Raw genomic sequence first — 57,671 nt, forward strand, 5'->3', positions numbered from 1 at the left:
GAATGACTGTTTGCTATATTATATGGGATGCGGTAATTTGCCAGAAGCGGACATTCTTTTTCTTGGAAATGAGGAAGGAGCTGGTGGATATAACATTGAAGCAAATGTTGAGGCGAGATACCAATGTTATGGTACTGAAAATGGTGAACTTACTTATGCTGTTGACCCAGGCGACTACTCGAAGGGGTAGTGGGAGCCTTCGGGTATTACTGGCAGGGGAAAAAACAATCCAGTACATGAGAGATAAGGGGACTCTCCTGAAGTCTTGGAATATTTCTTAGGGCATGTGCTATTCTTTGTAACGCACTTGAGAGCGGTGACGTCGGATACTGGAACCAAAAGTTGGTGCGAGGTACAAGACATTACGAAGACATGAGATCCTATATCCTTAATCAGATGCTACGTCCGAGAAAAGGCATACAATCTGCTCTGATTGATCTTCACCATCTTCCTAGAGAAAACGAAAAAATTTGGTATCCAGTTGAATACGAACCAATTTGTTCATTATCATCTGAAGATGGTGGATTGAGTAGTAAAACAACCGGTATCTTAAAGCATATTCATTACTAAAACGAAATTGGAACTCGAAAAATCATTTTACAGATTATGCGGAAGATGTCGAAACAAGACTTCGAATCATTAAGAAAGCTTTTTCATTTACGAAAGCAGAAATCGTTATTGCGCTTGGTGTGCTTATGGTTTTAAGAAAGCAGCGCTTAAACGTATCTATCAATGATATATTTAGCCGACTTCCCATGCAGACTGAACATACAAGTTATCGTGCAACTGTGAGTCTTCCAAAAAAGGAGTTAAAAATTTACTTGATCCCCCATGATTTAGATAGAAACTTATGCTACCTCCCTAAATAGTTTCAGCATAACACTCTGGCGAATATTATTTTGCACAGCCACGGTTCGGAAATGAACCCTTATCCATACAATCCGACAGTGGTTAAGTTGGACGGGGGCGGCTCTTACAGGGTAATTCGATAATATGGAATGCAAAAATGCAAACCGAATTAAACGGAATGTCCTTGCCTCTGTACATAGATTCGGAAATAGTAAAGATCTAACTAAAATCTTATTCATGTGAAAGGTGTGCTACTATGCTTTATGATTTGGATTTTATTCAAAACTTACCGGAGCCAGAGGAAGGTTGGAAAGCTCCTTTGGTTGCATATGTTGCGAAAAGTAGTACCGATAAACATGCATCTTTTAAAGAGTTTTTGGAAAAATGTTTTAATAATATTCCTGATGACCAAAAGCCGAACTACTATAGTAGACTTAGGAGCTTGGATGATAAAATATTTATTGCTCAAGCTAATGAATTTTTAGTTGCAGAAATGTGCTCAATGCATGGTGAAGTTGATTTCAATCCGACTCTTACTAATGGTCAAACTCCAGAGCTTTTGTGGACAATTAATGAAAGCATTGGTCTTTTAGATGTGGTCACAATATTTGAATCGGAGGATACTGGCCAAGAAGGGGAAGAAGTAGACCGGCTGCTTAATTATCTAAGTGATGTTGAACATTTTTTTGATGTTGGTCTATGGTATCAAAATATTGATAGAACTAGTTTGAAGCCTAGTTCGATTAAAAAGAGGCTTATACAATATTTGGATAATATTGATCCCGATAATATTGATCCTGAGGAGGAGCTTATTATCGAGGAAGATGGGTTTTATGGAGGCTTCTTCATTTCTCCTAAGAGAGATAATACAAATAAATCAAAAATCAATTTTGCGCTCCTAGGTCCTGCACAAGATGTAGAACCTGTGAAAGCAATTGAGAAAAGGATTAAGTCAAAGCTTAGGAAATATAAATGGGATGGACCGATATTTGTAGCTGTTTGCAAAGCAGCAGATTTTGGAGTGGATTGGGAAGAAGTTGCAGAAGTATTATATGGTCCCTCAGTTATTCATTATAATTCGAAGACCAGAGAACATGAAGAAGTGCTTGGTAGGGGAGGATTAATAATGCCAAAAGGATCAAATCCTCCTCTTAATAGTTCGTTGACAGGGATTCTTCACTGTGAACAGAATTGGAATGCGGAGCTACCAACGTTAACGGTTAAGTATTTAGTTAATCCGTTCGCTAAATATCCTATTCAGTTACCCTTACCAACTTATCCGAATGTGGAGAATTCATTAGTTAGATTCGAATGGAAAAATCGAACAAAGAATGATAAAGGACATCATTGATTTTGTGTTTGGTTTTATCTACACCATATCTGATGTTCATTTTAAAGAACGGATAGTTTAAGGCAACCTCACCAAACAATCTCAGCAGCATGTTAGCAACTTGTTTTCCGTGAGGAGCCTTATTATACATATCGCAAAATATGAAATACAGTAAAATGCAATTGGTGTAATAGATGAGTATATGTTACCGAGTGGGGATTGCAATTATATGAAAGAGCCTAAATTTTCAGGTGAGATAAACTCATTTTTAAAGTCTAAACAACTTGGAAAAGGAGATCATACTCCGGTATTAAAGGATCTTGTTGGGGTATATAAAAGACAGCTCAGGAGGTCTTCAAAGTTCAACTAAATCCTCGATACAATTAGAAAAGCAATTATTGAAATTTAAGCAACCTCCCCAAATAACTGAATCATCACCCCCCGGCGAATTGTGGTTTTGCACAGCCACGCTTCGGAAAAATGAACCCTTCTCCTTTCAAAACCACAATGGTTAATGTAGGGAAAGGGTTCTTCAATTGGACAATTAAAGCACACAGATAAAGATGGCTTGCTTATTTGCAGTATGAAGCTGATATCCGACCTTCCCGGAGCCACAACTTGAATTTTAGCCATATCAAAGAAGCATAAAATTACATTCCACTCATAACGATTAGAGAGACTAATCTTATGGGGGAATAAGAATGTTGCCGAATCCATTTATTATGTATAAGCTAGATAAGTTTTTAACTCCGGAATTACTTTTGACAGCAACCGGGCAACAGAGGGTAAAGAGATACCCTGGGTTAGGAAATATCTTGGCGGGTTATAAGAGAAGACTTAGTGAAACATGCGTAATGACATCAATACCAAATAATGTAAGTTTTTTACCCGGTCCAAGCGATACAGAAGCAAAACTTAGACAGTTGCCTTCATATATTTTTAACGATGAGACGTTTACACAGGAAGTAACATTTTCAATGGGGGATTATTATAGAGTAACCTGGAACATTGAAAAGGCAAAAGAAATAATAAAACGTGATAATATACTTGCCGAGGAGTTTAACTGTGAATTCATTAGTCAAGATATCGACTTTAGTTCTGTTGAAACGGAGAGATTAAAATTTGCTTCAACAAATAAAGATCCAATTATCGTGGTTGACTATCACATTACTAATAATTCTACTGGTGGTCTCATTGTCGTAGATGGGAACCATCGTGTAGTTAGCAGAACACTACGTGGGGTAAAGGCGATCAAAGGATATAAGCTGAACCGAGATCAACAGTTTGAAGCATTGGCAGACGAGTTCGATAAATGTATTTATAAAATTCACTCGAATATTCATTACATAATGGATTACATGATTGGACGCGAAAGTTCATCCGAATACACTTTCTCTCCAGAAGTTTAATTCATGGTTCTAGGCGACATCCCCGAATAGACTGAGGCAATAAGCTGCGGCGAATTGTGGTTTTGCACAGCCACGCCTCGAAAAACGAACCCTTGTCCATACAAAACGACAATGGTTAATGTAGGACAAGGGTTCTTCAAATGGGTGATTAATCTTTCGGAACTACATACTCTGACAATTTTATACCTTTGCTGACTTCGGTTGCATATGAAATATTAATGCCAGAGGCTGCTACTATATCTTTAATGCTGTGATTGTTTCTTTGGATGACATTCGCATACTTAACACCGAATAAATGAATTTTGGCAACTTGTTTTCCGTGAGGTGCCTTCTTATACATGTCGCTAAGAATTCTTCCTAACTCCTGAACATTCATATTATGTCCCCTTTCGCTAATCATTTATCTATTTTATAACCTAAAACACATAGATAAATCCTGCTAGTTTTTGATCACAGAGGGTGTAATTATTCCCTGGATGACCCGGTATCCAATCTTTCCAACGTCACCTTCAGTTTATCGAGCTGAGTAATAAGCCATTGGAAGTGCTGTTGGTATAGCTCTGGATTATGGATATCGGCATCTAAGGAGTGCAGAATCCTTTTTGCCGTACTTTTTTCACGGCTGGTATACCATTCAAGTTTCTCGCCATATGCTTCCTCTATTTCAGCCTTAAGTGAATCTAACCTCGCGAAGCTCTCCGGATGATAGACATAAAGGCCGATGCGGAGAATTTTCTTTCGAACAAGTTGGAAGAAGATAATGTAGTCCCGGCTTCCGATTGTTACATCATACCAATCATCATAAGAGGGCTTTCGAGATGCGATATCCTCCCCTCGTCCATGTGTCTTGCAATATTCTACAAAGTTGCTCCAAAAATCATAGCGTAGGTAATGGCGATCAGACAGGTCACGTGTAGTATCCGGAAGTGAACGCTGTTTTACGGGCAAGGCTTCCTCAATTGTTAGTTCTGGGACTTCTGCACGTTTGTCACCGACAAATTGGACATGGAGCAAATGGGTCTTCTGCTCATCAGTAAATGAGAACCGCCATCTTGACTCCATAAATTTAAGTAACAGCATCCCTCGATCCAATATGTTCTGTGCCGTCCAAGCATCTTCTGAAGCTACTTCGATTTCCGAGTGTGATCCGTTCACGTAACCTCGGCGACCAGAAGACGAAGGGTTTTTCTTATCTGGAAAACCGTCATTTTGCAGAGAGGAGTTTATACTCTGAGCAAGCGGAAGCAGGTTGCCCAATGAAGCAGACAGCAGCTTTATTTCATCCGCGGTGTATTGTCTGAACTGATTACGCCAGTAACTTTTTGTTGGGGTCTGCGGTAGTATATGTTCAATAGTTATCTTCTCTTTTTCAACCTTAGTAAACATATTCCAATCTACTTTCTGCAGATTGTTTCGGGTTGCCAGTTCATATTCATACTCGTACAGGAAGTATCGAAGTTCGCGCCAGCCGTAGAATCCCTCACCAGAATCGAAACGTCTATCGGTACGTGTGATGAAGCTTGCGATAAGAGCAGCCAAATCCTTGTTGAGAGTTGTATTCAAGTCATCAGTAACTGATGTTAGTGTAGTGCTATTCCAAAGAACGTCCCTTGCCTTATTATAATAATCGCTGCTTTTGTAGCTTGCATTAAATCCGCCAAAACGAAATGAGAGGAAAATAAATCTCTCTATTGCTTTAAAAAGCGTGATCCGTTCGGTAGGGGATGTCGATGTTGCTGAGGCAAGTGAAGCTACTACCAGTGGTCGGAAATATCCAATCCCTACACGGTTCAATTTGTCAATCCATACCTTTTCACCATCGGTAAGACTAGTACTATCACTTGGGAAATAACTGTAGTACCAAAACTCTGCTAGTTTCTTCAAGCTGTTGACATAGTCATTGATCTCCTTTGGTGTGAGCTTGCTGACCAGAATAGATTCTAGTTCGGGCATAACGTCTGTTACATCATCATCATCATCAGAGGCTTCAAAATCAGTCAAAGGTTCGGATCCTTCAACTTGTGTGGTGATAGTAAACTTCTCAAAGACATTTTTCGCGGAGAACTTGCTCAACAGGAAACGAATATAATCGTCTCCACGTTTCCGTGAATATTGGAAATATGTAATCCAATGTGCTCGGAGGAAGTCGTCGTCAGAAAGCGACGCGTCTTGGTTCCGCCCAAGCTGATAGTACACCTCTTTCCATGCGTCATTAATGTTATTCCGAAGTTGTTCTTTATCCCTTGTATCCAGTTGATCGTTATCGAACAGTGTGGTCAGGTAAATAAGACGGTTTTTTAAAAGTTCCAGATTAGTCAACTTTTTGCCACGGTTGTTCATTGTTTCAAATGCAACGAAAACGTCATAATCATCTTCTATTTCATGAAGATTGAACATCAGACGCAGTGTGAGTTTCTTGTATAAATGCTCAATGCCGTCAATACCTTCGCTTTCGCATATTGCTCTTAGGTTATTAGCAAAGAACGATTTCGCGTATTTCAAATTCTTCGTATAGAAGGTTTCAAATACCGTTCCGCCGAAAGGTTCCTCAAATACTTTGTATTTTAAGTATTCGGAACTTGGATTATCAGTCTCATAACCGAACAGATATGTTGTCACGATTTTTTGGGGTGGTCGCTTCCGAAGGACGTACTTCGCCTTGATGTCCTTCAATGATTCATAACCAAGGAAAATTCCTTCATCTGGCTTGTCCTTGTTTTCTGGAGCATTTTTTACAATAGACACTATTTCGTGCATCAGAATGGAAAACGTGGTGAGACGTTGCTGCCCGTCCACAATATGATACGGCTTATAGCCGATATCTAGTAGCCACTCGTCCTCGTGCCACTGGTGCATTTCCTTTCGGCTAACCGCCTTAAGTGAGAGTAGCCCAGTGTAGTGATATCTATCCTCGTGGAGATTTAGCAGGTCTTCCCAGAAATCTACAAGTTGCTCGTGTTTCCACGCATACCCACGCTGATAATCAGGTATGCGAAACAGCCTGTTTTGAAAAAGCACGGATAAAGATTGAAGTTCATTCGGCATTTTCGAATTCTCCTTAGCGCATTTTATGGTCACTGAAAGCTGATTTCAAATACATCTATTTATATCTCTCGGTTAGATAGCATCGCTTGCTTCCAGTACTGAAAGATGGTGATTACATATTTCGACATGGGGAAGACAAAGTCCTATTGGATCCGGCTCATCCGTGGAGAGGGGAAGGTTTCCCGAATTTCTTACCTGATGGGAATACAGTCAGGATAGTCGTGGAAAGCTATCCTTACTTTACGAAAGGGAGGCGAGCATATTTTAAAGGAAAGAATGAGTGGAGCTGAACAACAAAAATTCATTAAGCAAAACGGTGGTTTGAATTTAATGTTAACGACGGCGTATATGGAAGGGTATGCAGAAGGCTTCAGAGATGGCGAACGTAGCGGAGCTGCTAAAGCTCTTGTGTATGTATCGAAATTATTTGAAGATCAACAAAAACGTCATGAGTAGCTAAGCGACTTCACCAAACAGCTTTAGCAATATGTGGCGACGAATTGTGGTTTTGCATAGCCACGCTTCGCCTCCACCAAAATTAACAAAAAACTCACCTTATTAGGTGCGAGAGCCAATCAGTTAATGATTGGCTCTTTTATCTTTCTTACGATCAGCAAAACCATTCCGCTCGAAAGAGGAAGCATTAGATATTTACGATATCAGCTACAAGGAAAAATTATCCATAATCGAGTGTAGTAACTGCAGGTAAAGAAGTTAATGAAGCAGTACAGAGTTCGCATTCTGAGTTCTGTACTGCTTTTTCTTATGCTCAGAGATGATTTCTGATTCGGCAGTAATTACATCACAAAGTTCATAAGTACAGGACATACTGTCTTAAACCTTGCTTTCAGAATAGTTGCTTTAGACTTTTCTTAATCTCGATATTGAAATATTAAAATATTTCATATTATTGTTTGACAAAATAAATACAAAGTGATTTAATGTGTAATATAGAAATATTTCGAAAAATAGTATCCGAAGTTTGGAGGTGATTTATTTGGAGAAAAGAGGATTAAAGGAGTTCGTAACATTCGTTCCAGGTATAAATCCAACAAGGGCGCAAAAACAGTTTGGAATCCAAGCAATAAATTATTACGACCAGTCGTCTTTTGAAGCTGATTATAATCATAAGGACGTATTTGTTAAAGATGAGGAAAAATCTTTATCTCAAAATAACCTATCATTAAATGAAGGTGATGTTGTTATCAGTAACTCATTACAACTTGCAACGATGGTCGGTAAAAATAATGTTGGTAAAGTGTTGTCTCTCAACTTCATAAAAATAGAGTTTGATAAAGAACAACTTGATAAAGGATATTTCCTTTTCTTATTTAATGCTAATAAAGATGTTAGGCGACAAAAAGAAAGGGAGTTGCAGGGGAGTGGACCTGTTCTAAGAATTCCACTTCGTTCTCTTGAGGAGATTATTATTCCCGTTGTTCCTCTTGAGGAGCAGCACAAAATAGGTGCTATTTACGTAGAAACATTTAAGCTACAAAGTAAGCTAAACAAATACGCAGACTTGATCGGACAGTTTACGAGCTCAATCATAGAAGAAACTTTAGAGGGGAAATAATCAAATGAAAAGCCAATCGGAATTAGCATTTGAAAATGAAGTCATCGATTATTTGACTAAAATCGGTGGAGTAAAACAATGGGAATACAAAAAAGACATAAGAACAACCGAGCAACTCTGGGATAACTTTAAAATGATCCTAGAACAAAACAATCGTGCCCGTTTAGATGAACCATTGTCTGTCACTGAATTTAACCAGGTAAAGAAAATCATCACTGGTATTGAATCACCTTACCAGGCTGGACAATTTTTGTATGGTGTTAACGGTGTTTCTGAAATTGAAGTTGACCTTGATAATGGTAAGCATGTGTTTTTAACAGTATTCGACCAAGCCCAAGTAGGTGGCGGGAACACTATTTATCAAGTGGTAAATCAAATTAAACGGCCAAAAGTTATAGATGGAAAGCCTGACCGTCGATTTGATGTAACGTTGCTCATTAATGGTTTACCAATTATTCAAATCGAATTAAAGAAGGCACTTCACAGCACTACAGAATCCTTGAACCAGATGGAACAGTATATTGCTGAGAAACAATACAGTGGTATCTTTTCAACTTTGCAGATTCTAATCGCAATGACGCAGTTTGATATTCGTTATATGGCAAATACGCCACTCAAAAGCTTTAACAGAGCTTTTGCTTTTAACTGGCAAGACGAAGATAATGCTCGCCCTATTCGTTCGTGGAAGACGTTTGCGGATAAAGTATTATCAATACCAATGGCTCATGATTTGGCCACACGCTACATGGTACTAGACGGTACTAAAAACAAAGAAAGTATTAAAGTCATGCGTCCATATCAAGTCTATGCCACAAAGCGTGTGCTTGATAAAGTTAGAAAATTCGACTTCAAATACGATGATGGTAAATTAGGATACATTTGGCACACTACAGGCTCAGGTAAGACAATCACAAGTTTTAAGACAGCGTGGCTTGCAAGTCGTCTATCTAATGTAGATAAAGTTGTCTTTTTGGTTGACCGAATTGCTCTTACCAACCAAACTGCAGATGCTTATAAAGCCTATGATCCTGTTGCAGGTTTTGAAGGGAAAACTGGTGTGGTAGGTGACACAGCCAATATCTCAGACCTTCATCGCAAATTAACGAAGAAGAGCGATAAGAACATCATTGTGACAAGTATTCAAAAGATGTCACGTTATGTAGAGAGAGAGAGCTTCAAGCTACTTAATGAAAGTATTCTTTTTATCGTTGATGAGGCTCACCGTTCAACTGGTGACGGTACTGAAAATGAAGGTATGCTTGAAACAATCCGAAAAGCTATTCCAAATTCTGCTTGGGTTGGCTATACTGGTACGCCAAAATTTCCAGAAACTCGAGTAATATTTGGTGATATTCTACATGCTTATACCATCAAAGAAGCAATTGCGGATAAAAACGTCTTAGGGTTTAACGTTGAATTCAAGGAAACGATTGAGGCTCCCGAAAATCCAACCGAAGATGATATTGACGATAATGTTCGTGGGAGTGTTTACGACTATAGTCCTGAACATGTAAATTTGGTAGTCAAGGAAATATTCGATAACTGGAAGAAACGTTCAAATGATCGCAAGTATAATGCCTTGTTTACAGTCCACGTTGGAGGTAACAAAGCAAGTACACCAAGAGCGATGGAGTACTTCGATAAATTTGCTGAAGAAAATGCGAATCTCTCACCAGATGAACGATTAAAAGTTGCGGTGAGTTTCTCGGCAGATACATCCAATAGTATTCATCAACTTAAATCGAATGAAAACCTGCACAGAGCCATCAAAGTCTATAACGAAATGTTCGGCACAGCTTTTGATATGACGACAGTTAAGGCCTACACAGAAGACTTAGCAAGACGTCTTAACAAGACAGCTGATGATGGTAAGTATTTAGATTTGGTTATCGTCGTTGATCAACTATTGACCGGTTTTGATGCTCCGGGGATGAATACTCTCTATATAGACCGAACGCTTAAGGGAGGGAACTTGATTCAGGCATACTCACGTACAAACCGAATGCATAACCTTGTCGATAAGCCTTGGGGAAATGTCGTTAATTATCGTTGGCCAGAACAAAACGAGTATGAAATGAATAAGGCTTTTGCTATCTATTCAAATCGTGATTCTGCCGCCGAACAACTTACACTTGAAGACTTGAAAGAAGGCAATGAAGAGGCGGGTATCATTTCTAAACCATTTAGCAAGGTTCAAGCTGAGATGCAAGAAGTCATCAAAAAACTTTCAACGCTCACAGATGATTTTGTACAATTACCACCAAGTGAAAAGGCACAGGATGAAGTCTTTGAAAATTTGAAAGAGTATAATCGCTTGCTTAGTCAATTGAAACAATATACAGAAGATGATGACAAAAATCCTGTTTCAGCCTATGATCATCTTGAAGAGTTCTATGAACGATTAGGGATTACGGAAGAGCAGGAAGTTATCTTAACAACTGTAATCGCCGGTGAGCTGAAGGAACGACGCGCTAAGCGAGAAAACATTGATATTTCGCAAGTCAATCTCTCTATGGTTCATATTCACGATGTTACCATCAACTATGATTACTTGATTGATTTGATCGCTCGAATGGCTGACGAAGTTCACACGAATGATATGTCGAAAGCGGAAAGCACACGGGACGAAATCCATTTTGAAATTGCTAAGTCAGACAATGATAGAGAAAAATCAAAGATGCGCAACTTTGTATCTAAGATTTTCTCAAAAGAGTTTGAATTCGATCATTATCCAGCACCTCGAAGTGTTGAAAAAATGAACCAAGCTATGGATAGAGCACAAAAGGATACCTATATCCAACTTGTAACGAACTTCATCCGTACTTGGGGACTTGATAACAGCACAAAACCTAAGGAACTTGAAAGCTTGATTAAGAAACACCGATTAGGTCAAGAGGATATGGATAAACAAGGTGAGTTAACAGCAATCATGAATGACGCAAAATCTGATTATAAAGAAATTGCAGATAAAAAGATCGCAGAATTAACTTGGGTGCGATATCGCATTGAATTCCGTAAGGCATTTTACGAAATGGCCGACGAAATTAAGAAGGGTGAGTAGTCGAGTGATGAAATTATGCAGACTAGAAAAGGAGAACAGAAATGAGCGATAACATAACAAAACCACCTCAAATAAGATTTGCAGGATTTACAGATGCTTGGGAACAGCGACCCTTTAAAGAATTGACAGAAATCAGACGCGGATTGACTTACAGTCCGTCCAATGTTCGTGATACAGGTGTGCGTGTTTTGCGTTCTTCAAACATCAACGAAGATACTTTTGTACTAAAAAATGATGATGTTTTTGTTGTACCATCAGCGATAAATATTGATTTTGTAAAAGAAAACGACATTCTTATAACATCTGCAAATGGTTCAAGTAGATTGGTTGGAAAGCACGCACTAATCAAAAACGTTAGTGATAATGCTGTTCACGGTGGCTTTATGTTAGTTGCATCAGCTAATGAACCTGAATTTGTAAATGCTTTAATGAGTTCGCCTTGGTATGACAAATTCATCAACGTGTATGTTGCAGGTGGTAATGGTGCGATTGGGAATTTGAGTAAAAGTGATTTAGAAGAACAAAAAGTATATGTTCCAGATGTTGCAGAACAGAAGAAATTAGGAGAATTTTTTAATAACCTCGACCACCACATCACCCTTCATCAGCGTAAATTGGAACTGCTGAAGGAGACAAAAAAGAGTCTACTTCTTAAAATGTTCCCGAAAGATGGAGCCAATGTTCCTGAAATTCGCTTTGCAGGATTTACTGATGCTTGGGAACAGCGTAAGTTGGGTGATATAACTAATTATATCAAAGGCTTCGCATTTAAATCTGCAGATTATCAAAAAAATGGTGTACGTATTATTAGAGTTTCAGATTTAGATAGAGATAGTATTAAGACGTCAAAAGACAGTATTTTTGTTGGTAGCAAAATTGCTAATGACAATAAAAGATATAGAATCAAGAAAAATGAAATAATAATAACTACTGTGGGTTCAAAGGCTGAAATGAAGGAGTCAGCTGTAGGAAGACCTATTATTATAAGTGAAGATAGCGAATATTTATTAAATCAAAATTTAGTGAAAATAACTCCATTAGACGACTGTGATAGCTATTTTATTTATTCTCAATTATTACAGCCTAAGTATACCGACTATATAGCTATGATAGAACGTGGTAATGCCAATCAAGCTAACATAGCAATTAATGATTTATGGGAGTATAGGTTTGAAGTCCCATCTATGGAAGAACAAAAAAGCATCGGCAACTTCTTCAAACAACTCGACGATATTATCACCCTTCAACAGCGTGATTTAAATTCGCTTAAAAATTTGAAGAAATCAATGCTTCAACAATTGTTTATATAAGAAAAGGAGATTACACAAATGAGTAATGCAACAGATATTACATCAAAGCTATGGGAAATGGCTAACAAACTGCGTGGGACAATGGATGCAAGTGAGTACAAGAACTATATTTTACCATTTATGTTCTATCGCTATTTATCAGAAAATCAAGAAGAATATTTAAAAGTTAATGAGTTGGAAGAATTCTACGAAGTGAAAGATGACACAGAAAAAGAAGATTACCTTGAAGAAATCAGTAGGGGTATCGGATATGCGATTGACCCATCCTACACTTGGGAAAAAATCGTATCAAAAATTGAAAATCACAAAATCAAAGCTAGTGACTTCCAAGACATGTTTGACTCATTCAATACAAATGCCAAACGTAACGTTGTCGCAGAAGCTGACTTTGCAAACGTATTCTCAGATGTTAACCTTGGGGACACGCGTCTAGGTTCAAATACAAATGAACGTGCAAAGGCTTTGAATGATATCGTTTTGATGATTAATGAATTTACTTTCAAAGATGATTCAGGACGTGACATTTTGGGTGACGTGTACGAGTATTTGATTGGGCAGTTTGCTGCCAACGCTGGGAAAAAAGGTGGTGAATTCTATACACCTCATGAAGTTAGTCAAATCCTAGCAAAAATTGTAACGATTAATGCAGATGGTACTGTAGATCAATTCCGTGTATATGACCCTACAATGGGATCAGGTTCACTTCTTTTGACAGTTCAAAAAGAATTGCCAAATGGTGATGAAGAAGGAAGCGTTGATTTTTACGGCCAAGAGTTGAATACTACGACTTATAACTTAGCTCGCATGAACTTGATGATGCATGGTGTTAACTATCGCAATATGGAGTTGAATCGTGCAGACACACTTGATGCTGACTGGCCATTTGCTGAAAAAGATGGCACACAAATTCCTTTGAAGTTCGACGCAGTCGTAGCTAACCCCCCATATTCTCAAAATTGGGATACAAAAGACGTTGACCGAGAAAAAGATATACGTTTCAAGGGTTATGGTGTAGCACCTGCATCTAAGGCAGATTATGCTTTTGTTCTTCATGGACTTTATCATTTAGATAAAGCTGGAACAATGGCTATCGTATTGCCACATGGGGTACTATTCCGAGGTGCGTCTGAAGGTAAAATCCGTAAGAATATCATCGACAACAATCTGTTAGATACGGTAATTGGATTGCCAGCTAACTTGTTCTATGGGACAAACATCCCAACATGTGTACTGGTGTTCAAAGGTCGTGAAGCTCGCAAGAATAAAGATATTTTGTTTATTGATGCTTCAAATGAGTTTGAAAAAGGAAAGAACCAGAACAAACTCTCTCCTAAAAACATCGACAAAATCATCGAAACTTACAATAACCGTGAATACGTTGAGAAATATGCTCGTGTGGCATCTTTGGATGAAATCAAAGAAAATGATTACAATTTAAACATTCCACGTTATGTCGATACGTTTGAAGAAAAAGGAGTTATTCCACTTTCACAAGTTGCTCAAGAGTTGACAGAAGTACAAGCAGAAATTGCGAATTCATATGATAACTTGTTTGGGCTTTTGAATGAGTTGAGTGGGACAACCGATGAAGCCAAAGAAGAACTGAGCAAATTTATCAGTCTATTAGGTAAATAATAGTATTAGAGAAGAGCTAAGGAGAATTTTAACCTTGGCTTTTTTCACAAGCGCGTGGAACAGTGTAGGCGGGGCTCACGATGATGATATGTATATATACCTTTACATTACAGTGCTGCAGCATTCGATATGTGCGTGCAACTGGATATGCTTCATACGGAGTTATGCAAATTATGGTCAGAGCTGTTTGTATTGGACAATGAAGAAGAAGTTGAAGAAGCTGTTCTACCTGGAGAGATTGAGCGCTTTCAGATAGTGAGAAACATCCTTGCTAAAACTCTTGATGAATATATAAAAGATTATGCATCAGAACGCATCTCTAGGAGCTTAAAGATTATCTTGAACAATTTGCAAAAGAAATTGAGTCGGATAATGAATTTTGTTTTGGCTTCGTCTGGAGATCAAAAAGCGATGAAAATCGTGATATACACTCCGTATGAAATGATAGGCTCATTTTGCTTCTCTAGCTGATTCAGAGAGGTTTGCTCCTCGTTGATAAGTTGTTTCTGCTTTTGAAATTGTTCCAAGCTATTGACGTTCTAACTGTAAGCTTGGAAGATCGTTAGAAATACGCTTTGAAGCAGTGAGAGGCGTTATTCGCCCATCTTAATTCTGATGTATGGTCTATAATGAAAAGACTCGGTCATGCCGCAGGCGGTCTTATTTACCTTCGCTAGCTTGACGTAGTTTGTAGTTAGCTCTTTAAGATCATTCTTTACAATCATAAAAAGTTCATGCGTGTCAATGAAATGAGACAAGTAGTATTTCGAAGTAAGTTTCATGTAGCCACTACATAAATGTATGACCCGCAATTTGTTTTATCCAAAATCACATTCCGCACAGACTGCTACATGATCAAAGAGGCACACATGACCGTTGATTTTGTTCGTACCTTTAATTGTAATTCGTTTTAGAACGACCAAATGCTCGTTCTTTGTATGGCAGGATGAGTGTTTTCAAGGACAATTTGCCGATCGGATTCTACCTGTCGGAGCTTCTTCGTAATAAAATCCACAGTCTCCTCGCGATGAAAGTATGAATTCTCCGTATAACTTGAGTTCATTAGTCTCAGGCTGATACTGCTTTCGTGCAAAAGCTTCCCCGCATTTTTTAAGCCCGTCTCAGTGCACAATGTAGGGATTCCTTTAGTTGTGAGTCGTGCTAAATTAGCAAGCCAATTTTTAAAGACTCTCCATTAAATGTGAAGAAAAACAATGGAATTATTGACTAAAAGTGCTTATATTTTAGAGATACATACTTTAAGGGGAGAAATAAATGACTCTGATGGAAAATAGAGAACAAGAGCTTAATAAGTTGGGTATACGAAGTATCCATGTTCTTCGGGACTCAATACCAATTTTGGGGTATCAGATTCGGTTAAAAAGATATTATTATCCTCACTTATCACCGGGAAGTAGAATACCGGCTCAAATTTATGCCGAAAAACACAATAACTATGTCACTAAAAGGGCAACTCATCCATTTCTATTTCCAGAGCATGACTTAAACCAACTAACTCCTTTATATTTTTTTAGCAATGCTGACAGAATATTTAGAACTACAGGCATGGCTGCGATTCGTAGGCCATTACTAGAAAGCGGCGTAGACATCAACCCAAATAGTAGTGAAATTTTTTATATTGGTCAAACGCTTGGTCAGAGCCGGTTCAAAAATCATGATGCAATTCAAAAATTGACAGACCCAATCTATGACGGAAAAGAAAAACAAATTTGGTTTGCTCAAATTTGGATATCCCTTGCTATTGCCCCAACTTCAATAATAACAGTTCCAATCGAATGGTTAAGTGAAGAGCAAACAGTCATAGATATAGTAGATTTTTTAGAAAGCTTTCTTATTTACTGGTTTAAACAAAAGTTGAATGAGCCACTAAAAAACAACCACTATATTAACAGTCTGAAGTCTGCCTATGCCTCTTTTACAAATGTTAGAACATTGGCACACGTACAAAACGGAATAATGTTTTATAACGAGTGGTCAATGCCTATTCCAAGAGATAGGGACACTTTTAAATTCCAAAATTTAAATATCACTCTTACTGATATTAGGAGCGTAATTTCATAGGCTCTTATTAAGTAAAAAAAAACGCCTTTTAGTTACAGATAATTCATTTGCACGTATTATTAAACTCAGTAAAACTAATTGGATGTATCATTCAGCAAGTTGGCGAAAAGCTAGTGAGGAATTGCGGATAAAACATTGTCAAGGTTGGTTTAAAACTGGTGAAAGAGCCTCTCTCAAACGAGACTAAACCAACATAATGCGAACGTCCAGAGCCCAGATATCTGAGGAAGGTTTACGTATCATTGGAATAAAAAAATTAATTCAAAATCGGAAGGAACATTCATAATGCTTGAATATCCCTTCCGATTTTACCTATTTCGTTTTTTTCCAATACACACCAGTAATATCAATCACAACAAGCGGATCCGTAATATTATGCGCCGCGCGGAAATCATGTACAGCTGCGGCGCAATAGCCAATAGAATAGTCATCAATGATGACATATCCACCAACACTCACCTTCGGATACAGATTATTCAGTGCATCCATCGTTGAGGAATACATATCGCCGTCTAGGCGGGCAATGGCTATCTTATCTGTTGGTGCCGTAGGCAGCGTGTCCTTGAACCAGCCTTTCAGAAAGACAACGCTATCGTCTAACAAATCATATTTACGGAAATTGTCCTGTACCTCAGGCAAGGACACTCTCAAAAAGTCCTGTTCGTGGAATTTCGACGTTGCATCGATCGGATAAAGAGGATCCGGTTTAGGCAGTCCTTCAAAGGAGTCAGCGACAAGTACTTTGCGGTGTCTTACACCGTGTGCTTTTAGAAAGCCACGCATGAAGATACATGCACCCCCGCGCCATACTCCTGTTTCAATAAAATCTCCTTGGACGTTGTTTAGGATGACGTCATTCATAAGCTGATGTAGGCTATTCATGCGGATACGCCCGATCATGCTATGGGCAATGATTGGCCAATCGAGGCCTTGCAAGCGGTTCTCCTTCGTAGCACCTGGTTCATGCTCCAGCCAAATCTCAAATAATATTGTTTTTTTCAATAATTCCAAATACAYCTCTGTTGCCGTATTATTGCGCATAATCACAGTCCCTTCCATTTTTATGGATAACTATGAATATGAATCTAGCAGGAAGGTGGCTTGTGTGTACGACCACTGTGTGCTTTTCTTGTGCTACAATAATGTTAGAAAACTAAACTTGCAAAGGATGACCCATCCATGCCGGTCTACAATAAACTCGTTCGCGATCTTATCCCTCAAATCATTGCAGACAAGGGCAAAGAAAGCCATACTCGTATTCTAGAAGAGGAAGAGTATACTAGAGAATTAGTGACCAAACTGAAGGAAGAATCCGAAGAATATTTCTCCGCGCAGAACCCACAGGAGTCACTGGAAGAGCTTGCAGATATGCTTGAGGTTATTCGTGCGTTAGCTGTTGTACATGGTGCCTCATGGGAGCAGCTTGAAGCGTTGCGGGAAAAGAAAGCAGAAGCACGCGGCGGATTTCAGGATCGGGTGTACTTAATCGATGTCAGTGAAGGAGTATGAACAATGACGAATACAACCTTTGTTTATGTGACTTATATTGCAACGACACCAGAGAAACTATGGGATGCTTTGACAAGAAGCTAATTCACGGAGAAATATTTTTTCGGCAGCCATATTCAATCCGACTGGCAAGCAGGCTCTAACATTACTTTTTCAAGGAATGGAGAAGTAACCGATTACGGCGTCATCTTAAAGTGCGAACCGCATCGCCTGCTTTCCTTTACATGGACCTATGTGGCCGATCAAGCTGTTCGTGAACAGCCATCGAGGGTGACTTTTGAAATAACACCACTGGGCGCGACAGTGAAATTAAAACTGCAGCACGAGGACCTTATTCCGGCTGATCTTGTAGATCGAGAGGATACTTTCGAAGGAATAAATAATGGCTGGCCAGCTATACTGAGTAACTTGAAAAGCTTACTGGAGACAGGGAAGACCTTGTCGGCCGTTTCGATTTAACTAGCTTAAGTCAGGCGTGATCATCACCTATAACCACAAGGACTGTGATATTAACAATGAAACTTCAACTAGACAACCATACCATAGAACTTAACGTCCTCTACGGAGTCAGAAAAAAACTCTCGCTCCAAATGGATGCGATGGGTCATATCACGGTCAAAGCTCCTAATGGAACAAGCGACGAGTTGATCCTACAGGCTGTGAAGCAGCATGAGAAAGAGATCTTACGCAGACTGCAGGCGCTAGATGCTGCTGCCGAGGCGGCCCCTAAGGTCAGAGAGTATGAAGAGGAAGGCAAGTTCCTTCATCTCGGCAAGTTTTACTCCCTTCACGATCTAATCGACACCAATGGACTGAGTGAAGAGGAGCTCAAAGTAAATCTCAGGAAATTCTACTTCTCCAGCTGCAAGAAGGTTATTGGCGAACGAATCAAGCCGTATCAGGACATGCTGAAGGTGAAGCCCAAGACCATAGACATTGTAGAGTCAGCGACGAAGTGGGGAAGCTGCAGCTCGAGCAAAAAGCTGACCTTCAACTACCGCCTAGCCATGGCTCCGCTGGAAGTGATCGATTACGTTATTATCCATGAGCTGTGTCATCTCACGCATATGAATCATGACCGTTCCTTCTGGCGCCTGCTTGGAAGTATCATGCCGGACTACAAAGAGAAGGAAGAGTATCTGGCCCGGTATGGGCAGGCGATGACGCTCTAATTTCCAACTTTTTAGGTATAGACATAAATGTGGCTATCGGCCAGTATAGTGTTGGAGCACTCTGTTATAGAGGGAGAATTCGTTCTCTCTCTTTTTTATGTTATCAGAGTCTATTTTTGTGTCGAAACTAACAGAAATATGGATACTTTAGTGCTATGATAAATATTGACAGCATTCGACTGTAACGGAGTTAGGAGGTCATATTCGTTTGAACATATACTGCGATTGGTCATATAGTGAGATCGTCAATTACGGCATTCAGCAGAATCATGTGCCGGTTGTCAGATCGATAGAAATACATAATTCATCCGATACGGATCTTCAAGATTTTACGGTGAAAATCACGTCCGAGCCGGACTTTGCCTATGAATGGAGCAAGACCTACGGACTGCTGGCCGCCGGCCAGTCAATGAACCTAGGGACAATTAATCTGCAAATGTCGGCGTCGTTTCTGGCTAATCAGTCGGAACGACTGACAGGGACACTTACTTTATCCGTCTTGCAAGGCGGATCTGAAATCTATCAGCAGCGCGGAACTATCTCCGTACTAGCCTTCGATGAGTGGAGCGGCCTTGCCGTGCTGCCGGAGTTGACGGCTGCTTTTGTCATGCCGAATCATCATCATATCGCTCAAGTTGTTCGTGAAGCGGCAGATATCCTCACCAAATGGAGCGGGAGCTCTTCTTTCACAGCTTATCAGAGTAAGGATCCGAATAAGGTGCGGCTTCAAGCCGCTGCTATTTATGCTGCCTTACAAAATAAAAAAATAGTGTACTGCGTTGCACCTCCAAGCTTTGAGGTGATTGGTCAGCGTGTACGCCTGCCGGAGACGATCTTTGCCCATCGGATGGGGAACTGTTTCGATCTATCCCTGTTATATGCGGCGTGTATGGAGGCCGTTGGTCTGCATCCTCTGCTTGTGTTTACGAAGGGGCATGCCTTCGCAGGGTTGTGGCTGGAAGAAGAGACATTCGCAGAAAGTCTGCAGGATGATATTTCGGTATTAACGAAAAGAATCGCGACAGGCATGAATCAGATCTGCGTGATTGAAGCGACAGCTTTTGTGGAAGGGGATCCCGTCAGCTTTGACAAAGCTGCGTCCCTTGCCGAAGCCCATCTGCAGGACCCGGATAACTTCGATTGTGTGCTGGATATCCGTCGAGCACGCTCTGCTGCGGTAAGACCTCTGCCTATTCGAACGGCTACACCTGAAGGCTGGATTATCGAGCAGCAAGAAGCAGCACTAGCTGATCTGGACGCCGCAGCTCCTGAGCTCGTGGATATTTTGGAGAAGCCGCTTGAGCTTACTGCCTTGCCGAAGTCTGCTAGACAAAAGCAATGGGAACGCAGGTTGCTTGATCTAACACTCCGGAATTCGCTGCTTAACTTCCGTCTGTCGAAGTCCAGTATTCCTATTATTACGACACAATTGGGAGATTTGGAGGACGCGCTTGCTGATGGCGAGGAGTTCCAATTGTTAGCGAAGCCTGGCGACTGGCAGAATAACGGCCGTGATGCGAATTTGTACCAGAGCATTAACAATGATCATCCGCTGTCCCAGCTTCTTCGTGAAGAGTTTAACCGGAAGCGGCTGCGTGTGGAGCTTGATGGGGTTGAGCTGGAGCGCAGAATGGTGCATCTCTATCGGTCAGCGAAAGTCTCGCTTGAGGAAAATGGAGCCAACACCCTTTATCTAGCCCTTGGCCTATTAAAATGGTACGAGACGCCGGTCAGCGAGCTGCCGCGTTATGCTCCAATTGCTTTGATTCCGGTTGATATTATTCGGAAGTCTTCCCGTCAAGGATATGTGATTCGGGCGAGAGATGAAGAGCCTCAGATGAACATTACCCTTCTGGAAATGTTGAAGCAGGATTATGGCATCGGTATTGACGGCCTGGATCCTCTGCCTAGAGATGAGAAAGGCATTGCCCTCAAGCAGGTGTTCCATGTATTCAGGCATGCGCTTATTCAAGTTCCTAGATGGGATGTTGAGGAGACGGCTAATCTTGGCTTGTTTTCCTTCGGCCAATTTGTCATGTGGAATGATATCCGTACGCATGCGGATAAGCTGGCGCAGAACAAAATCGTTGCTAGTCTGATGGAAGGCCAGTTGAAATGGGAGGAGCCTTCGGAGGAAACGCCGCGGCCGCTTGATCTGGATCATCCAACAAGCTTATCTGTGCCGATTAGCGCGGATTCTTCACAGTTAGCCGCGATTCGTGCAGCTGCAGATGGTCAAAGCTTTGTTCTTCATGGACCGCCGGGAACAGGGAAGTCCCAGACGATTACGAATATGATTGCGAATGCGCTGGCACAAGGCAAACGGGTATTATTTGTTGCTGAGAAAATGGCAGCCTTATCCGTCGTGCAGCGCAGGCTGGAGCAGATTGGACTAGGTCCGTTTTGCCTCGAGCTGCATTCCAATAAAAGCACCAAAAAATCCGTCCTGGATCAATTGTCTGCCGCTATTGAAGCAAGAAGGATTCCCTCATCGGCATCCTGGAGCAGCCAGGCTGACCGTTTGTTCCAATTGCGGAATGAGCTGAACGGGTACGTTGAAGCTCTTCACTACAAGCATCCATCTGGGCTGACTCTATTCGAAGCGATTGCCGGATACGAACAGGCGGGAGAAGGATCGGATATTGTCTTGTTCAATGATGCTGCAATAGAGGGCTTGTCCCCGGATAAGCTGACGGTCTGGAAGGACCTCGTGGCACGGCTTCAAATTGCTGGGGCGGAGTGCGGAGATCCACATCTTCACCCATGGCGTGATGTTGAGCTGACTTCCTACTCGCAGGGAGTGAAGACGGAAGTAGATCAGGTGCTGAAGAGGTATATTCCTCTGTTGGAGGAACAACGTATCGCTTTGAGCCAGGCTGCTGATCGTCTGAAGCTTGAAGCGAGCCATCTGGATTACCGTCATGTTGAGATCCTGGTTAAGCTTAGTGAACTGGCCAGCCATGTTCCTGACATGAAGCCAGCCTTGCTGCAGGAAGCAGACCTTGCTGAAGCTCTAGTACTGATCAGAGCAACAGCCGAGCAGGGTAAACGGAGAGATCAATTACGGGCGAAAATATTCGCCAGATTCACATCGGACATCACGCGCCTTGATGCTAGAACGATTTTATCGGAATGGGATAAAACAGAGCTGCAATGGTTCCTGCCTAAGTGGTCCGGACAAAAACGCATTTTCAAAATGCTCAAAGGTTTATCTCAGCCTTCTGCCGCATTATCCAAAGATCAAGTGAAATCGGCCTTGGCCGAGATTGTAACTTGGCAGGAAGAAGAGCAGAAGCTGAAAGATAAGAAAGGAAAGGTCTCGCCGTATTTCGGTCAGGCGTGGGCCGACGGAGACGATGGCAAATGGGATGAGCTTACCGCAATCTGTGATTGGGTAGAGAATCTTCAAGCCTTGCTCGTGCAATGGTACAACAATCCAAATTCGGCTAGTCAGGCGAGAGCACAGTTATCGGATGTGCTCCTGAATGGCCGTCATGATCAAGGGCAGCTGCAGCTCTTCCAGCGTATTGGAGGTCATGATCTTAAGATCAAAGCCGAGGAGAGCGAGCTATCCCGCTTTTTGAACGTATCTTTCGCTAAGCTCCAAGTCTCTTTGGAAGATGGAGAATGGCTTGCAGGTATGGTGGACAAAGCGAAGCTATGGTCGCTTCATCTGGATCGTCTGCGCGACTGGAGTACATGGTGCAGAGTCCGTGCCGAAGCGGCGGAGTCGGGACTTCTGCCAATTATTACGCCATATGAGGAAGGTCGGCTTTCCAATTCTGAGCTTATTGCCGCTTATGAGAGAGGTTTGTACAAATCAGTTGCCAATTACATTATTGCCCGGGATAAAAGCCTTCTCGCATTCTCTGGCAAGTTGTTCGAAGATACGATCGAGCGGTTTAGACAAGCGGATGAGCAATATTTAACCTTAACTCAGCAAGAGATTGCTGCCCGGTTGTCTGCCAAAATTCCGCAGATGACGGTCGAAGCGGCTCAAAGCTCTGAGGCAGGTATTCTGCAAAGGGCCATTCGAAGCGGAGGAAGAAATCTCTCGATCCGCAAGCTGTTTGAGTCTATTCCTCATTTGCTGCCTAGGCTGACGCCTTGTATGCTGATGAGTCCAATCTCGGCTGCGCAGTATTTGGACACGAATAGTGCGAAGTTTGATCTCGTTATATTTGACGAAGCTTCCCAAGTTCCTACCGCTCAAGCGGTTGGTGCTCTGGCAAGGGGTCATCAAGCAGTCATTGTAGGCGATCCGAAGCAGCTACCACCAACGAGCTTTTTCTCAAAGAGCACTAGCGAAGAGATGGATGAGGAAGAAGCACTGCAGGATATGGAAAGTATTCTGGACGACTGCTTGGCGCTTGGCATGCCGCAGCGGCATTTGACCTGGCATTACCGAAGCAGGCATGAGAGCTTAATCGCCTTCAGTAACGCTCATTACTACGATAACAAATTGATGACCTTCCCTTCACCGGATGAACCGGTATCCAGTGTGACCTTAGTTCCGTTGGAAGGGTTTTATGACCGTGGCCGTTCGAAGCAGAACAGGGTGGAAGGCGAAGCGGTAATAGGAGAGATCATTCGCCGCGTCAAGGATCCGGTATTGCGGAAACGCAGCATTGGTGTTGTTACCTTCAGCTCTGTTCAGCAGACCCTAATTGAGGATTTGCTGGAGGAGGCGCTCAAGAAGGATCAGGATTTGGAGCTGTTCATTGGACAGCTGCCTGAGCCGATCTTCGTGAAAAATCTGGAAAATGTGCAAGGGGACGAGAGAGATGTAATCTTGTTCTCCGTCGGCTATGGACCAGATGCAACTGGCAAGGTTAGTCTGAACTTTGGCCCTCTGAACCGTCAGGGAGGCTGGCGCCGTCTGAACGTCGCTGTGTCCAGGGCAAGGCATGAGATGCTGGTCTACTCGACTTTGCTGTCTCATCACCTTAACGCCAGCCGAATTAATGCACAGGGTGTTCTTGGACTGAAAGCTTTCCTCGACTACGCGGAAAAAGGGCAGCGGGTGCTGCCAGCCAGCGCTTCGTCCGAGCAAATCTCGCTTGTGTCCAATCTTCACCGGAGCTTAGCGTCAGATCTGAAGGCGCTTGGCTATGAGACGGATCTTCATGTTGGAGCATCCGGATACCGCGTAGATCTTGGGGTTCTGGATCCTGCGAATAAAGGACAATATGTCCTTGGTATTGTACTCGACGGACCGATGTACAGGGATGCTGGGGCAGCGCGTGACCGTGATCTTTTGCGGGAACAAGTGCTTAGTCAGCTTGGTTGGAATCTGATTCGGGTATGGAGTCCGGAATGGTGGGAGAACAAGAATCAGGTGATTCGCCAAGTGGTTGCAGCGATTCAAAATGCGAAGGATAGGAAGCAGGCGGCTCCACCTGAGGGGCCCTCTACTGCTGCTGAGCAGATTGTTGTAGCTGAATCTGAGCAGGTCGTTAAAGTTGCTGCAGCAGCAGTGCCGATGGAACAGTTAAGTGCACCTAGCAAGTCTGAGTCTGATGTACCTGTGTATACGCTTTGTCAGCTTGAACCGGTAACCTTGGGGACGGAAATGTTCTATTCTCCCGCATCAACCGAGTTGATCCTCGGACAGATCAAGCGGGTTATTGCGGAAGAGGGACCAATCAGCCGCAGCTTGCTTGCGAAGCGGGTGCTGCAGGCTTGGGGAATCACCCGCCTTGGAGCGAAGCTGGATCAGCGGTTAACGGATCTCCTTAGTCGGCTGAAGCCTCAAGTCTCGGAGTCGGATGGAGCTGTATTTTATTGGCCGGAAGGAACGGAGCCTTCTCTCTATGGGAAGTTTCGTACTGCGACAGAAGAATCGGAACGCCGTTCGGCTGAAGACCTGCCTGCTGAAGAGATTGCTGCTGCTGTGCAAACCATTTTGAAAGCACAAATCAGCCTCCCGCAGGATGACCTGGTGAAGCAGGTTGTGAAGCTGCTTGGCTATGCTAGATCAGGCAATGCGCTTGATCGGGTGATTCGAAACGGTATCCAGAAGGCGATAGAGCTGGATTACGTACAACCGGATGAGCAGGAACGAATTGTTTTAAAATAGCGAATAAGAGAAATGGCCGCATACAACTCGTATGGCGGTCATTTTCTTTTTTTACCAAAATGGACTTGAACATTTCTTTTGATTATGTCATATTGATATTATCAAAACGATAATATGAGTTGTGAAGGAGGCTGCCCTCTCTTGAACCTGAACGAGAACGAACATAACTATTCAGCCAGTAATTATCGCACCCCGGATGGTGCGCCGTCGGATATTGTGATTTTCACGATAACCTCACAAGAGAAAGAAACCTCAAAGAAAGCTCTCCCGATGAGGGAGCTGCAAGTGCTGCTGATTCGCCGTAAGGTATGGCCTTTCGAGGGGCAATGGGCATTGCCTGGCGGCTTTACACGTGAGACCGAGACGGTGGAGGAATGTGCCATTCGGGAGCTGAAGGAAGAAGCGGGTGTCGAGCATGTACACATGGAATATCTGAAGACGTACAGCAAGCCGGGGCGGGATCCAAGGGGCTGGATTATCAGCCATGCGTTCTGTGCCTTGGTGAATGAGAGGTACTTGGCGGATCGGAAGGCATCGGATGATGCTTCAGATGTCAGGCTGTTCCCGCTCTCTGAAGTGCTTGAGATGAATTTGGCTTTTGACCATCATGACATTATTCAAGATGCTTACCTGCGCATTCAGCAGCAGATGATGACGCAAGCCATTGCGAGTGCGTTTCTGCCAGAGGAATTTACGATTGGGGAGTTGTATCAGATCATTCAGACGGTTGTCCCTGCGTTCGAAGAGAAGAACTTTATCCGTAAAGTGACCTCCACTCAGAGCCGAAAAGGTCTTATTGAAGAGGTCCGCCTTCCAGACGGAAGTCTGAAGTTGTCTAATCAGTACTCACAGCGTGCAGCGCAGCTGTACCGTTTTACCGGTTTTGTACCGGAGTTGTCTATTTATAGTTAGGAGTGATCAACATGAAGCAAAACGTAACAATCGCAGGCCTGCTTATCGCCATACTAGCCGTTGCCTATTACACCTCGTCCAGCACCATCGAGATTGCCGCTACAACAACGGGTCTAGCAGCTGTCTGGCTGACGGCGAAGGAGAAGATCTGGACCTGGCCGATTAGCATCATCAATGTGGCCTGCTTCTTCTATATGTTCCTGGACGTCAAGCTGTATGCGGATATGACGCTGCAGGTGTTCTTTTTCATCCTCAGTATTTACGGCTGGATCATCTGGATGACGAAGCGCGGCGAAGCGGCTGTTCGCCCAACTAGGGTCTGGAATATGAAGCTGGCGGCGCTGCTGGGTGGATTTATTGTTATTTTTACAACAGTATGGGGTCTTGTTCTTGATGTCTACACCGATGCTTCGATTCCTTATTTGGATGCTTTTATTGCAACGTTAAGCTTGACGGCTCAATTCCTGCTCTCTTATAAAATTCTTCAGAACTGGTACTTCTGGATTCTCGTAGACGTGTTATCGATCGGTATGTACTTCTACAAAGAGCTGTACACGACTTCATTCTTGTATGTCATTTTCCTTGGCATAGCGATTATGGGATTGGTGGATTGGAAGCGAGAATACACTCGGACGGCTGCAGCTGCGGTGACACAGGACGAGGTGAACCATTATGTCGGATAGAAAAATTGGACTCACGCTCGGCAAATTCGCACCATTCCATCGTGGTCACCAGCATGTCGTCGAGACTGCGCTAGGTGAGGTTGATCATCTCATCGTGGTCATCTATGACAGTCCGGAGGTCACCCGAGTGCCGTTATCGGTGCGGGCTCGCTGGATTCGAGAGCTATACCCGAATGTAGAAGTGCTGGAGGCTTGGGATGGCCCATCGGACAGCGGCGATACGCCTGAGATCAAGCGCAAGCAAGAGAACTATATTTTAGGCCAGCTGGGTGATAGGAAGGTTACGCATTTCTACTCCAGTGAATTCTATGGCGAGCATATGAGTGAGGCTCTAGGGGCAGTCAATCGTCAGGTGGATCGACTCAGGGAGACGTTCCCTATATCCGGTACGAAAGTAAGGGAAGCATTGTACGAGAACAAAGACCTGGTGCATCCGATCGTTTGCCGTGATCTCATTACGAATGTGGTGTTCCTTGGGGCTCCCTCCACGGGGAAAACAACCCTTGCCGCCCAGATGGCGGAGGAGCAGCAGACGGTCTGGATGCCCGAGTACGGCAGGGAATATTGGGAGCAGCATCAGATTGAACGCCGATTATCGCTTGAACAGCTGGTGGACATCGCAGAAGGTCATCTTGAGCGGGAGGAATGTCTGCTGCTGGAGGCAAAGGATGTACTGTTCGTTGATACGAATGCCATTACGACGTTTATGTTCTCCCACTATTATCACGGTGCAGCTCATCCGAGGCTGGAGGAGATGGCAGCTCGCTGCGCTTCACGCTACGATATTGTCTTCCTATGTGAAGACGATATTCCTTACGACGATACGCCGGACCGCTCTGGGGATGTAGGCAGACATATTTTCCAGAAGCAGATTATTGCTGACCTTATTACTCGCAAGATTCCCTTCATTCCGCTTCGCGGCAGCTTGGAGGAGAGGGTGCAGCAGGTGAAGGTGGTTCTTGGGCGCTATGAGAAATATAGCAATCCATATGAATGGATGGGGATGACCAAATGATGAGGAATCAAATTCTCGGAGGATTATTTGGTGTTGCAGTTGGTGACGCTCTGGGTGGAACGACCGAATTTATGAACGAAGCGGAGATTAAGCGCGAGTACGGCTGGCTCGACCAAATCATTGGCGGCGGCGTATGGCAGCTTGAAGCGGGTGAAATCACCGATGATACGGCGATGACGATAGCAGTAGCGAGAGGCATTCTGCACAATCCAGCGGAACCGATCGAGGCTATTGGGAACTATTTTCTCAAGTGGAAGGCAACAAATCCGAAGGATATCGGCAACATCATCCGGACGGTATTTGATCAATATGAAGGCGATTGGTTCGAGGCTGCACGCCGGGCAAAAGTGCGGTTGAACGAGATGACTGCCGGGAACGGTACACTAATGCGCTGTCTGCCTATTGCTCTAGCATATCCTGACTTTGTGTTTATGGAAAAGATCACGAAGCGGCATTCCGAGATGACCCATGATGATGAATCAGCGACAGAAGCATGCCTGATCTACAACCGCATCGCCCGAAGGCTGCTTCAGGGTGAAGCTTTAAAGGCTTCCGTCCGCACCGAAATAACCGATACCCGCTATGAACAGCTGCTGAACGGCCACGCACCAATTACTCCGCCGGATGGCTATGTGGTTCATACGATGCAATGGGTTGTCCATCATTTGATGGTTGCAGATTCCTTTGAGGAAGTCGTTCAGCGTGCCGCTAATAAAGGCGGAGACTCGGATACGATTGGAGCAATCGCAGGCGGGTTGGCCGGCATTTATTGGGGGTATGATGGTATCCCAGAGAGATACACGGAGAGTATCTTGTTGCGGAAAGAGTTAGTTGAGATTGGTGACAGGCTGGTTACTTTGCGAGAAATGGCTGCTTAATCGAACACCGACGCTAACTAGGCTGTATTCGATCCAACGTAGGGAGATGCATGTTACTTAGACAGATGGCTACGTTGGATTCTGTACAGTAGAAAAGTCCAATTAGGAGTATCCCAGTTCATTAAGCAAGAATTCTACTGTACAGAATACAGGATAGACTAGGATGTTGGACAATAAGGCATCCATATGCTGTACAAAATACAGTGTAGCGAGATGTGTGCTGGATGAGATGAGAGTTCGGAGTAGAGTGCTTGGAGTAAGGTGCTTGAAGCAGTTTGGAGTAGAGTGCTTGTGGTAGAGTACTTGGAGTAGAGTGCTTGTGGTAGAGTGCTTGGAGTAGAGTGCTTGTGGTAGAGTGCTTGGAGTAGGGTGCTTGTGGTAGGGTACTTGGAGTAGAGTGCTTGTGGTAGGGTACTTGGAGTTGAGTGCTTGAGCTGAGTGCATGAGTAGAGTGCATGAGTAGAGTACTTGGAGTAGAGTGCTCGGAGTTTGAGTACTTGGAGTCGAGTGCTAACAGCAGAGTGAGCGACCGAACGACACAAACGACACAAACGACACAAAAAGGCTGACGGTTTAAGTTCAAACTCGTCAGCCTTTTTACTCATTGACATAAAATTTAATATAGCATTATAATATATCCATTATAACAAATGAATATATTAAAGGAGTTGTTTTCTTAATGAGCGCAATTCGTCCTTCTGCAGTTCCATTAGTAACGGTAGACCCTTATTTCAGTGTTTGGTCGCAGGCTGACCGGTTGACCGATGATCATACCCGTCACTGGACGGGGCAGCGGCATGGAATGACAGGCTTGATCCGAATCGACGGTAAGGTACAACGGTTTGCTGGTCTGGTTGAGCCAAGAGCTGAACGGTATTATACAGAACCGGTAGCGATGGAGCAGAAGAGTGTGACGGTGTCTGCTTTGAGCACGGTGTACACGTTCCAATCTGCAGGAATCGAATTGACAGTTCGTTTCACTTCTCCTTTATTACTGGATGATCTGGATGTATTGTCGAGACCTGCTTCTTATGTGGCATTCGAAGTAAGCTCCCTGGATGGCCAGGAGCATGACGTACAAATTTACTTTGATGTGACAGGCGAATGGTGTGTCGATCAATCGAACCAAGCGGTTATTAGCCAGAAGCTGGAGAACGACGGACTAATCTCGCTGCAGATCGGTCATGAGAAGCAGGACGTAGTGAACCGTTCGGGCGACGATCATCGGATTGACTGGGGTTACTTCTATCTGAACACGGAGAAATCCGATCAAATAAGCGGATACATAGGTTCTGCCGATATCCGTAAGCAATTCGTGCGAAATGACAAGCTCACCGAGTCGACTTCACCAACAGCAGCTCAAGTGGTGGCAGATGTTCAGCCAGTTATGGCGCTCATCTACGATCTAGGTCGTGTTGGAGCTGCTCCTATCAGCAACCTTGCCGTACTTGCCTACGATGATATCATTGCCATTGAATATTTTGGCGACAAGCTTGAGGCTTATTGGAAAAGAAATGGCCAATCTACACCAGATATGATCGCAACTGCATTCTCGGAATACGAGAGCTTGCTCGAGCGTTGTGCTGCATTTGATCAGCAGATTATCGCGGAAGGCGAGAAAGCCGGCGGCAGCCAATATGCGGATCTGCTTTCCTTGTCCTATCGTCAAGCGATCGCTGCGCATAAGCTTGTAGCGGATACAGAAGGCCAGCTGCTATTCCTGTCCAAAGAGTGCTATAGCAACGGCTGTATGGCTACCGTTGATGTGAGCTATCCATCTGTTCCAATGTTCCTGCTCTATGCACCTGAGCTTGTAGAAGCGATGATCCGCCCGATTCTGAAATATTCGGAGATGGATGCTTGGACATTTGAATTTGCACCACATGATATCGGACAATACCCGATTGGTAATGGTCAAGTGTATAGCGAGAATCAACGTGAAGGGCAAATGCCGGTTGAGGAATGTGGCAACATGCTCGTTATGGCTGCTTCCGTAGCTCTTGCAGGGGGCAACCGTGATTACCTGTTCAGCCATATGGACACTCTCGGCGAATGGGCAGATTATTTGACGGAATTTGGTCTCGATCCTGAGAACCAGCTATGCACCGACGACTTCGCCGGCCATTTGGCACGTAACGCAAACCTGTCTGTGAAGGCGGTTATGGGCGTAGCCAGCTACTCGATCCTGAAGAAGCTTCAAGGGGAAGAGGAAACAGCTGCCCGTTATATGGCCAAAGCCAAAGAAATGGCTGAGCAGTGGGAAGTACTTGCGGCTGACGGCGACCATACAAAGCTTGCTTTTGGACAAGAAGGTTCCTGGAGTCTCAAATATAATCTGATCTGGGATGTACTGTTTGGCACAGATCTGTTCTCCAAAGAGATGATCCGCAATGAGATCAGCTGGTATAAGAAGATGAAAAATGATTACGGCACGCCGCTCGACAACCGTGCTAATTACACGAAGAACGATTGGCTCGTATGGTCGGCCTCTCTGGCGGAAGATCAGAATGATTTTATCGAGCTGACCACTCCAATCTGGGATATGCTGAACGAAACGCTGGACCGTGTTCAGTTCTCAGACTGGACAGATACGGTTACAGCGCGTCAGATTGGGTTCCAGCACCGGACTGTCGTAGGTGGTATCTTTATGAAGGTTCTGAAGGATAAAGGAATTATGCAGGCGGAGCTTAAAAGTGCTTCTGGCAGTTTGCAGGCGTAATAAGACTGCGAAATCGCGACATATGTAATAATGGGATAAAGGGGGGCGCATGCTGCATGCGCTCTTCTTTTTTAAAGAATAATGGCTTTAATAAATGGACATTTGTTCAACTATTACTTTGTTAAGCTCCTTCCATATGGTATATTTGTTATAACGATTAATTTGGTCCGGATAGGAGGATTTAGAAATGAGTCAAGATAGAGAACCCCTGTATATTAAGATTCAAAATCATTTTAAAGAATTAATAACGTCCCGGAAGCTGGTCGAAGACGATAAAATTCCGACAGAGAAAGATTTGATGGAAGAATTTGATGTCAGCCGTATTACGGTAGTGAACGCCCTTGCCGAGCTGGCGAAGGATGGCTGGATCTACCGAATTCCAGGCAGAGGCAGCTTTGTTAAGGGGATTCCCGAAACCCAGATGGCTCCAAGTCTATTGAATGAACCTCGTGGAGGGCAGACAAGGCCAAGAGTGAAGATTGGACTCGTATTCCCGGTGCTCGGAGATTACTTCGCCATTCGATTAATTGCAGGTATTACAGATGGGCTGAAAGCAAAAGGTTATCAGCTAGTTGTAATGCTGACGAATAATTCCAAGGAAACCGAGAAGGAAGTCATCCGGGAAATGAAGAACAACGTGGATGGACTTATCATTTTCCCGGTTGATGCTGAGGTCTACAACGAAGAAATTATTGCACTCAAGATGCAGAACTATCCGTTTGTTTTGATCGACAGGCATCTGCCTGGGGTGGAGACCAATGTCGTGTCTTCAGACGGTGCACATGCGTCGATGCTTGCTGTAGACCATCTATGGAATCTTGGTCATCGGAATATCGCAATCTGCTCGGACTCGGCATTAATGACAGTCTCTGTAGATGAGCGGATTCAAGGCTATAACGAAGCATTGAAGCAGAAGGGCGCCTTAATCAATCCTTCGCTGATCTTAAACGATATTCACGCTAACGGTATCCTTGATGACCCTGCTAGTCCTCCGCTGCCTGCGACGGATCCGAATCATCCGTTATACCGCTTTGTCAAAAACCAAATGGCAACCGCCTATATCGCTTTGAACTGTTCGCTTGGCGTTCAGATTTTATCGATTGCGAAGAAGGTAGGACTTCGTGTACCCGAGGATATTTCCATCATCTCCTTTGATAACCCGACGCCGCTCCTCGAGGAGTTCAGCCTGCTTACTTACATCGATCAATCCGAGTATGAGATTGGTACCGAAGCGGTGCGTCTGTTACTTCAGGTGATCGACAATCAAGGTAAGCTTCCAATCAGGTTCCATAAAATGATTCTGAAGCCTAGCTTAGTCGTCCGCAAGACAACCGCTGAGGCCAATGTTCAAGCAAAGGCTTAAACAACCATAACATTTGTCCAATAACCCGATAGCCAACTTTTGGCTGTCGGGTTATTTTTGTTTGCATTTATCAATTGACTAATTTGATATAACAAATATAATCTATATATAGGGTTTTATAGCATTTGAGTAAGGCTAAAACAGGCAAGGAGGAAAATGAACATGAATGACAGGAAAGCAGTAGAAACAGCACCATTGCATCTGCCAGTCACTAACGTATCAACAAGGTCCTCTCTTAAGAAGTTTGCGGTCAGACACAAAGATGCATTAATTGCAGCAGCCATCCTGAGTCCAATGATTCTTTGGTGGCTGGTGTTATCGGGATTCCCAACGCTGTTTGGCTTTTTCCTCGGTTTTTTCGAGTGGATTGGTATAGCCGACAGTCCGAAATTTGTTTGGTTCGACAACTATGTACGATTTTTCCACGATCCTCTTTATTACGAAGCCTTGTGGAGATCGATTTGGTTAGGGGGACTGGTTACCGGAATTACCCTGATTGCCGGATTTGGCGCAGCTATTCTGATGAATATGCCATTGTTCGGTAAGGGCATATATCGGTCAATCTGGTACATTCCGGCAGTGACCTCAACGGTTGCTACTACTCAAATCTTCAACTTGCTGCTTGATACGAACAACGGTGTTATTAATAACTTTTTGAAATCCATTGGCAAAGAGCCGATTGTCTGGCAATATTCCGTGTTCTGGGGCGTGTTCTGGATCGTCGTCTACTCGGTATGGAAAGGGGTGGGCGGTGCAGCGCTCATCTGGCTTGCGGGACTGCAGTCCGTAGATGTGTCCTTGTACGAAGCAGCGGAAATCGACGGCGCGGGCCGCTGGGGCAAGATGAGGTACGTCACGCTTCCAGGCTTGAAACCAATTGCAACCTATATTGTGATTACTAGTCTGATCGGTGCTATTCAGATCTACGAGCAGGTATTGTTCATGACAGGCGGCGGCCCTTACGGGAAGACGGAAGTACTCGTGTTCCGTATTTACCGTGATGCGTTCTGGGACTTCAATCTCGGTATGGCCGGTGCGTCTTCGCTCATTATGGCAGTAGTTGTCTTTGTAGGTACGGTGTTCTACTACCGCTGGTCAACCAACTCGGATAGAAGCAGCACCATTCCGATCAAAAGGAGGTCCTAGAGCATGAAAGATACATTGTCTAGAAAAGTAGCTGTGCAGCTGAAGCCGGGTAATTTGTTTGCCCATATTGTTCTGCTTGGTATCGGGCTTGTCTTGCTATATCCCTTGATCTTTATGGTTCTGGCCGGCTTCTTCACGAAGAATGAATTTACAACAAGCATCATTGGATTATTTCCAATTGCCAAAGCACCAACGCTCCATAACTTTACCGTGCTGTTTAACGTGTCGGCGGACAATTCGATACAAAAGTATTTCATAAACTCCGGTTATCGGACCATTTATAACACCTTCTGGGCGCTGCTGACCTCCTTGCTGGCTGGTTATGTCTTCGCAAGGCTCCGTTTCAAATGGAAAGACCAGCTGTTCCTGATCTTGCTGGGTACGCAGATGATCCCGGGTACGATTGCGCTGATTCCGACTTACCTGGAGTTTGCAAGATGGCCTTTTGCAGGCGGCAACGACATTTTTACAGGTGGTAAAGGGATACTCGATACTTGGTGGGTTTACTTCATAGGAGGACCGAGCCTCAATATTATGGGTGCATTCCTCGTGAAGCAGTCCATTGAAAAAATCCCCTATGAGCTTGATGAAGCGGCGAAGGTAGACGGAGCGGGAACGCTGCGGATTATTTTCCAGATTCTGCTGCCGCTGCAGATGCCGATTATGGCGTTTATTGCGATTACGACGGCACTAGCAACATGGAATGATTTTGCTACGCCGTTCTTCTATACCTCATCGGATAAGCTGCAGACATTGCCTGCTGCCATTACCCGATTGTCGTCAGCTGCTGCCAGCCCGGGAGCTATTCCGAACTGGCCGTTAATCATCACGCTTGGTCTTGGCATGACAATACCAGCGCTCTTGATCTTCTTCTTCTTCCAGAAATATATCGTTCAAGGTCTAGCGAACACAGGAATCAAAGGTTAAAAATATTTGTCATAACATATTGAATATAACAAATAGTCATGATATATTAATTGCGACAGGTCAGTTATCCTAAATTGGAGGGGTTTATGTGAATAAAACAAAGATCACATCCTTGCTTGTAACTGCACTCTTAACGTTCTCATTAACAGCATGTGGCGGTAACAACAATTCTAACGGAAACAATCAGCCTCAGAACTCGGCAGAGCCGACGGAGTCTGCTTCAGCAGAGCCGGCTGAATCAACCGGGGCTGCAGCTTCAGGAGATCCGGTAACGATCACTGTACTTAACGAAGGTGCTGTAGGCATCGGTGTTGGTAAGATGGATGATTTGTTTGCACCAAAAGAGAAGGAATTAAAGGGACAAGGTGTTGATATCAATTACACACCGGGTACTCTTGTAGAAGCTTTCCCGCTTCATTATCAGAAGATCATGTCCGGCAAGCTGAAAGAGAAAAACATCAGTATTAAAGCGGAAGACTGGGGTTGGGGCGAGCCGCTGATTCAGAAGGAAACAGCAGGATTCCTAGCCAAAAACGTTCCAGATATTATCGTAGGTGAAACACAAATGCCGGGCTTTGCTCAGCAAGGTCTGCTCGAGCCGTTCCCGGATGACATTGCTGATGAGCTCCGTAATAACGTCTCGCCAGCTGCTTGGAAGCCGATGGAGTATGAAGGTAAAATTTACGGTCTTGCCCTGCAGCCTGGCGTAAGCAGCCTGTATTGGAACAAGAAGCTGGTGAAGGAAGCTGGCATTGATCCTGAGAAACCAATTACTACCTGGCAAGAGCTGGCTGACAACGCGAAAAAAGTAACAGAAGCCGGTAAAGGCAAGTTTTACGGCGGTGGCGTTTATGGCGCTCCGAACTTCGGCGGATACTTGCGCTATGGCGCTCTAATTGGGATTAATGGCGGCAGCTTTGCCGATGCGAATGGCCTGCCAACCTTTAACTCGGATGCGAATGTAGAGACGATCAACCTGCTTCGTGAGCTGAATGCAGATCATCCAGCTGGCTTGATGGTTAACAATAACGAAGGCACGTACTTCGATGCTTGGAAAAAAGGGCAAACAGCTTATCTGATTGATGGTCCTTGGCAAGTACAGCAGTGTAAAGATAGTGGACTCGATTGCGGTATGTCGCCGATTCCATTGTCCCCAAGCGGCCAAGCTGCAAACGTAACGATTGGTGCTGCCTTTAACTCGGTGCCAAAAGATGCGAAGAATAAGGAAGCAGCATTTGAATACATCAAAGCGATGTACAGCAAAGAAGTTCAACAGCTGGTTGCGGACTCCAATGTACGCTCCCCGATTCTGAAAGAAATCTCTGAATCGCCGGAATACAAAGAGAAGCATCCAGAGATGTACCTGCATTATCAAGCCATGTCCGGTAACGTTTCAGGCTTGCCAACTTTTGCGAAAGACAACTCGAAGGTATGGCAAATCTGGGGTGACGCGGTCGTGAAATCCCTGATGACCAAAGGCGATGTAAAAGCAATCCTTGACGACGCCCAAAAGAAAGCAGAACAAGTAACCAAATAATAAAAAAAACAAAAAAAGAGGACTTTCTTAACACGTCCTGTATGACTTGGAAGTATTGTTTACGCAGCAGAGCAAAGGGAGTAGGGGTAGCTCTTGAAGAGCGATAGCGCCCGCCTTTGTCTGAGGGAAACATCAAATTGATAATCTAATCAAAGTTTCCATCAGACAACCCCACCGAATGTGTTACAGGGTAACATAGCTGTTCCACATTCGGTTGGGCTGAAAGAGGTACCCCGTATCCCGAAAGCTCATAGCCAGTATCCAATCACCTTCCAACAACAGGACTGTTAATCAGTCCTCTTTTTTTCAAACCGGGAGTGACTAACATGCCATACGAAATAAATCGATTAAAACTGCACAAAGCAAAGGATTTATTGCCGAGAATACGCGATTCCATCTATGAACCCGTATCGGCAATGAAGGTTACGGCATGGGTGACGAAGGAACCGGTGCCTTATTCCGAGCGGAACAGCGGTACGCGTCTTGAGCTTACACCTGGAGATAAATGGGGGAACTTATGGGATTGCGCATGGTTTCGGTTTGAAGGGATTGTTCCTGATGCCGTGGCAGGATACAAAGCTGTTCTGCTGATCGATATTAATGGAGAGCTTTGTCTGGTTGATGAGGAAGGCTCACCCAAGCAAGGTCTCACCAATATTAATTCTGAATTTGATTTCAGCCTAGGCTTGCCTGGCAAACGTGTTGTAGATCTGGGAATGTCGGCTGCTGGAGAACAGATTGATCTGTGGGCAGATGCCGGCTGTAACGATCTGTTCGGCAAGTATCGCAGCGGCACTTTAAAGGAAGCGGATATCGCGATTTGTTACGAGGAGATTCGTCAGCTGTATTACGATTTCGAGGTGCTTCTCGAGCTGGCGGAGCATGTGGCGGAGAAAAGTGCAAGACAAGAGCGTGTCATTCAAAGCTTGTATGATGCAGCACTTATGCTTGAGGTTATAAATGAAGAGACTGCTCAGCGCGCCAGAGAAGTTCTTGCCAAAGAACTCTCCAAGCAAGGCGGAGATCCTGTCCTGACGGTTAGTGCTATTGGTCATGCTCATATCGACCTTGCCTGGCTGTGGCCGATCCGTGAGACGATCCGTAAGGGCGCACGTACTTTTTCCACTGTTCTTACGAACATGGAGAAATACCCGGATTATGTGTTTGGCGCAAGCCAGCCGCAATTATATCAATGGATGAAAGAGCATTATCCAAAGCTGTATGACCGAATCAAGGAACGAATTACAGAAGGACGCTGGGAAGTGCAGGGAGCTATGTGGGTAGAGCCTGACACGAACATCTCCGGCGGGGAAGCCTTGGTGCGGCAGATTTTGTACGGCAAGCGCTTCTACGAGCAGGAGTTTGGCCAAGAGGTGAAGATTCTTTGGCTCCCGGATGTATTTGGTTATTCGGCAAGTTTGCCGCAGCTGCTTAGAAAATCCGGTGTTGATTATATGATGACGCAAAAGCTGTCGTGGAACGTGTACAATACTCATCCTCATCACAGCTTTGAATGGGAAGGTATTGATGGCAGCAAAGTGCTGACACACCTTCCGCCGGAAGATACGTATAACAGCCCAAGTGCGCCAAGATCACTTGCGAAGATTGAGAATAGCTATCTGGATCGTAATGTTTCCGAGCATGCCCTGATGTTGTTTGGTATTGGCGACGGCGGCGGTGGACCTGGAGAGGAGCATCTGGAGCGGTTAGCGCGTGAGCATAATCTGCTTGGACTGCCTCCTGTCGTGCAGGAGGATTCCTTGTCCTTCTTCCGTAAGCTGGAGCAAGAGAAATCCCGTTTCCAGACTTATCGCGGGGAGCTGTATCTGGAGAAGCATCAAGGAACATTGACGACGCAGGCGCGCAACAAATGGTATAACCGCAAGATGGAAAAGTCGCTCAGAGAGCTCGAATTTGCTGCTTCTTTATTGCTGGCGATGGGCGAGAATGCCTATCCGTCGGAAGAGCTTGAAGAAATATGGAAAGAGACACTTCTCTATCAGTTCCATGATATTTTGCCTGGCTCATCGATTACCCGTGTGTTCGAGGAATCGCTGGAACGTTATGCGGCGATGCATAGCAGAACGCAGCAATTACTTGCACAAACCTATGCCAAGGCTGCTAGATTGGCCGGGGCAGGGGAAGGTCAGGCGGTTGTCTTTAACTCTTTGCCGTGGGAGCGTAACGAAATCGTTGCTCATCAAGGTAAACGTTATGCCGTGAAGGTTCCTCCAATGGGATTTGCCTCCCTTGCAGAAGCGAAGCTTAGTACGGGAGCAGGAGAACAATCCGGACTCCATGCTAGCGAACGTCAACTGGAGAACCGTTATTTGCGCGTCACGTTTGGACAGGACGGCAGTATCGCGTCTCTCTATGATAAAGCGGCAGGCAGAGAGTCTATCGGACCAGGTGCAGCGGCTAATGTGTTTACGATATATCACGATAAAGGCGATGCTTGGGATTTCCCAAGAGATTACCGGGATGCAGTGGCTGGCCGCATGAAGCTTGAAGAGAGTTCTTATTCTATTGATGGTCATCAAGCGGTGATGGAGCAGCAGTACAAGTTCGGGGAATCGACACTCGTGCAGCGTATTGTGCTGGATGAAGAGGGAACAACGGTACGCTTCGAGACGAAGGCTGACTGGAAGGAAGCAGAGAAAATGCTCCGCGTTTCATTCCCGGTACAAGTGATGACCGACCATGTGAACTGCGAGATTCAATTTGGTTATTTGAAGCGTCCTACGACCCGGAATAATATGATCGAATTCGTAAGAGACGAAATTTGCGCTCATCAATATATTGATCTTTCACAGCCGGATTACGGCGTAGCGCTGCTCAGTGACAGCAAATATGGCTACAGTGCAGAACGAAATGTGCTGGATATCAACTTGCTTCGAAGCCCAAGCTATCCGGACCCGGTTGCAGACCGCGCAGAGCATCAATTCGTGTATGCGATTTATCCGCATCGCGGCGACTTCATTCAGGCTGAGGTGTACCGCAAAGGATATGAGCTTAATACGCCATTGACGGTAGCGGAGTCTGATCAAGGCGCTGCAGGTCATACAGCCTCGTTTGCTTCGCTTATTCAAGTGGACAATCCACATGTCATGGTGGAAGCGGTGAAGAAAGCAGAGGATACGGATGATCTGATTATCCGCCTGTATGAAACATCCGGAACATTCGCCGACACATCGGTAGCCTTTGGGGTGACAGGCGTGGAGATTGAAGAAGTAGATCTGATGGAAAATCCGCTCGGTAAAGCGGTAGATAGATTAACATTCCAGCCATTCGAGATTAAGTCTCTTCGCGTAAAACTAGGATAATTAAGCAAGGGGGTTAGCCGGAAAGCTTCCCCCTTTTTTTCATTTAATCAGTTATGGGGAGGACTAACATTCATGATAAGAAGAGATCGCCGTGAAGAACTGACAGGCTTTCAGGAAGGCGGGTCTTACGATCCGTCTTACGATCTGCAGACAGACTTTGTAATGGTGTACGGCATTCATGGGGATTTTCAAGAGCGTATTCGAGCTTGGAAGGAAAAGGGCTATGTCGTACATCTGATGACTGGCGTATCATGGGGCGGCTATCAGGATTACTTGAATGGGAAAATCGACGGCAGAACGCATTGGGATGAAGCCCAGAAAAACCGTAAATATGAGAATATCATTCACGGCACCTCCGTGGATATTCCCTATATGGTACCAACAATCGCTTATGCCGATTTTTTGACCGAACGGATTCGGATCGCGGTTGATGCCGGAGTGGAAGCGATCCATCTGGAAGAGCCGGAGTTCTGGGTAGAAGGCGGATACTCGGACGCGTTCAAGCGGGAATGGGAGATCTACTACCGTGAGCCATGGCAGGCGCCGCATGCTTCGGTAGATGCGCAATACCGGGCTTCGAAGCTGAAAGCTTATTTGTACACGCGGACGTTGGACCGGATCTGCAGCACGCTGAAGGAATATGCGATGCAAAAATACGATCGCCGTATTCGCTTTTATGTACCTACTCATAGCTTGATTAACTACACGCAATGGCGTATTGTCAGCCCGGAATCGAAGCTGCTCGAATTGCCTGGTGTGGATGGTTACATCGCACAGGTATGGACGGGAACGGCACAAACGCCAAATGTCTATAATGGTGTCCGCAAGGAGCGTACGTTCGAGACCGCTTATTTGGAATACGGCATTATGCAGGAGCTTGTCCGCGGTACGGATCGCAGAATGTGGTTCTTGCATGATCCCATTGCAGATGATCCGAAGTTTACTTGGAAGGACTACCGTACCAACTATATTCGCACATTAGTTGCTTCCCTGCTGCATCCACATGTCAGTCGTTACGAGGTATGTCCTTGGCCAAGACGGATCTATAAAGGTGAATATCCAAGAGAAGGCGGCGACGGAAAAGAAAGAATCCCAGCTTCTTACGCAACGGAGCTGCAAATTGTGCTAAATGTTCTTGGCACAATGGAAGGCCAGGATGCCAAGTGGCTGACAGACAGCCTGCAGGTAGGACTTTTGCTGGCTGATTCCGCGATGTACCAACGGAACCATCCGGACTGGAGTGAAGAAGCGACCTCCTTCAAATATGATGGAACCGAAGTGGCTTCGGCGTTAGGAAATGAATTCATGGAACTGCTGGACTGGTCTCCTTTCTATGGCCTTGCGCTGCCGCTTCTTAAGCATGGCGCAGCTGTCCGCCCCGTGCAATTGGACAATGCGGGAAGATTCCCTGGTTACCTGGATGATTACCGGGTACTGGTGCTCAGCTATGAATATATGAAGCCGGAATCATCCGGATTACACAATGTACTTGCGGAATGGGTGAAGGAAGGCGGCACTCTCATCTATGTGGGAGACGGCAGTGATGACTTCCACGGCGTCCGCGAATGGTGGAATCAGGGAAGCAAGAAATATGCTTCTCCGATGGAGCATCTATTTGCCAGTCTTGGGCTGGACACAGAGCTTGCAGCAGGCGAGTATGCCGTTGGCAAAGGCTGTCTTGCTCACTTGCCGCTGCATCCGTCGCAATGTGCAATCTCACCGGAAGCAGGCGAGCAGCTTAGACAAACGGTTGCATCTGCTGTTGCAGCAGCAAACCTTACCAATGGTACGAAGCTCCGCTGGGAGAAGCAGAACGGTATGGCTCTGCAGAGAGGCCCTTATATCATAGCTGCTGTCCTTGATGAATCGGTGAGTGATGAGCCGTATACAATCAGCGGGAAGCTGATTGATTTGTTGGATGCTAATTTACCTGTCCTTGATCAGGTGACCGTGAAGCCCGGCGAGCAGGCTCTGCTCTATGATTTGAGTAAAGCAGGAGATGGCGTGCAGTTAATTGGGGCAGCTTCTCGTATTGATGAAGTAGAAGAGAGTGCAGACGGCTTTGGATTTGTAGCCTTTGGACCAGCAGGTACACAGGCGGCTGCCCGTTTCCAATGTCCTCGCAGACCTAGAACAGTAACATTCGGGCAAGAAGGTGCGTCGATCCGTAGTCAGGTCGAATTCAAATGGGATGAAGGCAGCACGACGCTTCTGCTGCGCTACGCGAATGATCCGTCAGGTATGGCGGTAAAAGTTCATTGGTAATCCAATCCTATATAAACATGGGGGGAAGTCTGGTTGAAAGTTAAAATGATAGGGATATCGCTTGTTGTCATTATTGCGGCAGCCGTATCGGCTTATTTCGCTTGGCCGGATAAGCAAGAGGCAGGCGTTCGCTGGCCGGAGAAGCAGGCGCTGCCTTCCTTCCAGACACCAGCTGAAACACTTGATATGATCTACACAACCGATTACTTCTACTATCAGGCAGAGAATACAAACTTCGGACATGACACCGGTAAAGCGGATGGAAACGGCTGGCTGGCGACAGCAGGTACCGATACTGCTGATAAAGCTATGCTGGATGTAACAGGACGTAAGGAAGTGCCGGCTGGGGACATAAAGGCTGTATTTAACTTGCAGGTTGATAATTTCGCCGATGAGGATGGGGTTGTAGCATCCCTTGAAGTCCGGGATCAGACAGCAGATAAGGTACTTGCCTCTCAGGATGTTCGCAACTGGGATTTCAAATTGCCAAATGCATCGCAAAGCTTCGAGCTGGCTTTTACAGCTCCGGGTGAAGGGCATGAGCTGGAGTTCCGAGTCCAATGGACCGGCAAATCGACAGTGAAGCTGTTTGATGTTGGGGTGTTTTGGCCGCTGCGGAAAGAGGAGAACTTGCTATTCACATCCTTGAAAGGGGTAGTGAATCAGAAGCAGCCGCGTATTTATTCGTATACCGATAATGTACGGGGTTCAACAGATACTTCTTGGCTGGATGCGTTAAATCAGAAATATACCGAAGTGGATGACAGCTGGAAGCTGCTGGACAAATACCGTTCGGAGCTGAAAGGGATTATCGTATACGATGATCAGCAGCCGGATACCATTAATCTTGCCACTACGATGGCAGGCTTAAAAAATGCGCTTGTTGCTCCACCGAGTCTTGCTGACAAATTAACGAGCGAGCCTTACAATCTTCCTGTGCTGGAGGATTTGCGCGGCAAATTTAAATCCAAGCTTGAGGTGTATGGCTATCTGTACGACCACTACTGGAAAGATGCGACGCATAAAGCCATCATTGGCCTTGATCCTGGAATCCAGTCGTATTTGCGGGATTATGCAATCGGAATTGATGCTGCTGTCGTTTGGCTGAATCCAGCCGATGCGGATGAAGATGCGATGCTTAGTAAATTCATGAAGGATATGCCTTATGGTACCGGGCTGTATCTGGGATGGTGGCCGGATGAAGGAGCAGGCGTCAAGAAAACCTCGGATTACGGACTGGCAACAGTAGCGAGTGACTTTTCCTCAAACTTAAGTGTATTCAGCGGTACATCACGTACAATCGAGAAGCCGCAAGTACCGGAAAAGCCTGCGCTGGAGAATAAAGTCTATGTTTCCTTTATTCTTAGTGACGGTGACAATCTGCAGTACATGGAGCATTTCTTCAAGACGGTATGGGATTCTCCGAACCGGGGTGAAGTTCCGCTCGGCTGGACAGTCTCGCCGCTGATGCTGGATACGATGCCGGGGATCCTGGACTATCTGTACAAATCCGCTACTCCTAACGATGCCTTTGTGTCGGGCCCTTCGGGTGTTGGGTATACGTATCCAAACTTCTGGGAGAAGGAAGAGGGCTTGGACAAATTCTTCGAACGTACGAATTCGTATATGAAGCAGACCGGTCTAAACGTTCTGACGATATGGAACTATGTGAAGGGAGAGATTAAGCCTGAGGTAGCTGAACGATTGGCTAAGGATGCTCCTGATTTGCTTGGTTTCACTTCCCAGTTCGGTACAGGTGCAATCGGGGTGTATGGCAACTCGCTGCCTGGCCAAGAGCTTAATGTAGCATACGGCAGTGCGGAGAGCGATCTTACGGACGGAGTTGCAGACGGCTTGAAGCGCTGGGACGGAAAGTCCCCGTCATTCGTCTCGATCCAAGCCAACCCTTGGCAGGTCAACTATCAGAATTTCGTCAATGCCATGAATTATTATAAAGATAACAAGGACGTTGTGTTCGTTCGTCCTGATGTCTACTTCGAGCTTATGCGCGAGAGTAAAGGGCTGCCGGTGCAGCCCGCTGCCAAGTAGTAACAAAAGTCAGCCCGTCATCTATCTGAGGACGGGCTGGTATTTTTTTGAGGCATTTTTAGTGAGGAAAAAGTCGGTTTTTTCCTCTTAATTTTAAACGGGAGCTAGTTCTCCACCTGAACCCCCGCCGTACGGAAGGCAGCTGCTGTTTCTTCCGTTAGCCCTTTATCCGTAATCAGAGCAGTCAGCTCTGACAGCTGGGCGAATGTACGCAGAGCGCTGTGGCCGAACTTGTGATGGTCGGCTACGCCGTAGCATTCGCGGGCGGTAGCCATCAGTGCTTGCTTGAAGTCGATCAGGTCGCCGGTGTAGACGGATAAGCCGTATGCCAGATGAACGCCGGTGGCGGAAATAAACGCTTTGTTGATGTTCAGGCTGCGGACGTAAGCGACTGCTTCCGGACCGGCAAGCACATTACGCACACGATAGCCGCCGGGGACGACGAGCTGAACGTTTTCTTTTGCAGCCAGCTCACTGATAATGTACACATCGTTCGTAATGACCGTCACTGGAATGGAATCAAGTCGCTTCGCGATTTCAAGTGTTGTACTGCCGCCGTCCAGAGCGATAATGTCGTTACTCTTAATGAACTTCATAGCCGTCTCGGCTATGTCGGTCTTCTCATCGGAATGCTTCACGAGTGGTTCCTTCACTGGAAGGATACCGAATTGGTCACTGTTGGCCAGCACCGCACCGCCATGAACTCGTTTCACCAAACCTTGCTCCTCCAGCTTCGTCAAATCCTCGCGGATCGTTTTACCGGTTACGTTAAGTCGTTCGCTGAGCTCAGTTACAGTCACTTCCTTCTGCGTAAGCAGAACCTCCATAATGCTCTCGTATCGGCGTAAATGGTTCATTTATTGTTCATCCGTTCTATAGGTATTGCTTTTATTTTAACGCTTGTCCTTTTGTCACGTCCATACAGTTCGTCCTACTATTAGGTATACCCTAATCAAGGAGGTTTAAATAGGTTCATATACAAAATATATAATGATTATTTCCTTTAAATGAACTAAAATAAACTCAAATGAACTTGTGGGATCGATAGAGGGGGCATTCATATGAATGGACAACAGCAGCGCCAAGCGGAGATTGTGCAGGCGATCGCTCTGAAAGCACAGAACCAGCCCTTGCTAGGCAGCGGGTTATGGTTTCATAGCGATATCCGGGATAACTATTATTATGCGTCTTATTTATTTGCTGCGGCAGTGGAATCATCAGCAATCCTTCATGACCCTGCTGATGCGAAAAAGAAAGCAGAAAGCGTACTTACTAAAGTACTTCACCTTCAGCAAAATGATCCGGACCAGCCTTTATATGGCCATTTTCCGTTGAATTTGAATCCTTCACCTGAACAGGCGCATCCTCATGAGCTTCCTGTTGAGTTGATGGGGAGCCTGATGGCTTATTTCTACAACCGTTACGAAAGCGAATTAAGTACGGAGTTAAGAGAAACGTTCGAGACAGGGCTGCGGCATATTTATCTGGGAGGCTTTTTCCGGAAACCGCTGCAAATGTTTAATCATCATGAGGCAAAATACACAGCGGCCAAAATCATATTCGGGCAGCGTTACGAAGATCGGGAGCTGCTTGAGGATGGCATCAATTCCCTGCGGAAAACGATGGAGAGGGTAACAACACAAGGCATGCCGGAGTACGGTGCTTTGCCATGGTTCTGGCATTGGGTTCAGGCGTTCACTTGTGCATGGGAGCTAACTAACGATAGCGGCTTAAAGCAGGAGCTTGCTGAACTTCTCGACTATCTGTGGAATGAAAGATCATTGTTTTATCTGAAAGGCGCATGGGTAGGAGCACATTCCCGCGTATGGCCGCATGATGCACCTGCTGACCGTAACGTGCTGCATGATTATGTGCAATTTGGCGATTTTCCGCTGAGTAAGGATATGCCTCGTACGGAATATGCAGGCTTCTTCTGTTATCCGGCGCCGGAAGCGACCCGCCAGCGGGCGTTGCAGCGCAAAGAGCCTATTGAAGTCCATAAGCAAATTATAAAGATTGATACCGGTGAAGAAATCCCTCTTCATTCCTATGTTTACGTGACGAAGGATTTTGCATCCGGCGGAATATGGGAGCGGGTTAAAGAGTTTGATAATGAGCAAATTCGGTGGCTGGTATCTTTCCCGGTAACGGCGGATAATAGCGTCAACCAGCTGACCTTTTTCCATCCAGGGGATGGTTACAGAGACGGCGATCCAAGGCATCAAAGCGAATATGCTGAGGTTTTGTACGATAAGAATCGGATCTTAACGGTATTCCCTGTTCCGGCAGACCATCCGCATCAAGAAATCATTGGTGTCCTTCCAAAAGGGACATGGATCATGGGAGAAGCAGGCTTGTTTGGTCAGGTGCAAAATTGCTATGTTTCTATCTTGGTGAAAGGCAACTATTCGGTCGAGGAATTAGATACTTATAATCAGGTTCGTCTACAAGGGGAGCCTGCGGCCGTTGCAGTAGAAGTATTAGGGCAGGAAGAAGCAGTGAAGCATGACATCAACAGCTTGTCTTCATTTGTTGAGCGAATGCGCGAGGCAAATCTCACCCTCCAGCATGGAGCTGATATCCCGACCAGACTAACGTATTTAGGCATTAGCAGCCAAGATAAACTTGAGCTTACTTTCACTGCCGAAAATTAAGCAAACAAAGGGAAGGTTTCCGATCAGGAATCTTTCCCTTTTTAACATTTGTTACTTCATAGCTTCAACTTCTTCTATAATCTGCGTAACCCAGCGGTAGCATTGCTCAAGCTGCTCATCGGTGACCTTTTCTGAACGATGCTCGAACATGATTTTAACGTTCTGGTTCTGTTTGCACACAATACGCATGTATTGTTCAATCGGAGCCCAGCCGTCGCTTGGATGCTGATCGGGCAGGACAGGGATCCGGCTCTGCGTAATGCTCCCGTCAACCATCTGCACATTGGAGAGATGAACCGTTGCGGCATACTTGGCATATTGCTCAAGTACGGTCAGCGCATTGAAATGAGGATCAATCTGATCCTGAATGAAAAGCCTCGCTGTATCTAGACATAGCTTAATCTCGCTGTATTGCTCTAACCTCTGCTGCAAATAGTCTTGTTCATAGACATATTTGTTCAAAGCATCAAACTCCAGAACAGGTGTAAAACCATACTCCACACTCTTCCAAGAAAGCCATTCGAACAAAGCATCGCTGCGCTGTTTAAACGCCTCGAAGGAATACTCACTTTCATACACATATTCCATCCGGTCATCAAACCGCCAGCTTGTCCAATCTACTCGATCATCAAGAAGGACCGGCTTCGGATAGTGAAAAAGAATATAGTCCGGGTTCATACGTGAAGTGATATAAACCAATTCTTGTTCAACAATCTCATAAGCATGAGATCGGACGGTCTCATCCTGCGCTAGAAATAGAGCATCCCGCAGATTTGATAGACCAGCCCGAAGCGGAAAATGAATGCCAATCCGGTAATCAGTCTTGTGGGATTCTTGGACTAAATTGGTAATATCCTGCTCTTCTTGAAGTAAACAAGCTTCTATCCCATAGAAGTCTGTTTTATAATCTCTATAGAATTTGTTGTAGTCAAAATGTCCGTATTGCCCGATTAGGAAGCGATTCATGAATGTTAACCCCTTTACAAGATGAGGAGAGATTCGTTATGAAACCAACAACGTACTATGCTGTCATCTTTACAAGCCAACGTCGAGATGGGGATGAAGGTTACTCCGAAATGGCAGACAGAATGGATGAACTGGCCAGGAAGCAGCCTGGATTTATTGATGCGGAAAGCGTTCGTGATGCTGCAGGTGTTGGTATAACCGTTTCGTATTGGGAGAGCCTTGAAGCAATCCGCAGCTGGAAGCAAAATGAAGAGCATCTAGTTGCCCAGGAAAACGGCAAGCAAGCCTGGTATGAGAGCTACAAAGTGCGAATCTGCAAGGTAGAAAGAGAATATTCTTTTTAAAAATAGATTAGGCAATATTCTCCATCCCCGAGATGGTTTCCTTTCGGAAAAAGGGGAAAGGCGGAGCAGAGATTTCTGCCTCGCCTTTTTGTGCTTTTACTTAGAGGAAGCAAGCTCAGCAAGCCGTTCCATAACCCTCGTATTAAATAACCCGCCATGATAACAAATGATGGTATCAATATCGAAATCGAGCAGCTTTGTGATAGATGCTTGTGCCGTGTCTGGATCAAGTGTTGTTGCAGGATCCGCTCCAAACAGCTGGTCATCCTTGACGATCAGAGCATCCCCGGCAATTACGGTACGGGATGGCTCATGATAAAGGCTGATATGTCCAGGTGTATGGCCTGGTGTATCGATAACGGTTATTCCTCCACACAAGGGAAAATGCTGACCGTCAGCGAGGTCGCAGTCGACATTCGCTTTTGGTGGATGGAGCATTAGTCTCTTTAGTCCATTACGGAATGATTCAGGCACCGAATCCGGCATAAGGTCAATACTAGCGATTGCTTCATCGGTAAAACGAATGAGCCTTTTATCGCCTTGAATATATGGTTTCTCAAGAGGATGTGCCAGGACTTCTGGCTTGGATGAGGTCTGTTCGACCAATTCCGGTAAGTTCCCGATATGATCAATGTCTTGATGGGTAATAATAATATGAGAAAGCTTGCTCCGATCCGCTCCTGTGGCATCAATAGCAGTATGAAGTTGTCCAAGCTGAGCGGGGTAACCGGTGTCTAGCAGAACAACGGATTGATCGTCCCATAGAAGGACAGGGTGAACGGTATCCATTTTCCCCATTACAGGGGTACTAATCGAAAGCATAGCAATTCCTTGATGAATAAGCATAAAGGTCACACTCCTCGTACAAAATGAAGGGACCCGGCCGAGGTCATGTGACCATTTTATAGACATCACAAACATATGTAAATAATAAAATTATATATTATAACACATAAATAAATATTTGTCAATACATTAATTATGGTATGAACAAGCCTAGAAAAGAGGCTGTTGACTTATGTTTGAGTTGTAACTACAATGGTTACAACGAGGAGCTATTGTGGTTGTTGTTATTGTTGTTCTAATTGTTGTTATTGAGGTTTTTATCTTTTCCATGTTTGCGGAGGTTATTTCGTGTTGAGTATGACTATTGTACGTTTGTTCCAACCTTTGAAAATTAAATCGAGGAACAAACTACAAGGAGCAATCAACATGAAATAATCGTAGCATCAATCAACATGAAATAACCATAGCATTGGAGGTAATGCGTTTGAAAATCAGCAGCCGCTTCTCTATAGCCGTTCATATTTTATCGCTGCTCGAGATTTCGAAGGAAGCTCACAACACCTCCGAATGGATTGCCGGCAGCGTAAATACAAACCCCGTTATTATTCGGAGACTATTAGGACAGCTCAAGAAAGCAGGTCTCGTACAGGTGCGATCAGGCACCGGGGGCGCTTACCTGACGAAAGAAATATGTGACATCACGCTGCTTGAGATTTTCCGCGCAGTAGATGTCGTGGAAGAAGGACAGCTGTTTCATATTCATGAGGAACCTAATCCGGATTGCGCTGTTGGCGCCAGCATTCAAGGCGTGCTTGAGCTTGTATTGAAGCGGGCGCAGCATGCGATGGAAAGTATTCTCTCTGAGATCACATTAGAAGACCTGGTCGCAGACCTTATCCAGGATAATCAAGCCAAATCAGAATCACACTAAGGAGGAATTTAGAATGAAAATTGCAGTTGTAGGAGCTACAGGTAAAGCAGGCCAGTTGGTTGTGAAAGAAGCTTTAAGCCGAGGTCATGAAGTAACAGCAGTGGTACGGAATCGCTCGAAAGTTACGACAGAAGGCATTCAAGTGCTCGAGAAGGAAGTGTTTGACCTTCAAGCCGCGGATTTGCAAGGCTTTGATGTTGTTGTGAACGCCTTTGGCGCACCGCTTGGTCAAGAACAGCTTCATGTTACAGCCGGTAAGGCGTTAATTGAAGCGTTGTCGGGTTCGGATACACGCCTCATTGTGATCGGTGGAGCAGGCAGCTTGTATGTGGATGAAGCAAAGACGGTCCAGCTCTTTAACACCCCGGAGTTCCCGGAGATGTTCCTTGCTACAGCGAAGAACCAAGGACAAAATCTGGTTGATCTTCGGAACTCGACAGGATTAAAATGGACGTTCATCAGTCCTTCGGCTTTCTTTGATCCGGAAGGCAAACGTACCGGTTCGTACACACTAGGCAAGGATCATCTGCTGGTGAACTCGAAAGGCCATAGCTATGTCAGCTATGAAGATTTTGTGATTGCTGTCGTGGATGAGATCGAGACTGCGAAGCATGTGAACGAGCGCTTTACTCTTACCTCGGAAAACTAAGCTTATTAAAAGAAGGCTGCTCCTATCATCTTGAAGATGAGAGAGCAGCCTTCTTTTATAATAAAGCACCGCGTTTTTTCAAATGACGGTACAGCACAATAGACATGATTGAGCAGAGCAGGGCACAAACCCCGATGAAATAATACCCCGCTTGAAGACCAGCAATCAAGCCAGCTTTCGGATGATCCGAATCTGCGAACCCATCCTTGAACAGTTCTGTAATAAGACCAATCAAGTAGTTCCCCGCAACTGTAGCAACGCCCATTAGCGTTACCGTAAACGTAATGGCGGTATCACTTTCCTTCGAATATCGTCTGGCGATTAGCGCCATAACCGTCGGATAGATTGGCGCGATACCAATGCCAGCTGCGGCGAATAGGAAGGCGCCTGGTTCTCCCGCGATAACGGCTGCTATAGAGCACAGTCCAGAGAAGGCTGACAATAGGATAAGAGACATCGTATAGCCGATTTTATCCGTTACGGGACCTAGTATAAGCCTCGCCAGCATGAAACAGAAGAAGAAAGTAGACAGCATTCCAGCCGATGCATCACTGCTCCAACCATAGGCCTTTTCCAGAAAGTTAACGAGCCAGCTGCCGATCGACATTTCGGACACAACTCCGAGCGAGAGGACACCAACGAGAAGCCATGCTGCTTTGTCCCGCATATATTGCTTCAGCGATAGACGCTCCCCCTGTTTTTCTTCCTGCTTTGGTGATTTGGCGAAGATCGTTGGAATCATCGGCAGCAGCGTCAGTGACAGCATCAGGCAATACATTCCACGCCAGCCAAGCTCAAGTCCTGAGCCAAACAAATGAACACCCATCAAATTAGCCGCCATAATTGGCGCTACCATTGAGCTTAGCCCATAGAAGAAATGAGCAAGATTCATCATCGTACCGGTATTGCGGGTGAAGATTTGAGCTGCCAGAATGGCTAGTGCAATCTCCAGCAGACCGTTGCCGATGTACATGAAGAAGTAAGACAACACCATCGTTGAATAGGTAGCAGAGAAATACAGGCAGAAGCCCGATACGACCATGGAGCCAAAGGCGAGAAGGGTTGTCAGCTTAATGCCGATTTTTTTGACTAACGAACCCGTGAAGCTGCATGCGATCAAATAACCGAGTGAATTTAAGGCGAGCAGCATACCAATCTGCGCTTCATTTAGCGAGAAATCAGCCTGCATACGTGGTATAGCGGGGCCTTTAATATTTTCCGAAAATCCAAATATAAGAAATCCGCCAAATACGACGGCCAGCAGCAGCGTATGGTTGCTGAATAAGGATCGCTTATGTCTTGCTTCTAGCTCTGTTTGCATGTTTTCCTCCTGCTTCTTAATCTATGAAGTCCGTCTACTAATGTACCATTGTTCGGGCATAGGGGAAATATTTGCAGGAAGGAAAATGCCGTCGAAACGCGAATATATGTACGGTTACGGTATCTAGGTACAGTAGGATAGAAAGGGATGTTCATAGAGTGAAATTTTTTCATACTGCAGACTGGCATTTAGGCAAGCTTGTGCAGGGTGTATATATGACGGAAGACCAGCGTTATGTGCTGGAGCAATTTGTACGTGCAATTGAGGAAGAACGACCGGATGCGGTCATTATTGCGGGCGACTTGTATGACAGGGCTGTTCCGCCTACGGAAGCGGTTGATCTGCTGGATGAATTGCTGGAAAAAATCGTAGTTGAGCTGGATACGCCAGTGCTCGCCATTTCAGGTAATCACGACAGCCCGGATCGGATCGACTTCGGAACGGCGATGATGGAGAGCCGGGGGCTTCATATTGCCGGAAGGCTGCGGGAGGAACATAAGCCCGTTGTGTTGAAGGATGCGGATGGCCAGGTGCATGTGCATCTTGTGCCTTATGCCGATCCTGCACAGGTGCGGCATGCTTTTAATAACGAGAGCATCCGGACACATGATGAGGCGATGCTGGCGATTACGAGTCGCATTTCCGGGCAAATGGATCCGGCGGCAAGACATATTTTGGTCGGACATGCTTTCGTGACGGCGACTGGTGCTGCTGAACCTAATACTAGCGATTCGGAACGCCCTCTAGCGATTGGCGGTGCCGAGCATGTTCGGGCTGCTTATTTCGAGCCCTTCCAGTATACCGCATTGGGGCATTTACATCAGGCGCATTTTGTCGGCAGTGAAAAAATCAGATACGCCGGTTCGCCTCTGAAATACTCCATATCCGAGGAGCATCACAACAAAGGCTATTTGGTCGTGGAGATGGATGCGGATGGGAATGTCTCTGTTGAAAAGCGTGAGCTGAAGCCATTGCGCGATATGCGGCGGATAACGGGTCCAATTGAAGAGATTGAAACGCATCCGGTATGTGACGATTATGTATTCGTTACGCTGCTGAATGATAATCCCGTGCTTTTCCCGATGGAAAAGGTTAGGGCTGTCTATCCAAATGCGCTGCATGTGGAACGCAGAGTAACGGCTGTCCGCGGAACAGGTGAAGCAGGGGATACACCGGAGGAGGCTGCACGCAAAAGTGATGCTGATCCGGTCAGCTTATTTGAATCATTTTATATGGAAGTGAAAGGTGTACCGCTGGATGAGCCGAAGAAAAAGCTGTTTGCAGATGCGTTTGGCGGATTGCTTCGAGAGGAGGGTGAAGTGCGATGAGACCTCTCAAAATTACGATGACGGCCTTTGGTCCATACCGGGACGCAGAGGTCGTTGATTTTGGCGAACTTGGCCAGCATCGGCTGTTTGTTATTTCCGGCAGTACGGGAGCGGGTAAAACGACGATTTTTGATGCGATCTGTTTTGCGCTGTACGGCACGGCAAGTGGTGAAGACCGCTCGGAGCCGCGTATGCTGCGTAGTCATTTCGCTGACGATGAGAAGCATACAGCGGTAGAATTGGATTTTGCGGTTGGGCGCCGTATGTATCGGATTTTCCGTCAGCTTCCTCACCGGAAAGGGACGAACAAGAGCGAAACGGGCGGTAAAGCGGAGCTGTATGAATTGACAGACGGCGAAGTGGTTCCAGTCGTTGACCGGTTCACGGTTGGGGATGTGAATGCTAAGCTGGAGACGATTATTGGCCTCTCGAAGGAGCAGTTTAATCAGATCGTCATGCTGCCGCAGGGTGAATTCCGGAAGCTGCTTACATCGGATACAGATAACAAAGAAGAGATTCTGCGGCGGATCTTCCGGACGGAGCTGTATCAACGGCTCGAGACACGTTTTCAACAGCAGAATCGGGAGCTTGGCGACTCACTGAAGGAAGCGAAGATCAGCGTTGACCATTTCATGAAGCAGGCTGCGGACAATCTTCCAAGGAGAGAAGGAAGCACGCTGGAGCAGACTCTTGCTCAAGAGCTGTATAGCGCTGCGCAGCTGTCGGAAGCTTTGGAGCAGGAGATTAGCTACTATCGCCAGCTCATGACGGAAGGCGAAGCGGGGAAAAAAGAGCTGCAGCGGATGCTCGATGAACAGGAGCTGACGCTGCGCGGGGAGCTGGCGCTGCAGGCGCGGTTTGCCGAGCTGACTAGCGAGAAGGCGAAGCAGGAGCAGTTAGCGGCGCAGTGCAGCGAGTATGCGGAGCGCGAGCACCGGCTTTTGCTCGCGGAACGCGCGGCGCTGCTTGTGCCGTACGCGGAGCAGGCAGGCCGAGCGGAGCGGGATGCCGCGGCGAAGCAGCAGGCACGCGATATGCGGCGCCAGGCGGCGGATGCCGCGAAGGAGGCGCTTGCCGCAGCCGAGGAGCGGTATCGCCGCGAGGAAGAACGCGGCGAGGAGCGGCAGGCTGCAGAGCGTGAGCTGCACAAGCTGGCGGAGCTGGCGCCAGCCGTGCAGACGCTGGAGGCGCAGCGCGTAGCGGTGGAGCAGCTTGCTGCTGCGGAGAAGAGCGGAGCCGCGAAGCTTGCTGCTGCAGAGGCACAAATCGCCGAAGCGAAGGAAGCGAAGCAGGCGCTCGCGGCACAGCTCAAAGCTTTCGAGAGTGATGCTGAGATTCTGCCCGCTATTATCGAGCAGCGGAGTCAGGTGCTGCAGATTGGCAAGTATATTTCCAAGCTGATCGAGCTGGAGAAAGAACTGGCTGTGTACTCTACCCTTATTGAAGAGAGAACCCAGTCGCTTTCTCATATACGTGAGGAACATGATCAATTAGAGCGGAGCTGGGTTGAAGGACAAGCAAGTCTATTAGCCGCTCATCTTCATGACGGTCAGCCTTGTCCGGTATGCGGAAGTGAGGAACACCCAGGTAAAACGGTTACAGCGGAAGCCGTGCCTTCACGGGAGCAGCTTCAACTGGCAAAGGAGCAGCTATCGCAGGTTGAACGTGAGTTGAACGAAGCCAAGCTTCAGGCTGCTTCTGCACGTTCGAGTTGGGAAGGCAGCGCGGCAGAGCTGGCGGAGTATGGCGCCGAGGCATCGGGACTCGCGGAGCAGCAGATTTCCTTGAGGCAGCGCTGGAAGCAGCTGAATGAGGAAGCGGAACGTCTGCAGAAGCAAGCAGAGCAATCCAAGCAGCTGAAGCTGAAGGCAGAAGAGCTGGAACAGCAGCTTGATCGGCTGCAGCAGGCGAAGGATCAGCTGCAGGCGGAGCAGCAACAGATTGCGGTTGAGAAAGGTGCTAAGCAGTCAGCACTATCGAAAGAGCTTGAGCGTATTCCGGAGTCGCTTCGCTCACCAAAGCTCATGGAACAGCGGCTGAAGGAGCAGCGTACCTTAGCAGAATCTCTTGCCGCTGCCTGGAAGGATGCGCAGGATCAATTGCTGCGCAAGCGTGCCAAGTTCGCAGAGGAGCAGGCACATGCGGAGCAAACTGAGCTGCAGCTGATTGATGCGAAGAACAACATGGCGCTTGCGGTGAAACGTCTGGAAGAAGAACTAGTCAAAGCGGAGTTTGATTCCATGACAAGCTTCCATGAGGCGCATATGCCGGAGCCGGAGAGCCGGACGCTTAAAGCTCAGATCGAAGCTTACAAAACGGCCGTCGCAGCTGTAAGGAAGCGGATTGACGAGCTCGAGCTGGAGCTTGCCGGCAAAGAGCAGGCAGATATCGAGCTCCTGAACGCCGAGATTGCGGACATGAAACGACGTATTGAAGCGGCAGGTAATGCTTTGCAGATCGCGGCACGTTTCGCCGATGATGCCGGAAGACTAAAAACATCGATTGATCAAGCTTCTGTAAGAGTGAAGGAGCTGGAGGCGAAGCTTGCGCATGTGCTTGATTTGTACCAAATGCTTAAAGGTGACAATGCACTCAAAATTTCATTCGAACGTTATATCCTTATCGAATATTTGGAGCAAATTTTGCATGCGGCGAATGCTCGGCTCCGTCATCTGTCCGGGGGACAATTCGTCCTGCAGCGCAGCGACAGACTGGAGACACGCGGCAAACAGAGTGGTCTTGGTCTTGATGTGTACGATGCTTATACGGGGCAGAATCGTGATGTGAAGACGATGTCTGGCGGCGAAAAATTTAATGCTTCGCTTTGCCTGGCGCTGGGGATGACGGATGTTATTCAATCGTATCAGGGCGGTGTCTCCATTGAGATGATGTTCATTGATGAAGGATTTGGTTCACTCGATGAAGACTCTCTGAACAAAGCGATCGAGGCTCTTGTGGATCTGCAGCGTTCTGGACGTATGATTGGCGTTATCTCTCACGTGCAGGAATTAAAGCAGGCTTTCCCTGCAAGTCTTGAAGTATATAAGACGAAGGAAGGCTATAGCCGAACGTCTATTTCGGTAAAATAATGACAGTACTTGACACTATCCTAGAGCTGACCGTATAGTGAAAGAACATATGCGGCAACGCGCAATGATCGTAAGGGAAGCACCCTTCGAACCAGCCTTTTGGCTTGGTTTGAAGGGTGCTTTTTTGCGTTTATTTACGTCCGCTGTGACCAATAAACAAGGAGGATTTATTCGTATGAAATCTCGAATGTTGAAGGCAGTTATATTTCTTACCTTATTGTTGTCTGCTCTGCTGCCTGCTGCTGTTACGGAGGCGGCTGTGAACACGTTGTCCACAACAGCGCAGAAGCAATTCGACAAGACGAAGGCGGCATTATCTTCTAGTGACTCGGCCAAGCTGCAGTCGCTGTACCAAAGCTTCATCCAGCAGCAGAATGCAATAGGGGAGCGCGATACGCGGCTAAAGGTGACGAGCAAGACAAACGACGACAAGGAATCTGAGATCCGGCAGAAGATCAAGCTTATTGATAAGGCCAAGCTGGATGCGCTGGACCGGAAGGTCACGCAGCTGAAGCAATATTACCAGCCCTTGTTTGATAAGTATGCAGTCGCTCAAGCTGAATTAAAGGCAGCTAGGAAATATGGGATTAAGGAGCTGACAGCGGCAGTTCAGCTGAAAGTTGATCTGCTCGAGATATCGGTGAAGGGTGCCAAAGAGGAAATACGAACGGCTCAAAATGCACTTAGCTCAGCGAAATCATCCGCAAGTGACAAAATGAAGCGAATGCGCACTCAGCTTGATGCGATTAATGCACAGGAGCAGCAAGTATCAACAGCAAAGTCGGCGATCAGCCAACTGAACAAGCAGAAATCTGCCGAGTGGAGTGACTTGTTGTATGCGCTTCGCAGCTATGACGGGAAGACAGCTATCCGTTCTCTTACAACACTGTTCAGTGTCGTCCAACAAATTTCTGCTCAGCAGATCAAAATAGAAGGTTATGAAAACAAAATAGCAGCCATTAATAAGAGCGTCTCGTATCAGCTTGTATAGAAGCTGCAAATACAAAGAAGAGGTCGTCCCTGAGAGACGGCCTCTTCTTTGTATTTGTTGCTAAATTGTCGATTGCGCTGCAGCAGAGGCAAGACCTATAATAACTAGGCCGACAGTTCCGAGCACGACTAGACCGTTTAACACAATTCCGATAATCGCGAATGTTTTACGCCGAGTCCTCGAAGCTGCGCCAATGATCCCAAGGATTAGACCGATAATAGCAACACCGACAGACGCGAGCATACAGAAGCCTGCAATAAGAATAGGCACAATGTTAGATGGAAGTGCCTCACCATTGATGTTTTCCAGTTCATTCAGGAAGGCTTGTGGATCATCCGAGACGCTGCTGGCGAAGACAGCCGCGCTGATGAAAGCACCAACAATTAAGAGTACCGTCACAAGCGCTAGGATGAAGGATGCTATACCTAAGCCTGATTGTTTCAGAGGTTGGTTCTCTCTTGGTGGTGGTGACTTGAATGAAGGCCTGGATGCGTAAGGGTTATCATAAGTCTGTTCAGGATTTTCGGTTGAAATCGCATCCTGGTCCGGCTGTATAGGATTACGTGGTTCCTCCAAGAAAGATCGACTCCTTTGGAATAAGTGGATTTACTTGTAAGATTATACACAAACATGAAAGGGATGAAAATAAGATGTCTCATAAATATTTTGCATACGGTGCTATTGGTGCTGCTTTGGCGGTTGCTCTTGGTGCCTTTGGTGCCCATGGTCTGAAGGATA

General features: G+C 45.6%; 41 protein-coding genes and 1 pseudogene (2 of these 42 only partly in view). 34 read left to right on the forward strand and 8 right to left on the reverse strand.

All coding sequences use genetic code 11. The annotated features are described in order from the left end of the window. The 3 genes from AB4Y93_RS09285 to AB4Y93_RS09295 all read left to right on the forward strand — a co-directional run. Positions 1-190 carry the 3' portion of a hypothetical protein gene (locus AB4Y93_RS09285; RefSeq protein ID WP_441891143.1) on the forward strand. It extends 86 nt beyond the left edge of the window, so 190 of the gene's 276 nt are visible here — the last part of the coding sequence; its start codon lies beyond the left edge, outside the window; the stop codon is at positions 188-190. A 915-nt stretch (positions 191-1,105) separates the two neighbouring features. Beyond that, entirely contained in the window at positions 1,106-2,200 is a 1,095-nt protein-coding gene (locus AB4Y93_RS09290; protein WP_441891145.1) for a hypothetical protein, read from the forward strand. A 680-nt stretch (positions 2,201-2,880) separates the two neighbouring features. Beyond that, on the forward strand, positions 2,881-3,588 hold the full coding sequence (locus tag AB4Y93_RS09295) for a hypothetical protein (protein WP_441891147.1): 708 nt from the start codon (positions 2,881-2,883) through the stop codon (positions 3,586-3,588). Between the two features lie 148 nt (positions 3,589-3,736). On the opposite strand, the gene AB4Y93_RS09300 is transcribed toward AB4Y93_RS09295, so the two are convergent. Next, on the reverse strand, positions 3,737-3,964 hold the full coding sequence (locus AB4Y93_RS09300; protein ID WP_441891149.1) for an HTH-like domain-containing protein: 228 nt from the start codon (positions 3,962-3,964) through the stop codon (positions 3,737-3,739). 89 nt (positions 3,965-4,053) lie between these two features. After that, a complete protein-coding gene (locus tag AB4Y93_RS09305) occupies positions 4,054-6,633 on the reverse strand; it encodes a DUF4268 domain-containing protein (protein ID WP_441891151.1) in 2,580 nt (859 codons plus the stop codon). A 276-nt stretch (positions 6,634-6,909) separates the two neighbouring features. Between AB4Y93_RS09305 and AB4Y93_RS09310 the strand changes: the two genes are divergently transcribed. The 7 genes from AB4Y93_RS09310 (at position 6,910) to AB4Y93_RS09340 (ending at position 16,297) form a co-directional block, all read left to right on the forward strand. After that, a complete protein-coding gene (locus AB4Y93_RS09310; protein ID WP_441891153.1) occupies positions 6,910-7,089 on the forward strand; it encodes a hypothetical protein in 180 nt (59 codons plus the stop codon). A 532-nt stretch (positions 7,090-7,621) separates the two neighbouring features. After that, complete coding sequence (locus AB4Y93_RS09315; RefSeq protein ID WP_441891155.1) at positions 7,622-8,209, forward strand: restriction endonuclease subunit S; 588 nt, start codon at positions 7,622-7,624, stop codon at positions 8,207-8,209. A 4-nt stretch (positions 8,210-8,213) separates the two neighbouring features. After that, the gene (locus tag AB4Y93_RS09320; RefSeq protein WP_441891158.1) at positions 8,214-11,270 is read left to right on the forward strand and encodes a type I restriction endonuclease subunit R; all 3,057 of its coding nucleotides are present in this window, start codon (positions 8,214-8,216) and stop codon (positions 11,268-11,270) included. Between the two features lie 41 nt (positions 11,271-11,311). Then, positions 11,312-12,580 carry a restriction endonuclease subunit S gene (locus AB4Y93_RS09325; protein WP_441891160.1) on the forward strand — a complete coding sequence of 423 codons (1,269 nt, stop codon included), beginning with the start codon at positions 11,312-11,314 and terminating at the stop codon, positions 12,578-12,580. An 18-nt stretch (positions 12,581-12,598) separates the two neighbouring features. After that, on the forward strand, positions 12,599-14,215 hold the full coding sequence (locus AB4Y93_RS09330; RefSeq protein WP_441891162.1) for a type I restriction-modification system subunit M: 1,617 nt from the start codon (positions 12,599-12,601) through the stop codon (positions 14,213-14,215). Between the two features lie 192 nt (positions 14,216-14,407). Then, the gene (locus AB4Y93_RS09335) at positions 14,408-14,686 is read left to right on the forward strand and encodes a hypothetical protein (protein WP_441891164.1); all 279 of its coding nucleotides are present in this window, start codon (positions 14,408-14,410) and stop codon (positions 14,684-14,686) included. Between the two features lie 804 nt (positions 14,687-15,490). Next, a complete protein-coding gene (locus AB4Y93_RS09340; RefSeq protein WP_441891166.1) occupies positions 15,491-16,297 on the forward strand; it encodes a hypothetical protein in 807 nt (268 codons plus the stop codon). 312 nt (positions 16,298-16,609) lie between these two features. Here the strand turns inward: AB4Y93_RS09340 and AB4Y93_RS09345 are convergent, their stop codons facing one another. Beyond that, complete coding sequence (locus AB4Y93_RS09345) at positions 16,610-17,338, reverse strand: TylF/MycF family methyltransferase (RefSeq protein WP_441891168.1); 729 nt, start codon at positions 17,336-17,338, stop codon at positions 16,610-16,612. Positions 17,339-17,476: 138 nt separating this feature from the next. Between AB4Y93_RS09345 and AB4Y93_RS09350 the strand changes: the two genes are divergently transcribed. The 16 genes and pseudogenes from AB4Y93_RS09350 to AB4Y93_RS09425 all read left to right on the forward strand — a co-directional run bounded on the left by AB4Y93_RS09350 (position 17,477) and on the right by AB4Y93_RS09425 (position 43,874). Then, entirely contained in the window at positions 17,477-17,806 is a 330-nt protein-coding gene (locus tag AB4Y93_RS09350; protein WP_441891170.1) for a nucleoside triphosphate pyrophosphohydrolase, read from the forward strand. A 102-nt stretch (positions 17,807-17,908) separates the two neighbouring features. After that, positions 17,909-18,265, forward strand: a pseudogene (locus tag AB4Y93_RS09355) (SRPBCC domain-containing protein); the annotation flags it as partial. 56 nt (positions 18,266-18,321) lie between these two features. Beyond that, complete coding sequence (locus AB4Y93_RS09360) at positions 18,322-18,978, forward strand: M48 family metallopeptidase (RefSeq protein ID WP_441891172.1); 657 nt, start codon at positions 18,322-18,324, stop codon at positions 18,976-18,978. Between the two features lie 208 nt (positions 18,979-19,186). Beyond that, positions 19,187-25,057, forward strand: coding sequence for a DUF3320 domain-containing protein (locus tag AB4Y93_RS09365; protein WP_441891174.1), 5,871 nt, complete (start codon positions 19,187-19,189; stop codon positions 25,055-25,057). Positions 25,058-25,171: 114 nt separating this feature from the next. Then, positions 25,172-25,969, forward strand: a complete 798-nt coding sequence (locus AB4Y93_RS09370) for an NUDIX domain-containing protein (protein ID WP_441891176.1) — start codon at positions 25,172-25,174, stop codon at positions 25,967-25,969. 11 nt (positions 25,970-25,980) lie between these two features. Continuing rightward, on the forward strand, positions 25,981-26,652 hold the full coding sequence (gene pnuC, locus AB4Y93_RS09375; protein ID WP_441891178.1) for a nicotinamide riboside transporter PnuC: 672 nt from the start codon (positions 25,981-25,983) through the stop codon (positions 26,650-26,652). Continuing rightward, entirely contained in the window at positions 26,642-27,667 is a 1,026-nt protein-coding gene (locus AB4Y93_RS09380; protein WP_441891180.1) for an AAA family ATPase, read from the forward strand. Before pnuC ends, AB4Y93_RS09380 begins: the two co-directional genes overlap by 11 nt. Next, positions 27,664-28,545, forward strand: coding sequence for an ADP-ribosylglycohydrolase family protein (locus AB4Y93_RS09385; RefSeq protein ID WP_441891182.1), 882 nt, complete (start codon positions 27,664-27,666; stop codon positions 28,543-28,545). The genes AB4Y93_RS09380 and AB4Y93_RS09385 overlap by 4 nt, the downstream gene beginning before the upstream one ends. Positions 28,546-29,224: 679 nt before the next feature. Next, positions 29,225-31,264, forward strand: a complete 2,040-nt coding sequence (locus tag AB4Y93_RS09390) for a glutaminase domain-containing protein (protein ID WP_441891184.1) — start codon at positions 29,225-29,227, stop codon at positions 31,262-31,264. A 187-nt stretch (positions 31,265-31,451) separates the two neighbouring features. Further along, a complete protein-coding gene (locus tag AB4Y93_RS09395; protein ID WP_441891186.1) occupies positions 31,452-32,627 on the forward strand; it encodes a GntR family transcriptional regulator in 1,176 nt (391 codons plus the stop codon). A 162-nt stretch (positions 32,628-32,789) separates the two neighbouring features. Beyond that, positions 32,790-33,773: a carbohydrate ABC transporter permease gene (locus AB4Y93_RS09400; protein WP_441891188.1), complete on the forward strand. Its 984-nt coding sequence runs from the start codon at positions 32,790-32,792 to the stop codon at positions 33,771-33,773. Positions 33,774-33,776: 3 nt separating this feature from the next. Continuing rightward, positions 33,777-34,700, forward strand: coding sequence for a carbohydrate ABC transporter permease (locus AB4Y93_RS09405; RefSeq protein WP_441891190.1), 924 nt, complete (start codon positions 33,777-33,779; stop codon positions 34,698-34,700). Between the two features lie 88 nt (positions 34,701-34,788). Continuing rightward, positions 34,789-36,237, forward strand: coding sequence for an extracellular solute-binding protein (locus AB4Y93_RS09410; protein ID WP_441891192.1), 1,449 nt, complete (start codon positions 34,789-34,791; stop codon positions 36,235-36,237). A gap of 326 nt (positions 36,238-36,563) precedes the next feature. Further along, positions 36,564-39,560: an alpha-mannosidase gene (locus AB4Y93_RS09415; RefSeq protein ID WP_441891194.1), complete on the forward strand. Its 2,997-nt coding sequence runs from the start codon at positions 36,564-36,566 to the stop codon at positions 39,558-39,560. Between the two features lie 72 nt (positions 39,561-39,632). Then, positions 39,633-41,825: a hypothetical protein gene (locus AB4Y93_RS09420; RefSeq protein ID WP_441891196.1), complete on the forward strand. Its 2,193-nt coding sequence runs from the start codon at positions 39,633-39,635 to the stop codon at positions 41,823-41,825. A 33-nt stretch (positions 41,826-41,858) separates the two neighbouring features. Continuing rightward, positions 41,859-43,874 carry a GxGYxYP domain-containing protein gene (locus AB4Y93_RS09425; protein WP_441891198.1) on the forward strand — a complete coding sequence of 672 codons (2,016 nt, stop codon included), beginning with the start codon at positions 41,859-41,861 and terminating at the stop codon, positions 43,872-43,874. A 104-nt stretch (positions 43,875-43,978) separates the two neighbouring features. Here AB4Y93_RS09425 and AB4Y93_RS09430 read toward each other — a convergent pair whose 3' ends face one another. Then, positions 43,979-44,731: a DeoR/GlpR family DNA-binding transcription regulator gene (locus AB4Y93_RS09430; RefSeq protein WP_441891200.1), complete on the reverse strand. Its 753-nt coding sequence runs from the start codon at positions 44,729-44,731 to the stop codon at positions 43,979-43,981. Between the two features lie 204 nt (positions 44,732-44,935). Here AB4Y93_RS09430 and AB4Y93_RS09435 point away from each other — a divergent pair, with 204 nt between their 5' ends. After that, a complete protein-coding gene (locus AB4Y93_RS09435) occupies positions 44,936-46,528 on the forward strand; it encodes a hypothetical protein (protein ID WP_441891202.1) in 1,593 nt (530 codons plus the stop codon). A gap of 51 nt (positions 46,529-46,579) precedes the next feature. Here the strand turns inward: AB4Y93_RS09435 and AB4Y93_RS09440 are convergent, their stop codons facing one another. Further along, the gene (locus AB4Y93_RS09440) at positions 46,580-47,494 is read right to left on the reverse strand and encodes a sugar phosphate isomerase/epimerase (RefSeq protein ID WP_441891204.1); all 915 of its coding nucleotides are present in this window, start codon (positions 47,492-47,494) and stop codon (positions 46,580-46,582) included. Positions 47,495-47,532: 38 nt separating this feature from the next. Between AB4Y93_RS09440 and AB4Y93_RS09445 the strand changes: the two genes are divergently transcribed. Then, on the forward strand, positions 47,533-47,838 hold the full coding sequence (locus AB4Y93_RS09445; RefSeq protein ID WP_441891206.1) for an antibiotic biosynthesis monooxygenase family protein: 306 nt from the start codon (positions 47,533-47,535) through the stop codon (positions 47,836-47,838). 96 nt (positions 47,839-47,934) lie between these two features. On the opposite strand, the gene AB4Y93_RS09450 is transcribed toward AB4Y93_RS09445, so the two are convergent. After that, positions 47,935-48,684, reverse strand: coding sequence for an MBL fold metallo-hydrolase (locus tag AB4Y93_RS09450; RefSeq protein WP_441891208.1), 750 nt, complete (start codon positions 48,682-48,684; stop codon positions 47,935-47,937). 424 nt (positions 48,685-49,108) lie between these two features. Between AB4Y93_RS09450 and AB4Y93_RS09455 the strand changes: the two genes are divergently transcribed. Further along, a complete protein-coding gene (locus AB4Y93_RS09455; protein ID WP_441891210.1) occupies positions 49,109-49,555 on the forward strand; it encodes an Rrf2 family transcriptional regulator in 447 nt (148 codons plus the stop codon). Positions 49,556-49,568: 13 nt separating this feature from the next. Beyond that, the gene (locus AB4Y93_RS09460; protein WP_441891212.1) at positions 49,569-50,204 is read left to right on the forward strand and encodes an NAD(P)-dependent oxidoreductase; all 636 of its coding nucleotides are present in this window, start codon (positions 49,569-49,571) and stop codon (positions 50,202-50,204) included. Positions 50,205-50,259: 55 nt separating this feature from the next. Here AB4Y93_RS09460 and AB4Y93_RS09465 read toward each other — a convergent pair whose 3' ends face one another. Continuing rightward, entirely contained in the window at positions 50,260-51,525 is a 1,266-nt protein-coding gene (locus tag AB4Y93_RS09465) for an MFS transporter (protein WP_441891214.1), read from the reverse strand. Between the two features lie 158 nt (positions 51,526-51,683). Here AB4Y93_RS09465 and AB4Y93_RS09470 point away from each other — a divergent pair, with 158 nt between their 5' ends. From AB4Y93_RS09470 to AB4Y93_RS09480, 3 genes are all read left to right on the forward strand, one after another. Beyond that, a complete protein-coding gene (locus tag AB4Y93_RS09470; protein WP_441891216.1) occupies positions 51,684-52,853 on the forward strand; it encodes an exonuclease SbcCD subunit D in 1,170 nt (389 codons plus the stop codon). After that, positions 52,850-55,942, forward strand: coding sequence for an AAA family ATPase (locus AB4Y93_RS09475; RefSeq protein WP_441891218.1), 3,093 nt, complete (start codon positions 52,850-52,852; stop codon positions 55,940-55,942). The genes AB4Y93_RS09470 and AB4Y93_RS09475 overlap by 4 nt, the downstream gene beginning before the upstream one ends. A gap of 175 nt (positions 55,943-56,117) precedes the next feature. Continuing rightward, complete coding sequence (locus tag AB4Y93_RS09480; protein WP_441891220.1) at positions 56,118-56,933, forward strand: hypothetical protein; 816 nt, start codon at positions 56,118-56,120, stop codon at positions 56,931-56,933. Positions 56,934-56,993: 60 nt separating this feature from the next. Here the strand turns inward: AB4Y93_RS09480 and AB4Y93_RS09485 are convergent, their stop codons facing one another. Next, entirely contained in the window at positions 56,994-57,509 is a 516-nt protein-coding gene (locus AB4Y93_RS09485) for a hypothetical protein (RefSeq protein ID WP_441891222.1), read from the reverse strand. Positions 57,510-57,583: 74 nt separating this feature from the next. Here AB4Y93_RS09485 and AB4Y93_RS09490 point away from each other — a divergent pair, with 74 nt between their 5' ends. Beyond that, a protein-coding gene (locus AB4Y93_RS09490) for a DUF423 domain-containing protein (protein ID WP_441891224.1) crosses the window boundary here: on the forward strand, positions 57,584-57,671 show its 5' end (the start). It continues 296 nt past the right edge of the window; only the first 88 of its 384 coding nucleotides appear in the window; its start codon is at positions 57,584-57,586; the stop codon falls past the right edge of the window.

Origin of the sequence: Paenibacillus sp. YAF4_2 (assembly GCF_052113225.1) — a bacterium.
Taxonomy (GTDB): Bacteria; Bacillota; Bacilli; order Paenibacillales; family Paenibacillaceae; genus Pristimantibacillus.

What these genes read in the sequence shown, in the direction of transcription:
- AB4Y93_RS09305 (WP_441891151.1), bottom strand. Translation starts at nt 6,633, where the DNA reads ATGCCGAATGAACTTCAATCTTTATCCGTGCTTTTTCAAAACAGGCTG.
- AB4Y93_RS09405 (WP_441891190.1), top strand. Translation starts at nt 33,777, where the DNA reads ATGAAAGATACATTGTCTAGAAAAGTAGCTGTGCAGCTGAAGCCGGGT.
- AB4Y93_RS09390 (WP_441891184.1), top strand. Translation starts at nt 29,225, where the DNA reads ATGAGCGCAATTCGTCCTTCTGCAGTTCCATTAGTAACGGTAGACCCT.
- AB4Y93_RS09480 (WP_441891220.1), top strand. Translation starts at nt 56,118, where the DNA reads ATGAAATCTCGAATGTTGAAGGCAGTTATATTTCTTACCTTATTGTTG.
- AB4Y93_RS09465 (WP_441891214.1), bottom strand. Translation starts at nt 51,525, where the DNA reads ATGCAAACAGAGCTAGAAGCAAGACATAAGCGATCCTTATTCAGCAAC.
- AB4Y93_RS09460 (WP_441891212.1), top strand. Translation starts at nt 49,569, where the DNA reads ATGAAAATTGCAGTTGTAGGAGCTACAGGTAAAGCAGGCCAGTTGGTT.
- AB4Y93_RS09400 (WP_441891188.1), top strand. Translation starts at nt 32,790, where the DNA reads ATGAATGACAGGAAAGCAGTAGAAACAGCACCATTGCATCTGCCAGTC.
- AB4Y93_RS09290 (WP_441891145.1), top strand. Translation starts at nt 1,106, where the DNA reads ATGCTTTATGATTTGGATTTTATTCAAAACTTACCGGAGCCAGAGGAA.
- AB4Y93_RS09320 (WP_441891158.1), top strand. Translation starts at nt 8,214, where the DNA reads ATGAAAAGCCAATCGGAATTAGCATTTGAAAATGAAGTCATCGATTAT.
- AB4Y93_RS09380 (WP_441891180.1), top strand. Translation starts at nt 26,642, where the DNA reads ATGTCGGATAGAAAAATTGGACTCACGCTCGGCAAATTCGCACCATTC.
- pnuC (WP_441891178.1), top strand. Translation starts at nt 25,981, where the DNA reads ATGAAGCAAAACGTAACAATCGCAGGCCTGCTTATCGCCATACTAGCC.
- AB4Y93_RS09420 (WP_441891196.1), top strand. Translation starts at nt 39,633, where the DNA reads ATGATAAGAAGAGATCGCCGTGAAGAACTGACAGGCTTTCAGGAAGGC.
- AB4Y93_RS09430 (WP_441891200.1), bottom strand. Translation starts at nt 44,731, where the DNA reads ATGAACCATTTACGCCGATACGAGAGCATTATGGAGGTTCTGCTTACG.
- AB4Y93_RS09295 (WP_441891147.1), top strand. Translation starts at nt 2,881, where the DNA reads ATGTTGCCGAATCCATTTATTATGTATAAGCTAGATAAGTTTTTAACT.
- AB4Y93_RS09395 (WP_441891186.1), top strand. Translation starts at nt 31,452, where the DNA reads ATGAGTCAAGATAGAGAACCCCTGTATATTAAGATTCAAAATCATTTT.
- AB4Y93_RS09475 (WP_441891218.1), top strand. Translation starts at nt 52,850, where the DNA reads ATGAGACCTCTCAAAATTACGATGACGGCCTTTGGTCCATACCGGGAC.
- AB4Y93_RS09360 (WP_441891172.1), top strand. Translation starts at nt 18,322, where the DNA reads ATGAAACTTCAACTAGACAACCATACCATAGAACTTAACGTCCTCTAC.
- AB4Y93_RS09325 (WP_441891160.1), top strand. Translation starts at nt 11,312, where the DNA reads ATGAGCGATAACATAACAAAACCACCTCAAATAAGATTTGCAGGATTT.
- AB4Y93_RS09435 (WP_441891202.1), top strand. Translation starts at nt 44,936, where the DNA reads ATGAATGGACAACAGCAGCGCCAAGCGGAGATTGTGCAGGCGATCGCT.
- AB4Y93_RS09370 (WP_441891176.1), top strand. Translation starts at nt 25,172, where the DNA reads ATGAGTTGTGAAGGAGGCTGCCCTCTCTTGAACCTGAACGAGAACGAA.
- AB4Y93_RS09385 (WP_441891182.1), top strand. Translation starts at nt 27,664, where the DNA reads ATGATGAGGAATCAAATTCTCGGAGGATTATTTGGTGTTGCAGTTGGT.
- AB4Y93_RS09440 (WP_441891204.1), bottom strand. Translation starts at nt 47,494, where the DNA reads ATGAATCGCTTCCTAATCGGGCAATACGGACATTTTGACTACAACAAA.
- AB4Y93_RS09340 (WP_441891166.1), top strand. Translation starts at nt 15,491, where the DNA reads ATGACTCTGATGGAAAATAGAGAACAAGAGCTTAATAAGTTGGGTATA.
- AB4Y93_RS09350 (WP_441891170.1), top strand. Translation starts at nt 17,477, where the DNA reads ATGCCGGTCTACAATAAACTCGTTCGCGATCTTATCCCTCAAATCATT.
- AB4Y93_RS09445 (WP_441891206.1), top strand. Translation starts at nt 47,533, where the DNA reads ATGAAACCAACAACGTACTATGCTGTCATCTTTACAAGCCAACGTCGA.
- AB4Y93_RS09310 (WP_441891153.1), top strand. Translation starts at nt 6,910, where the DNA reads ATGAGTGGAGCTGAACAACAAAAATTCATTAAGCAAAACGGTGGTTTG.
- AB4Y93_RS09300 (WP_441891149.1), bottom strand. Translation starts at nt 3,964, where the DNA reads ATGAATGTTCAGGAGTTAGGAAGAATTCTTAGCGACATGTATAAGAAG.
- AB4Y93_RS09330 (WP_441891162.1), top strand. Translation starts at nt 12,599, where the DNA reads ATGAGTAATGCAACAGATATTACATCAAAGCTATGGGAAATGGCTAAC.
- AB4Y93_RS09415 (WP_441891194.1), top strand. Translation starts at nt 36,564, where the DNA reads ATGCCATACGAAATAAATCGATTAAAACTGCACAAAGCAAAGGATTTA.
- AB4Y93_RS09450 (WP_441891208.1), bottom strand. Translation starts at nt 48,684, where the DNA reads ATGCTTATTCATCAAGGAATTGCTATGCTTTCGATTAGTACCCCTGTA.